Source organism: Bifidobacterium leontopitheci (assembly GCF_009193355.1).
GTDB lineage: Bacteria > Actinomycetota > Actinomycetes > Actinomycetales > Bifidobacteriaceae > Bifidobacterium > Bifidobacterium leontopitheci.
In genome coordinates this window covers 1-57,671 of record NZ_WBVT01000014.1, presented here as the reverse complement: position 1 = coordinate 57,671, position 57,671 = coordinate 1, and the positions used below count along the sequence as shown (strand labels likewise).

20 protein-coding genes and 1 pseudogene (1 of these 21 running past the window's edge) are annotated in these 57,671 nt (G+C 64.6%); 7 read left to right on the top strand and 14 right to left on the bottom strand.

All coding sequences use genetic code 11. The features are described from left to right. The 3 genes from F7D09_RS11405 to F7D09_RS11615 all read right to left on the bottom strand — a co-directional run. Positions 1-4,551: the 5' portion of a bacterial Ig-like domain-containing protein gene (locus tag F7D09_RS11405; protein ID WP_226835994.1), read on the bottom strand. 885 nt of this gene lie to the left of the window's left edge; only the first 4,551 of its 5,436 coding nucleotides appear in the window; the start codon lies at positions 4,549-4,551; the stop codon falls past the left edge of the window. A 1,200-nt stretch (positions 4,552-5,751) separates the two neighbouring features. Next, positions 5,752-14,544, bottom strand: a complete 8,793-nt coding sequence (locus F7D09_RS05875) for a glycosyl hydrolase family 95 catalytic domain-containing protein (RefSeq protein ID WP_152234478.1) — start codon at positions 14,542-14,544, stop codon at positions 5,752-5,754. A gap of 682 nt (positions 14,545-15,226) precedes the next feature. Next, positions 15,227-18,823: an immunoglobulin-like domain-containing protein gene (locus F7D09_RS11615; RefSeq protein WP_152234477.1), complete on the bottom strand. Its 3,597-nt coding sequence runs from the start codon at positions 18,821-18,823 to the stop codon at positions 15,227-15,229. Between the two features lie 327 nt (positions 18,824-19,150). Between F7D09_RS11615 and F7D09_RS05865 the strand changes: the two genes are divergently transcribed. After that, positions 19,151-20,422 carry a LacI family DNA-binding transcriptional regulator gene (locus F7D09_RS05865; protein WP_193312351.1) on the top strand — a complete coding sequence of 424 codons (1,272 nt, stop codon included), beginning with the start codon at positions 19,151-19,153 and terminating at the stop codon, positions 20,420-20,422. Positions 20,423-21,125: 703 nt separating this feature from the next. On the opposite strand, the gene rhuM is transcribed toward F7D09_RS05865, so the two are convergent. The 11 genes and pseudogenes from rhuM to dnaA form a co-directional block, all read right to left on the bottom strand. Next, entirely contained in the window at positions 21,126-22,082 is a 957-nt protein-coding gene (rhuM, locus tag F7D09_RS05860; protein ID WP_226835992.1) for a virulence protein RhuM/Fic/DOC family protein, read from the bottom strand. A 1,191-nt stretch (positions 22,083-23,273) separates the two neighbouring features. Beyond that, positions 23,274-27,692, bottom strand: coding sequence for a right-handed parallel beta-helix repeat-containing protein (locus F7D09_RS05855; protein ID WP_152234475.1), 4,419 nt, complete (start codon positions 27,690-27,692; stop codon positions 23,274-23,276). 1,100 nt (positions 27,693-28,792) lie between these two features. Continuing rightward, on the bottom strand, positions 28,793-30,214 hold the full coding sequence (locus tag F7D09_RS05850) for an ATP-binding protein (RefSeq protein ID WP_152234474.1): 1,422 nt from the start codon (positions 30,212-30,214) through the stop codon (positions 28,793-28,795). Positions 30,215-31,337: 1,123 nt separating this feature from the next. Then, on the bottom strand, positions 31,338-38,912 hold the full coding sequence (locus F7D09_RS11395; RefSeq protein WP_226835990.1) for a bacterial Ig-like domain-containing protein: 7,575 nt from the start codon (positions 38,910-38,912) through the stop codon (positions 31,338-31,340). 1,619 nt (positions 38,913-40,531) lie between these two features. Then, complete coding sequence (locus F7D09_RS05820; protein WP_152234472.1) at positions 40,532-41,107, bottom strand: DUF3566 domain-containing protein; 576 nt, start codon at positions 41,105-41,107, stop codon at positions 40,532-40,534. Positions 41,108-41,197: 90 nt separating this feature from the next. Beyond that, positions 41,198-43,879 (bottom strand): DNA gyrase subunit A, encoded by a 2,682-nt coding sequence (gene gyrA, locus F7D09_RS05815; RefSeq protein WP_152234471.1) that lies wholly within the window; start codon positions 43,877-43,879, stop codon positions 41,198-41,200. Between the two features lie 314 nt (positions 43,880-44,193). Continuing rightward, positions 44,194-46,242 carry a DNA topoisomerase (ATP-hydrolyzing) subunit B gene (gyrB, locus tag F7D09_RS05810; RefSeq protein ID WP_319792554.1) on the bottom strand — a complete coding sequence of 683 codons (2,049 nt, stop codon included), beginning with the start codon at positions 46,240-46,242 and terminating at the stop codon, positions 44,194-44,196. A gap of 994 nt (positions 46,243-47,236) precedes the next feature. Then, complete coding sequence (locus tag F7D09_RS05805; protein WP_152234469.1) at positions 47,237-47,722, bottom strand: DUF721 domain-containing protein; 486 nt, start codon at positions 47,720-47,722, stop codon at positions 47,237-47,239. Positions 47,723-47,948: 226 nt separating this feature from the next. Continuing rightward, positions 47,949-49,253: pseudogene (locus F7D09_RS11390) on the bottom strand (DNA replication/repair protein RecF); the annotation flags it as partial. Between the two features lie 347 nt (positions 49,254-49,600). Beyond that, positions 49,601-50,725: a DNA polymerase III subunit beta gene (dnaN, locus tag F7D09_RS05790; protein WP_152234468.1), complete on the bottom strand. Its 1,125-nt coding sequence runs from the start codon at positions 50,723-50,725 to the stop codon at positions 49,601-49,603. A gap of 669 nt (positions 50,726-51,394) precedes the next feature. Then, on the bottom strand, positions 51,395-53,095 hold the full coding sequence (gene dnaA, locus F7D09_RS05785) for a chromosomal replication initiator protein DnaA (protein ID WP_152234467.1): 1,701 nt from the start codon (positions 53,093-53,095) through the stop codon (positions 51,395-51,397). 352 nt (positions 53,096-53,447) lie between these two features. On the opposite strand from dnaA, the gene rpmH reads away from it, so the two are divergent. The 6 genes from rpmH (at position 53,448) to rsmG (ending at position 56,717) form a co-directional block, all read left to right on the top strand. After that, positions 53,448-53,582, top strand: coding sequence for a 50S ribosomal protein L34 (rpmH, locus tag F7D09_RS05780; RefSeq protein ID WP_152234466.1), 135 nt, complete (start codon positions 53,448-53,450; stop codon positions 53,580-53,582). A gap of 25 nt (positions 53,583-53,607) precedes the next feature. Continuing rightward, entirely contained in the window at positions 53,608-53,973 is a 366-nt protein-coding gene (gene rnpA / locus F7D09_RS05775) for a ribonuclease P protein component (protein ID WP_152234465.1), read from the top strand. Further along, positions 53,970-54,281: a membrane protein insertion efficiency factor YidD gene (gene yidD / locus F7D09_RS05770; RefSeq protein ID WP_152234464.1), complete on the top strand. Its 312-nt coding sequence runs from the start codon at positions 53,970-53,972 to the stop codon at positions 54,279-54,281. The genes rnpA and yidD overlap by 4 nt, the downstream gene beginning before the upstream one ends. Continuing rightward, positions 54,278-55,294, top strand: a complete 1,017-nt coding sequence (yidC, locus tag F7D09_RS05765; protein ID WP_152234463.1) for a membrane protein insertase YidC — start codon at positions 54,278-54,280, stop codon at positions 55,292-55,294. The genes yidD and yidC overlap by 4 nt, the downstream gene beginning before the upstream one ends. A gap of 92 nt (positions 55,295-55,386) precedes the next feature. Continuing rightward, positions 55,387-55,941 carry a Jag family protein gene (locus F7D09_RS05760; RefSeq protein WP_152234462.1) on the top strand — a complete coding sequence of 185 codons (555 nt, stop codon included), beginning with the start codon at positions 55,387-55,389 and terminating at the stop codon, positions 55,939-55,941. Between the two features lie 50 nt (positions 55,942-55,991). Next, positions 55,992-56,717, top strand: coding sequence for a 16S rRNA (guanine(527)-N(7))-methyltransferase RsmG (gene rsmG / locus F7D09_RS05755; protein WP_226835996.1), 726 nt, complete (start codon positions 55,992-55,994; stop codon positions 56,715-56,717). Positions 56,718-57,671 lie beyond the last annotated feature (954 nt).

The following is a 57,671-nucleotide window of genomic DNA, read 5'->3' as shown; positions in this document are numbered from 1 at the left end:
CAGCGCAGCCTTGTCGGCCTCGTTGACGGTCACGTCGAAGGACTTGGCGAACTCGGTGCCCGTGAGCGTAACCGTCACGGTCACCTTGCCGACGGCCGCGAACGGCTTGGTCAGGTCGACCGCCTTACCGGCGGCGTCAGCGGCGGTCAGCTGGTACTCGCTGGCATCGGCGACCACCGGACCGCCCACGTTCTGGGTCTTGGAGACGACGAGTCCCTTGGCGGAGAACGTGTCGCCGACCGTGTACGTGGTCTTGGCGGGTTCGGCTTCGATCTTGATGCCCGTCACCTTCTGCTCGACCACGAGCGCGTTCTGCGCGGCGATCAGGGCCTTGGTGGCGGCGGCGACTTCGGCCGCGGTCGCGTTCGGGTTCGCGGCGACCGTCTTGACGGTGGCGAGCACGAACTGGAACGACGTCCACGAATCCTCCGTGTAGCCGGTGTTCTGCACCTTCTCGGCGGCGGCGATGGCCTTGTTGAGGGCCGTCTTGTCGACCTCGTTGACCTTGAGCGTGAACGTCGCGGTGGCGGCGGTGTCGCCGGTGGTGGGGGCGACGGTCAGCGCGGTGAGCGTGACCGTGACGTCGCCGACCTTGGCGAACGGCTGCGACAGGTCGACGAGCTTGCCCTCGGCGTCGGTCGCGGTGAGCGTGTAGTCGCCCTCGGCGAGCGTCTTCTCGGTCTTGTCGGCGTCGTTGAGCGTGGCCTTGGCGACCAGTCCGGCGGCGTCGAACTTCTCGCCGATCGTGTAGGCGGTCTTGGTCGGGCCGGTCACGGTCAGCTTGTCGGCGGTCGGCGCGGCTGACTGGACGGCGTCGGCGGCCTCGTAGATCTTGACTTCGGCGACTCGCGCGTAATCAAGGCCATCCTTGTAGGTCAGCTTGAGCTTGATGCCCTTGACCGCGCCGAGCGAGCTCAGGTCGACGGTGTTCGGGTTGGTGGCGGTCACGTCGGCGGAGATCTTGGTCGCGTTCCACGTGGAACCGTCCTCGCCGAGGGTGAGCACGTCGAACTTGGCCGGGGCCTCGCCGGGCTTCGACGGATCGACGTACAGCTCAAGGTCGCCCAGCTTGTGGGCGGCGTCGAACGTGTAGCTCAGCCACGGATCGGTGTCTTTCTCGTTCCAGTTGGCCCATGCGGTGGTCAGCGAACCGTCGCAGGTGAGCGTCGCCGGGAACGGGCCGTAGTTCTGCGCGGACTGGTACTTGGAGGCCTGGGCGGCGGAGCAGTACTTCGCGGCGAGATCGGTCTTCACGAACGTCACGTCCACGGGGAACGAGGTCGTCTTGGTCTTGTCGGACTTGAGCGTCACGCGCACCGGGATGCGGCCGACCTTCGAGGAGTCGAATCCGCTCACCTCATAGGTGGACGGGTCGAGCACGATGCTCGTGCCGTCGGTCAGGCGCGCACCGACCTTGAGACCGGACGCGTCGAACGCGGATCCCTGCGGATAGCTGGTCGTGGTGGGCAGTGCGGAGACGAAGATCGCGGCGACGGTCGCCTCGGCCGGCTTCTCGGTGACGGTGACGGTCACCGGGTCGCTGGTCACGCTCTCACCAAGGGAATTCGTCACGACCGCGCGGTACTGGCCGGCGTCCGCGGCGGTGGCGTTCGGCAGGGACAGCCAGCGCGTGTTCTCGGCGACGCCGTTGCCCGCGGCGGTGCCGGTCTTGGTGGTGACGTTCGTCCACTTGCCGTCCACCTGCTTCTGCCAGACGACGGAGACGTTCGGCTGTGCGTCGAGCTCGACGTACGCGGATGCGGTCTCGCCTTGAGAGACGGTCGTGGTGAAGTCGGTCAGCTTGAGCGTCGGCTTGACGTCGGAGCGCACGAGCACGACGTCATCGATGTAGCCGTTGGCGTCGGCGGCGAGTCCCTTGTCGGAGAAGCTCAGCCACAGCGCGCCTTCGGTGGCGGCGTCGGCCGGGACGGTGAACGTGGTGGTCACGTACTGCGGCTCGCCGGCCTTGGCGTCGGCGGAAGTCGACGCGGTGGCGAGTTCGGTCGCGTACTGGGCCCACACGGAGCCGGTGCCGGAGCTAGCCTTGCGCGACTTGACGGTGGCGGTCACGGCCGGGGTGGCCTTGGCGTCCGCGGTGGCACCCGGGATGGCCCAGAAGCCGAGCGTGTAGGTGGCGCCGGGCACGACCTGGATGTTGCGCTGGTTGATGGTATCGATGTTGGCGGTCTTGCCGTTCACCTCGGCGGTGCCGAAGCGGCCGGAGAACTCACCGGAGCCGACGACGCCCTTCTGGTTCTTCTCGGAGCGGGTCTCGAGGGCGCGCAGCGCGTTGCCGGTGGCGTCGTTGGCGAAGGTGTCCCAGTCCACGGTCTGGCCGTCGACGGTGCCGCCGACGGTCCACGGCGTGCCGCCGATCGACTCGAACGAACCGTCGTACAGATAGTCGGTCACCGTGTTCACGGTCACGTCCGCAGTGCCTGCGGCCGCGGCGGCGGCATCGTCCTTCGCCTCGTAGGTGACGGTCAGCTTGCTCGCGTTGGTCGACGTGCGCACGTAGGCGGTGGCGACGCCGGCCTTGTCGGCGTAACCGGTCTTGCGCACGAACGCGTTGCCGGCGGACTCGATCTTGAGCTGGGTGCCGGCGGCGACCTTCGCGGAGACCTTGATGGTCTTGTTCTGCGGGGCGACGAACTCGGCGCTCTTGCCGGCCGCGATGGTGGCGGTCTGCTGCTTGGTGGCGGACGCGGCGACGGCGGACTTCTGGGAGGCGCCGACGTCAGGGCTGCCGTAGGTGGGCACGTCGCGGCCGAAGAAGTCCTTGGTGCCTTCCTCGGCGACGGCGACGCCCTTGCCGGCCGTGTACTTGGTCGTGAAGTCAAGCACGGACAGGTCGCTGCCGGCGTTGCGCAGTTTCTCGATGCTCGTGCCGGAATCCTTGAAGAAGTCGTCGAGCGTGACGTACTGGTTGTTCTTGGAGCTCGGCTCGCCCAGCAGCTTGGACTGCCACTTGTCGGGGTTGGCGCCGCCGACGAACACGTTGTTGTTCCAGGTCAGGTGCGTTTTCGGCTCGCCGGCCAGCCAGTTGTCGCCGTCGGCGATGAACAGGTTGTTCGCGAACGACAGGCCGCTGTTGTAGTACGCGGAACCCTCGGTGGTGGGCAGCCACCACGCGTTGCCGGTCTCGGCCTGGGCCTTCTTGCCGTTCGGCATGACGATCAGGTTGTTGTAGAACTGGCCGTCGGTCACGCCCTGCAGGGTGACGAAACGCTGGGTCTGCACGTTGCCGGTGTGGGATTCCTTGGCGAGGCCGTCGTTGACGGAGATGTTGTAGCGGAACACGGAGCCGGTCGCATGGCCGGAGCCGGCCACTCGCCAGTCGCCGCAGCCGCAGTACAGGACGGTGCCGCCGGCGTTGTCATGGCTGTAGTTGTACTGGAAGATCGTGCCGCGCGTGCCGTAGTCCACGTCCCAGGCGTTGCCGTCGGTGTTCTCGGAGTACTTCTGCGTGTTGGTGACCTCGTTGTACTGGAACAGCGTGTTGTCGGTGTTCCAGTTCCAGATGCCGGCATTGAACTGCATGTGCTTGTTCGCGGCGTCGTTGAGGTAGTTGCCTTCGACGATGGCGCCGTCGTTCATCTGCACGACGATGCCGTCGCCGCCCACGTGCTCGACGTGGTTGTCGCGGATGATCAGGTTGAGGGACGGGGTCCACGGGTTGTATTCGCGGCGGCCGGGGTCGCACACGCCGCCGCCGTCCCAGCCGGACTCCTCACGGCACTTGAAGTCGGTGGACATGTTGATGCCGGAGCGGGCCACGTTGTTGATGTTGTTGTTGGCGATGAGCGTGCCGTTGAAGTAGGAGGGGACGTTGTCCTTGTCAAGCTCCGGGTGGGCGACGAGGTTCCAGTCGCCGTTCGAGTACTCCATGCGGCTGGAGCCGTAGACCTCCATCTGGATGGCGCCGGAGCCGCCGAGGTCCTTGACGCCCTTGCCGGTGACGTCGTCGATCTCGTTGTTCTCGATGACGGTGTGCTTGAGCTCGCCGGCGTTCATGTTCGCGACGATGATGCCGCGGCGGGTCTTGGTCCACTGCTCGGATTCGTTGGCGTCCTTGTTGGTCACCTTGAGGTCGCGGATCTCGATGTACTGCGAGTTCTCGACGTACACGGTGTCGCGCACGCCGTCGCCTTCGAGGACCGGCTTGGCGCCGACCTGCGGGCCGTACGCGCCGATGGTGATGACCTTGTCGGGTGTACCGACCGCGTTGAAGACCTGCAGGCCGACCTTGTTGGCGCCTTCGCCGACGGACTTGCACACGCTGCCGCGCTTGAACAGCAGGGATTCGCCCGCCTTGAGCTCCTTGGCCTTCCGGTTGGCGGAGGCCAGCGAGTTGTACGGGGATTCGATGGTGCCGTTGCCGTCCGTGGTGGCGGAGCAGTCGACGTAGTAGGAGGTGCCGGTCGAGGCGTATGGCGTCGGCTCAGGCTGTGTGGTCTGGGCGGCGAGTGCGGACGGCGCTGCGACGATGCCGAATGACAGCAGCGTCGCACCCGCGATTCCCCCACCGATGATTCGTTTGACAAAACCCATATCGGCTCTTTCTTCCTTGAGGTTGCGACGGGCTTCTCTTGCCCGCCGCAACCGGCCCCGTGAAAGCGCCTTCCCCCCGGTATCGGCTGCCACCGCCGACATGAGTATCAGGATACACATTCGCGTAACCGGTCACAAATAACTGTACGGGGGATGTGACCGTTTACACAACGCGGGGTTTTCGTTGGGTGTAAGCGCTTTTGTGGCGCGGTTCTGCGTTTTGGTAACGCAACCATTTTTTCGTAAACGGACGCGGTTTTTACAATTTCTTCACATACGGCGGGAGCGGCTTGATACCAATGTTCACGAGGTGGACGCGGCTGTGTTGCGTCTCGATATGTGGACATGGATATTGTGAGGGGTGGTGGGGAGTGTTGCGTTTTTGCGGTGGTGTGGGCGGGTGACGTATGGCCGACGGCGACGGTAATCGCTTTTACGGGGGTGGCGGCGGACGGGCATGGCGGGGTGGCTGGCGGTGGGATGCAGAGCGCGATGGCAGTGGGTGAGCGTTGTAGTGGGATGCGGGCAGGGTGCGGTCGGGTTCGGAGTGCGGGCTGGCGGTGGGGCGCCGGTGTGCAGGCGGGACGGGACGAGGCAGGCGAGCGTCCATTTCCGACCAACACCACCGCACTCCCAGTCGAGAACAACCGCTGCCAGCCCGATTCGCGTCCGATCCCAACCACCATCACTGCCGTCCTAGTCGAAAACGGACGGCGATAGACCATCCAGCGGCCGTTCCCGACCAATCCAGCAGCACTTCTAGTCGAAAACGGACGCATCCGAACCCATCAGCGGCCGTTTCCGACCAAGCCGACTGCGGTTCTAATCGAAAACGGACGCCGCCAGGCCCGCTCGCGGGTGCTTTCACCTAACCCGACCGAGGTCCCAGTCGAAAACGGACGCCGACGGGCCGGGCCGGCCGTGGACTCCCGGAATCCTCCCATCCCGCATCACCAATATGGGAGAAAACCGGGAGTCACCGACCGAAACTCCCGGGTTTCTCCCATCCCAAGCCCTCGAAATGGGAGAAAACCGGGAATAGACACCCCGCACACGCAAAGCGGGGCGGGACTCCCGAAGGAACCCCGCCCCACTTCAGACGATCAGGCTATAGGCCGCCCCACGGACCGACCGGCCCGCAACCGGAGCGGCAGGGCAGGCCGTCCCACGACCAGCCCGGCCCGGCCTGCCAGCCGTCCCTCAGGCCCGGCGGCGGCGCAGCGTCACAGCCACGCCGGCGGCCAGCAGCAGCACGGCGGCCATGGCCACGCCGGCGACCGAGGCGCCGGTCTTGGACAGGCCCAGCTGGCCCGGCGTCTGCGGCTTACCGGAACCGGCATCGGCACCCGGCCGCACAGCCGAACCACCGTCACCAGAACCAGACCCGCTACCGTCCGCCGCGACGACCGCAACCGGGTAGGTCACGTCGACGATCGTGCCGTCTTTCAGCGTGTAGCGCACGATGAAGGAGTCGGCGCCGGTCTTGGTCCCGGCACGGTACTCGAGCGCATCGAGACGGAACTCGACCGTGCCGAGCGAACCCCGCTTGGTCACTTCGCGCCCCGTGGCTCCGGCGACCCGCTCCGGCTCGGCGACCGTCGCCGTCTTGCCGGCCTTGACGGTCGTCTTGCCGGCGGTGACCTGCTCCGGCTTGCCCGGCTCAGGTCCCGGACCCGGCTGTTCGGCGGGCTTCAGACCCTTGATCGCAGCATCCAGCACCGCAGCGGCCGCGTCGACTTCGGCCTGCGTGGCCGAAGCATCGTCGCGAACCTTGACCGCCGCAGACAGCGCGGACTTCAACGCAGCCCACGAATCAGCCGTGTAATCCGCCTCGGCGAGACCCTGCGCCTGCGTGATCAGCGCATTCAGCGCCGCCTTGTCCACCGGCGTCGGCTCAGGCTTCTCGGCAGGCTTCAGCCCCTTGATGGCCTTATCCAGCGCCGCCGCAGCCGCATCAACCGCATCCTGCGTGGCCGAAGCATCATCCCGAACCTCAACCGCCGCAGACAGCGCGGCCTTCAGCGCAGCCCACGAATCAGCCGTGTAATCGGCCTCGGCCAGCTTGCCGGCGGCGTCGATCAACGCCGTCAGCTTCGTCTTGTCCACCGGCGTCGGCTCGGGCGTCTCCGCCTCGGTCTTCGCCTTCGCCGTGGCCGGTTCGGAGACCTGCCCCAGCGTATCGACGGCGACCACGGCGAAGTCGTACTCAGTGTCGGCCTTGAGCCCGTCCACCGTGTACGCAACGTCCGCACCGGAACCAGCACCAGAACCAGAACCCGCACCGACCGCCACTTCGGCGACCTGCTTACCGTCGACGCTCACCCGGTACGCGGCCAGTCCGGCCTCGCTGGCGGGCGCCTTCCACGTGAGTCGGACCGACGTCGTTCCGGCCGCCTCGGCTTTCAGCGAAGCCGGCGCGGCAGGCGCGGCCACGGTGCCGGCGGCCAGCGTGTACACGCCGCCTGCGGTCGTGTCGAACACGATCAGCTTGGCGCCGGCCGCATTGGCCACCACGTGCGACTTGACGAGCTTGCCGGCCGCGTCACGCACGACCACCGCGTCGGCGTCGCCGCGCGTGAGCTTGACGGCCGCCTGGCCGCCCTTATTGGAGGTCAGCTTGACCGACGTCGTGGCGCCGTCCTTCCACGAGACCGCGACCTCGAAGTTGCCGCGGGCGATCAGGCCGTCGACCGAACCGGCCGAAGCCCAGGCGTCGGGCAGCGCGGGCAGGATGTTCGTGTAGTTCGCGTACGTCGTGCCGTCCTTCGCGGCGAACGTGGAGTTGGACTGCATGAGCATCTCCGCCACGCCGGCCGTGTAGCCGAAGTTGCCGTCGATCTGGAACGGCGGGTGCGCGTCGAAGAGGTTCGCGTACATGCCTTCGGCGATCAGCTCGCCGAGGATCTTGTACGCGCGGTTGCCGTCGCCGGTGCGCGCCCACGCGTTGATGCGCTGCGCACGGCCCCAGCCGGTGGCCACGTCGCCGCGGTCGTTCATCGAGACCTTGGCGGCCTCCATGTACTCCGGGTTGTCGATGGTGATGAGGTCACCGGGGTAGAGGCCCAGCAGGTGGGACATGTGGCGGTGGTTCTGCTGGTAGCTGGGGATGGCAGTGCCGTCCTCATAATGGCCCAGCTTGCCCTCGTTGTACCATTCCTTGATCTGGCCGTCGTCGCCGATCTCGATCGGCTTGAGCAGGCTCTTCGCGCACGTCCACGAGCGGTTGGCGTCGGCGTCGGTGAACGCGCCGGAATCGTCCTTCGCCCAGTTGGCGGTGGAGCAGTCGGTCAGGTCGCCGACGAGATCCTTGTCCTTGCCGAGCGTATCGGCGGCTTCGATCACGTCGTTGAGCATCTGCCAGACGAGCGAGCTCTCGTACGTGTTGCCGTCGGTGCCCTGCGGGCCCTGCTCCGGCGAGTAGGCGACGCCGGTGGTCAGACGGGTCTTGCCGTCCGCGGCCTTGAGGTACGCCTCGTGCAGCATGGAGTTGACGTAGAAGTTGGACTCCTCCTTGAGCAGCGGGTAGATGTCCTTCTCCAGCGCCTCCTTGTCGCCCGTGTACTCGTACTTCTCGTACACGTTCTGCAGCAGCCACGGCATGACGGCCGGCGACCAGCCCCACGAGAACGCGGCGCCCGGCGTGGTCCAGCCGAACGGCGTGTTTTCGGTGTGGACCATGAAGCCGTTGCCTTCGCCGATCGGGGTGCCGGCCTTGGTTTCGGCGCCCGCGTAGACCTTGGCGGTCACACGGCCCGGCTCGACGAGCCCCTTGGCGAACCCGATGAGCGGCTCGGCCGATTCGCCGAGATTGCCGGTGTAGGTCGGCCAGTAGTTCATCTGCAGGTTCACGTTGAGGTGGAAGTCGGAGTTCCACGGGTTGTTGCCGCTCTGGTAGGCGTTGTCGGCGCCGCGTGCGGCCCAGATGCCCTGCAGGTTGCTGGGCAGCTGGCTGTTCTCACGCGAGGAGCCGATGGTCAGGTAGCGGCCGTACTGGTACAGCAGCGTCTCGATCTCGCGCTTCTGCGCGTCCGTGGCGGAGCCGTCCGTGTACTTGGCGAGCAGCTGGTCGGTCGGCTCGTCCTGGACGGTCTGGCCGAGGTTGAGCTTCACGCGGTCGTACAGGGCCTCGTGATCCTTGACGTGCGCGTCCTTGACCTTGCCGTAGCCCTTGTTCGCAGCGTCCTTCACGGTCTTGGCGACGCGTGCGGCAAGCTCGTCGGCCGTCTCTCCGGTGCGGTACTTCGGGTAGTCCTGCTTGTAGTCGGTGGCCGCGGCGATGTACAGGGTGACGACGCTCGCGCCGCTGATCTGCAGCGACGCCTTGTCGTCGCCGGCCGCGACCGAGCCGTCCTCGAGCACGGCCTTGATCTGCGAGTCGTAGCGCAGGCCGTTGTTCTTCAACGCGCCGGACGTGGTGAGCGTATCGCCCTTGACGACGGTCTTCTCGCCGTCCTTGGTGACGTTCTTGTACGTCGGCATGGCCACGTTGAGGTTGAGCTTGCCGTCTTCGCTGGCCTTGAGCCGCACGACCATGACGTTGTCGGGGTTGGACGCGAAGTATTCCCTCGTGTAGGTGACGCCGTCCTTCTTGAACGTCACGTCGGCCTTGCCCTTGGACAGGTTCAGGTCGCGCTTGTAGTCGGCCACTGCGGCATCGTCACCGAAGCCGTCGTCCCCGAAGTTGTAGTCGATGTACAGGTCGCCCCAGGAGACGTAGTTGCCGTGAGCCGTGGCGTCGGTGCCGCCGACGAGGCCGTTGACCTCGCCTTGGCTGAGCGTGCCGCCCTGCTGCAGCTTCTTGTTGAGGTTGCGCAGGGTCTGGCCGTTCTTGCCGCGGGATTCCTCGTTGCCGCCGTTGTAGTTGGCCGACGAGCCGGGGCCGCCGGTCCACAGCGTCTCCTCGTTGAAGACGACGTGCTCCTTGCCGACCTCGCCGTAGACGGTGCCGCCGATTTTGCCGTTGCCGATCGGCAGCGTGGTCTGCTGCCACACCTGGTCGGTGTCGCAGTTCGCCAGGAAGCACCAGCTGAAGCCGTGGCCGCCGGTGAGCTGCCGCAGTCCGGTCTTGGATGCCGGCTGGTTGTACCACAGCAGGTCATCCTTGGACGTGTCGCCGTCATCGCCGCCAGTGGTGTCGTTGACCACGTACACGGTGAACGTGGCGGTGAAGTCGCCGTGGCGGACGGTGATGGTGTGCGCGCCCACGCTGTTGGTGTCGAAGTCGGTGCCTTCCAGCGTGTAGTCGGAGGCGGCGAGCGTCTGCTTGCTGCCGTCGGACTTGGTGGCGACCACGACGAGGCCGTCGGCGGAGAACTTCTCGTCCTTGCCGAACTGGTACTTCGTCTTGGTCGGCAGCTTGTCGATGGCGATGCCGGTGACGTACACGTAGTCCTCGCCCTCGTCGGGCACCACGAAGCTGAGCGTGGCGGTCTTCGGGCTGGCAGCGCTGAGCTTCTCGCGGACGGTCAGCACATAGGTGCCGGCCTTGGCGAAGTGGCCGCCGTCGACCAGCGCGGGGGAGAAGTCGGTCGCGTACTGGTCGGCCGTGAGCGTCTTCTCGGTGCCGTCGGAGTAGATGGCCTTGACGGTCATGCCGGCCGCGTCGAACACGTCGCCCTTCTTGTAGTCGGTCTTGGTGGGTGCGGTGACGGCAATGCCTGCGAGCGCGACGGCCGGAGTGGTCTCGCGTTCCACGGTGACGGCCAGCTTGGGTGTCATGTCCTTGCTGGCGTGGGTCATGCCGCCGTTCGCGCCTTCGGAGCTGACGAAGCGCACGTCGGCGTGCTTCGTCTCGTTGATGGCGAACGTGACGGCGGTCTTGCCGTCGGCGATGGCTGCGGCGACGATGTCGGTGACGTCGAGGCTGACCTTGGTGCCGGTGACCTGCATGCTGGCGTCGGTGCCGGCGAGCTTGTAACTGCCGAGCGCGAACGCTTCGGACTGTGCGACGAGCGTGCCGTCGGCAGTCGCGTCAAAATCAGGCCGGTTCGCCCACGTGGCGTTTTCGACCGTGCAGGAGCCGGAGCCGGTGCACTTGGATTCGTCGATGGCGACGGCCTTGATCGTGTCGGTGTCCGTGGCGGCGAAGTCGCCCTTGTAGCCGATGTAGGTCAGTTCGAGCTTGGCGGACTTGGGCGCGTTGCCCTGGTACTTCGTGAGGTCGAAGCGCAGCAGGCCCATTTTCGCGTCGGTGCCGTCGCCGGTGTTCGTGGACTTGAAGCCTTCGCCGAGCGAATCGTAGCCGGCGGGCAGCATCGCACCCACGTAGGTCTTGCCGGAGAAGTTCTGCGTCTTCTCGGTCTTCCACGCCTGCAGGGTCGTGTCGGCGGCGACGTTCACCGTCTCTTCGGATTGCGAGGAGGCGTCGGCGACACCGATATAGGCGGTCCGGCTCAGCGCGGTGGCGCCGTCGGCCGCATCGACGACGCTGACGGTGCCGTACAGGCCGTTGGCGCTGTTGACGGGCACGGTCACGTCGGCGGTCTGCACGGCGCCGGGTGCGATGGTCGCGGTCGTGTATCCGCTGGAGACCACGCTGTCGTCCGAGGTCTTCCTGACGGTGAGCTGCACCTTCGCGTTGACGGCCTTGCTGCCGGAGTTGGCCAGGCGCACGGCCGCCCGGTACGGGGTGCCGCTGTGCAGCTGGGCGTCCAGGCCGGCGAACTGCACGCCGAGCGTGGATCCGGAGGCGGTGATGGAACGCAGCGCGCCGAGGAGGCGCACGTCACCCCAGTTACCGGTGACGTTCGCCGCGGCGCCGGACACGGCGAACGTGATCTTCTTGGCCGTGCTGACGGACACGTCGAACGCGGCCTTGTCGCCGGCGGCGAGCTTGCGCTCCCAAACGATAACACCGTCGGCCTTGACGGTGAACGTGGCCGAACCGGACGTGACGGACGAGTCGAGGCCGGCGACGCCGAGCACACGGCTGTACGCGGCGTTCGCGGCGACGTCCGCACTCGCGCCGGACGCGACGGCGAGGCCCTTGCCGTAGTCGACGCCGCCGATGGTCACCTGTCTGCCGCCGGAGACGAAATCGGCCGCATACGCGCCGTCCTCGCCGTACTGCGGGGCCTGCGCCTGATCGTTGCCGTACACCTCAAGTTCGTTGAGGAACGCGTGCGCGTCGTCCGGCACGTCGGTGAACTCCACCTTGACGGCGCCGGCGTACAGGCCGCCGACGTTCTCCTCGGCCGGGCGGGAGGCGACGGTGTCCTTGGTGTATTCGGCGACCTTCTCCCACTCGTTCCTGTCGTTGGCCACGTACAGCGTGTACGGGTACGGGGTCGCCTTGCCGAAGCCGAGGCGGATCTTGTACACGTACTGCGCGAACTCGGTGGACAGCACGAACGATTCGCCGCTGCCCGCCTTGCCGGCGATCCACTGGGTGTCCTCGTCGCCGTCGGCGCCGAGCGCGCCCTCATGGCCGGCCTCGGAGCTGCTCGGGCTGGCGGGGCGGTTGAGCGCCTTGTTGGTGTCGCCGTAGGCCATCGGCTCAGGGATCTTGAGGCCCGCGGTGGACCATTGGCCGGCCTCGTAGAAGTTGGCCGGCTCGGTGCCTTCATGGCCGCCGGTCACGTCCTTGGTGGTGATGGTCAGCGTGGCGTCCGGCAGGCCTTCGGCAGATGCTGTGAGCGTGGTGGTGCCGGAGTAGTAAGAGCGGAATTCGATGGCGGCCTTGCCGTCCTTCATCGAAACGTCCTTGGTGAACGTGTACGTCTTGCCGCCGGCGAGCACGCCGGGGCCGTCGGTGACCTTGAGGGTCACCACGCGGTTGTCGTTCACCCAGTTGCCGTCCGCGTCCTTCATGGTGACGATGACCTGCGCATCGGTCTTGCCGTCGTTGGTCAGCGTCTTGGGCGAGTCGGCGGACGTGGTGACGTCCATGTGCGTGGCGGTGCCGGACTTGGAGACCTCCGGCTTGCTGCCGTCGCCTTGGGTTTCGCGGTACCAGTACCACAGGTTCTTCGGCAGGCGGAAGTAGTCGATCATGCCCATCTTGGCGAGGTCCTTGCCGCCGACCGTGCCGTGGTCGAAGCCGGCCCACAGGGCGAGTCCCGCGCTGTTCTTGGTGAGCGTGTACTGGCCGTCGTTGTCCTTGTCGAGCTCGCCGTAGACGGACGTTCCCGGCTTGTACTGGGCCTTGTCGTTGACGACCGCGCCCGGGCGGTCGATGACGGGCGAGCCGTATTCGGCGACCATGTTCGGCATCCACGTGTTCGGGCATTCGCCGCCGCCGCAGATGCGGCCGCCGTCACCGTTGTAGCCGGCGATGTCGGCCACGGACAGCTGGTCGTAGCCTTGCCGCTGGGCGCCGCCCATGCCGGTCTTGCGGGTCGGGTCGAGCTGGTGGGCGAGGTTGCGTTCCTTGTTGACGAGCGCCTTGGCGCGGTTCTGCGTGGCGTTGGAGGTGAAGAACACCTCGTTGCCGGCCGACCAACTGATCACGGACGGCGAGTTGCGGTTCTCGAGGATCATCTCGCGCATCGCGTCGAGCACGCTCTGGTCGAAGGCGTCCTGGTCGCCGGCGTTCTGCGGGTAGGCGTCGCGCAGCCAGTCGCTGGCCTGGCCGCTCGGGTCGTCGTTCTTGCCGGCCTGGCCGCCCATGCCCCAGAACACGTTCTCGGACCAGAACAGGATGCCGAGCCGGTCGCACGCCTCGGCGAAGGCGACGTCGTGCGGATAGTGGGAGCCGCGGATGAAGTTCATGCCGGCTTCCTTGACCATCTTCACGTCGCGTTCGAAGCCGGCGTCGGTGACCGCGTTGGCCCAGCCGCCGTGGTCCTGATGCACGTTCGCGCCGTTGAGCAGCGTCTTCTTGCCGTTGAGGTAGAAGCCGTCGTTCTTCCACTGCGCGGTGCGGAAGCCGAAGCTGGTCTCGTAGGAGTCGACCGGCGTGGCGGTGTCGAGCTTCTCGTTGTCGCCCGCGTACACGGTGGTCTTCACGGTGTACAGGTTCGGGTTCTCGGTGTCCCACAGCTTGAGGCCGTCGTACATGGCGGCCGTGTCGTTCAGGCCCCCGCTGAGCGCCGCGATGGTGGCGGACTTGCCTGCCGCGACCTTGGTGACCTCGGAGTAGAAGGCGTCCTTGCCTGCCTTGGTGGCGACCGTCTTGCCGTCGGCGCCGACCAGCTCCTGCTTGACCTGCACGTACTGGTCCTTGGCGGTGGCGTTGGTCACGTCCGTGGCGACGCTCAGGTTGGAGCGCTTGGCCTCGAGGTTGGCGGCGAGCGCGTCGTCACTCGGGTACTGTCTGAAGTCGATGTTCTCGGCGGACTTGTCGAACGCGGGGTTGGTGAGTGCAGGGGCGGTCACGAACGTGCCGTACCGGGCCACGTGCACGGGGGAGGTGAGCCGCAGGTACACGTCACGGTAGATGCCGCCGCTGAACTGGTGGTCGCCGGCGCGCGGGGTGAGGTCCTGCTGCCAGATGTTGTTGACGCGCACGGCGATCTCGTTCTCGCCGGCCTTGAGCGCCTTGGTCAGGTCGTAGGCGAAGCCGGAGTAGCCGCCCTCGTGCGTACCGATCTTCTGGCCGTTCACGTACACGTCGGCCACCTGGAACACGCCTTCGAACTCGATCTCGACCTGACGGCCGTTCGCGAGCCATTCGGCGGGCACGTCGAAGGACTTGCGGTACCAGCCGTAGCCGACGTACCAGTTCTGGCCGCCGTTGTTGCCGCCGACCTCGTAGGGCATGTCGAAGTCGTGTGGCAGGGCGATGTCGGTCCAGCCGGAGTCGTCAAAGCCGGCCGCCTGGGCGCCCTTGACGTCCTGGCGGATGAACTTCCACTGACGGTTGAAATTGACTTGATCACGCAGGTCGTCCTGTGCGGCGTACGTTTCGACGGGCGACGCGGCGGCCGGCTGGGTGGCGGCCGTCGCCGCCGGTTCGGCTGCGGATGCCGTTGGGATCAGCGACACCGCCATGCCGGCCGAGATGAGGGCCGCGAGCGCCCTCGCCGCGATCCTTCCGATCGGTATCTTCTTCATTGAGGTGCTTTCTCTGTGGGTTGTGGGTGTGGGTTGTGGGTGTGTGGTGGTTTTCACTTGTCACGAGGACGAACGGATGAATGACGAGCGACTCCCGTTGTCCCATTCATCGTTCATCGTTCCTGAGAATCCTCAGCTGCATCTGCGGTGTCAGGAAGTCTCGTGTGTTATCGGCTGCGGCTGCGCCTCCGAGTGATTGTAACCGGTTACACATATTGTAGCGTATTGTATAAGCGCTTGCAACTGCCGTCGTAAGCTATCTGTCATGGATATGAACAAGACACTGTGTGACACCATGTCCACGCTGGTTCTATGTCATCTTCTGTTTCATGACAGCGCTTTCTGTGTATGGCGGTGAGACCGGGACACAGCACATGTTCCGACTTCATCGCATTTTCAGGATTCAACAACAAGTAAGAGGCGCAGGGCGGGTAAGGAGGCGTGCCGCCCTGCCCCGTGTATTGGCATCGACCGGGAGACAAGGAAGGAGAGTCCGGCCGGTTGCCTTGGATGCCGCCGGTAACGTCGCATGGTGCCGTGCGATGGCGTTTCCACGCGGCGGCTGTACCGGCGGCAAGTCTTGGAAAGTCCTTCGGATGTGGTTGGCGCTTGTCAGCGAAGCTGACTGGGGGAGCGTCACCCGCTCCGAAGGACATTTTCAGTTATCAATACAAGCCGTGTCTCAGCGGGCGTTGCGACGGCGTACGGCGAGCGCGACGCCTGCCGCTGCGGCCAACGCGGCGGCCACGGCGACGAAGGCCGCGACCGAGGCGCCGGTCTTGGACAGGCCGGGCTGCTTGCCTGCGTTGTCGCTGACCGTCACGTCGACCTTCGGATTGGTCGGGGTCGTCGGGACGGTCGGGGTGGTCGGCTTGCCGTTGTCTCCGGGCTTGCCCGGCTGCTCGGGCTCAGCCTTGACGAGCTTGCCTTCGGCGTCCTTCAGCGCCTGGAGCACGGTCTTCACCTGCTCGGCGGACGCGGACTCGTCGGCGGAGACCTTCTTCGCGGTCTTCAGCGCCTCGGCGAACGCGGACCACGACTCGGCCGTGTAATCGGACTCCTTATAGCCCTCGGCGGCGGCGATCGCCTGATTCAGCTGGGTCTTGTCGACCGGCTGCGGCTCGGGCTGCTGTTCCTTGACCGTCACCTTACGGGTCGCCTTCGCGGTGTTGCCCGCCTTATCGGCGACCGTGTAGGTCAGCGTGTACTCGCCCGCGGTCTTCGTATCGACCGTGCCCTCGACCTTGATGTCCTTGGTCACGTCACCATCGACATCATCGGTCGCCGTAACACCAGCCAGCGGATCGAAGTCAGCGCCATAGTCAACCGTCACATCATCCACCCCGGCGAACACCGGAGCGGTCGTGTCGGCGGGCGGCGTCACCGGCGTCTCGTCGCTGGACAGGTCGACGCCGGTGTAGGTCATCACGGCACCGGACTTGCTGTTGTTGGCCTCGGTCACCACGCCGGTGTCAAGCGCGTCCTCGGCACCCTTGACGTCCACCGTGCCGACGCTGACGAACTTGCCGTCCGCATCCTGATAGAAGCCTTCCAGAGTGTCGGCGTCTACGCGGATGACACGGATGGTCACCGGAGTGCCGCCGGTCACCGTCGCGGAGGTGAAGGCCGTGTTCTTGTTGCCTTCCTCCCAGTCGATGTAGCCGTTGCCGTCGGTGTCGTTCTGCCAGAACAGGCCGTTCTTGCTCAGCAGCAGGAAGGCGTAGCCCTTGGCGGAGTTCTGGCCGTTCGCGGACAGGTCGTTGCGCACGACGATGCCGGCGCGGGCGTCGGAGTTGCCGCCGGCCTCGAAGCCGGAGACGGTCGCGGTCAGCGAGTCGCCGGCCTTGAGCGCGTCCGCACGGTAGACGGTGGTGTACTCGTTCTTATTGGTCCATGCGCCGCCGTTCGCACCGTCGGTGATGGTGAAACCGTAGTCCTTGGCCGTGGTCGAGGTCTGGCAGACCTTGCCGGCGTCGTTGCCGAGGGTGACGGAGGCCCACGGCGTCTTGACCGCCGGGCAGTTCGAATCCTCCGGCACGTCGTTCACACGCCACGCCTGGCTGCCGGCGCTGGTGGAGCGCTTGGCCACGGCCTTGGCGCCGTCGAGGTCGAGCGTCTTCACGGTCTTCTTGTTGAGCAGGCCGAAGGTCTGTCCGTCCTCGGAGTTGAGGATCCAGATGGCCGCCGGATCGCTCTTCGCCTTGTCGAGCGTTTCGTCGGCGAGCGTCACGGCCGCGGCGTCGCCGCTGGTCGGATCGTCGCCGGTCGCGGTGAGGACCTTGCCGTCCTTGGTGCTGATCACGTACGCGCGGTCGGACGGACGTGTGGCGGCTGCCGGCACTTGAGTGAACGTGAAGGTCTGCTGGTCCGCGGCGTCTTCGGAACGCTGCTGCAGGGTCAGGGAGCCGTCGTCGGCCACGGTGAGCGCTCGGGTGCCGCTCTTGTCCAGGAGCGGATGCGAGGAACCGTCAGCGATCTGCGTGGTGGTTTCGGAGACGCCGCTCACGCCGGTCACGACGATGGTGGTGACGGACTTGGCGGGCACGGTCACGGTGACGGACTTGGCGGCCGCGGTGGTCGCGTACGTCTTGGCGACGGCATCGTCGGCGATGGTGCCGAAGCCGGCGAGGTTGACGGTCGTCGCGCGGTCGGAGGCGGACGTATTCGAAACCACGAGGCGCAGGCTCTTGTCGGAGGGGCGCACGGCGGCGGTCGCATCGTTACTGTCGGTGGCGATGACGTGGTCGCCGGCCTGGATGAAGTGCGTGTAGTTCTTGAACACGTTGAACTTGGAGTTGGTCTGCGTGGTGCAGGCGGGCACGTCGTTGCTTACCTTGCCGTCGGTGACGCCACCGTACAGATTCTCGACGCGGCGCTTGGAGGCAAAGACGGACTCGCCGTTCTGCTTGGTGTAGACCTGGCAGTCGAAGTCGATGTAGATGGAGCCCCAGTTGAGGTTCTCGCCGCCGTGGGCCTTGTCCTGCTCCATGTTGTAGTAGTCCTCGACGGGCTGCCACAGCACCCAGGAGTTCGGCTCGTAGTTGCGCATCTGCGTGTTGACCTGCGCCGCAAAATTCAGTGCGCGGTCGAAGCTGTACGGGTCGAAGCCGCCGGAGCCGAGGTCGCCCTCGAACTCGCTCATCATGAGCGGCTTGCCGTACGCTTTCGCGAAGTCGCGGATCCACTGGGCGTAGGTCTGGTCGCCATACCCGTGCGTGTTGAACTGGCCGAGCTCGGTGTCCCAGTCGGAGGCGTTCTTCAGGTAGCCGTTGCCGTTGTCGATGGAGCCGGAGATCTCACGCTGGAAGTTCAGGGAGTTGGAGGCGTCCATGGCGGAGACGAGCTGCTTGCCGTCCTCGGTGGCGGTGAGGCCTTCGGCGTCCAGCGCCTCGCGCAGCGCCTTGATGAGGTGGGCCTGCTGGCTGGACTTGACGCTCATGCCTTCCTGACGGGCGCTCGGATTGGAGGCACTGCCCTGCGTGATCCAGCAGTTGGTGCAGTCGTTGGGCTCGTTGAGCGGCTCGATGGTGTCGGGCGTGATGCCGTACGTGTCCTTGAGGTACTTGGTCACGTGGGCGAGGTACTTGGCGAACTTGACGGTCGCGTTGGTGTCCGAGTCGGCGGCTTCGGTGCCGTCGCCGGCGAGCTGGTCGTCGGTGCTGCCCTTCCAATGGCCGGAGACGTAGCCGGAGTTGGTCATGAAGTAGGGCGCGGAGTTGGAGAAGAACTCCCAGTTCTTCACCTGCTTGTTGTCCTGGAGCTTCTGCAGCCACCAGCGCTGGGAGAGGTCGGCGTTGACGTAGTCGTAGCTGTCCTCGTCGTCAGGATTCCAGGCTTTGAGCATGGCGTCCTTGTTGGCGTAGGTGGTGGAGGTGCCGCCGTAGAGCGTGTCGCTGTGGCCGTCGCCTTCGGGGTTGGCCTTCCACCAGCCTTCGACCGCCGCGCCGGGGCGCAGGTAGTCGGTGGTGTCGGAGGCGTTGCCGCCGCCGATGTTGTAGCGGACAGTCTGCAGGTCGAGGCCGTCCTTGCTGAACAGCAGGTCGTAGAAGTCGTCGGCGAGCTGCTTGGCCTGCGCGTTGTCGCTCAGCGCGTAGTGGCCGGTGGCGTTGGCGTACCAGGCCAGCGAGGTTCCCCAGCCTTTGAAAGTGTCGGACTGATACCACGGGTTGAGCGTGATGGTCTGCGTCTCGGCGGCGCCGGCGGTGGCAGCCGGCAGCGCGAACGTCAACATGGTCGCGGCGCCCACCACGCCGGCCGCGATCTTATGGGCTATCCTCATCCTGTTTCTCCTTAGCCTATCTGCATCATCGTTGATAACGCAAACATCTGTTGTTGCGGCAACCCAACTGCTTGATTTCGTACGAGAGATCCAGCTTCATCGTGACATCGTTGAGGAGCCGGCTGTGAAAACAACAATTATGTTACCGGTTACTTATCATAACACACCACACATGGAACCGGTAACATGCACTATACTGAAGCGTGTCGCGCGGCACCCGCTGCACGTCGATGAAACATGCCGTCAGCTATCCTGAGAGCACGTAACAACATGACATGCCGGTCGGCCATCGACCACAGACAAGACATACGGGAACGCAACCATTTCATGAGCAGTACAGAGAGCGGACCAAGCGGAACCGCCGCCCGCGCAACCATCGCGGACGTCGCCGCCGCGGCAGGCGTCACCAAGACGACCGTGTCGCGCTACATCAACGGCAAAGGCTACGTCTCCGACAAAACCGCGCGCAAGATCGCGGCGGCCATGCACAACCTCGACTTCACGCCCAACCGCATGGCCCGGTCGCTCGCCACCCAACGCACGAACGTCATCCTCTACGTCCTGCGCGGCGAACTGTCACTGATCACGCAGGACCCCGGACTCAGCAAACACTACGCCGCCGCCACGGCCGCCGCCGCCGAACACGACTACCAGGTGCTGTGCATGACCGTCAACGACGACAACGCCGCGAAACGACTGCAACGACTGCTGCTCGAACGATTCGCCGACGGCTACCTGTACTTTCCGTTCAGCGACGACGATCCGCTCCTGCGCATGTTCGCCGCAGGGCCGTCGCCGGTCGTTACCGCAGGACGCTGGGCCGTCGAATCGCCCAACATCACCGCCGTGGTCAACGACAACCGCGCCGCCATGCGCGACATCACACGGTATTTGCTGGACCGCGGACGGCGGCGGCTCGTCTACGTGTCCGGGCCGGAATCCGTGCGGTTCGCGCGGCAACGGCTCGCCGGATTCCGCGATGCCGTGGGTGCGGCAGGAGAGGCCGGTTGCGGGGGAGCGGCCGGGACCGGTCATGACGGAACGGAAATCAGGGATGCCGGGGCTCCGGAAATCGCGGCGGTGCTGCATGCCGCAAGCTGGAGCGAGACCGCGGCCGACGACATCTGGCCGCAACTGCAGCCTCTGCTCGGCGGAGGAGACGGCGACTCGCGTCCCGCAGCCGACGCCACAGTGGATGCCAGTGCACGTGACACCGCCGGCGACAATGTCACCGCACAGGCAAGTGCACGCACCACAACCGGCCTTTGCACCAGAGGGAATACTGCTGGAGAAACGGCAAACCGTTCCGGTAGTCTCGGCATTGACGGCATCGTCGCGGCGAACGACCAGCTGGCCGCGGGCATCATCCGGCGTCTGCAGGAGGCCGGCTACCGTGTGCCCGACGACGTTGCCGTGACCGGCTTCGACAATGCGGACATCGCCGGTGAAATCACGCCGGGCATCACCACCGTCGACCAAGACCTCGGACGGTTCGGTGCCGCCATGGCCGAGACGCTCGTCGACGTGCTCAACGGTGTGAAACCGCCGAGCAACCTCGCCTTCGTGCCCACGCATCTCGTGGCGCGGCAGTCCGCGTGAGGCGGGCGTCCCCTCCGGGGGCGGGCGCAGCACCCGCCTACACCCGGAGGCCGCCTATTCCGGGTTTTCTCCCATCCCGCAGCGCCAACATGGGAGAAAACCCGGAGTTCCCGATTAAGACTCCCGGGTTTCTCCCATTACACGGTCTCGCCATGGGAGAAACCCGGGAGTCAGCGCGCCCACGGAAACCCATACCCTTCCGCCCCCTCGGCAGCCGGCGGAAAGCCCCGCCAAGCGGGCGAATCCCACCAGCCCAACCACGCTCTTGGTCGAAAACGGACGCCGCCGGGCCGATTTGCGGGCGTTTCCGACCAACACCACCAAGCTACTGGCAGCAAACGGACGGAAAAGCCCCCATCAAGCGGTCGAATCCAACCAAACCAGCCCCGCTCCTAGTCGAAACCGGACGCTGGAAGGGCGATCAGACCATAGATCCCCGGATTCCTCCCATCCTGTGACCGCCGAATGGGAGAAAAACGGGAGTCAGCCCGCCCCGGGAATCCCATCCTCTTCCGTACCTCAGCAGCCGGGCGAAAAGCCCCGCCAAACTGGCGAATCCCACCAGTCCGGACGCCCTTCACGTCACTCTGCTCGCCCGCGCACAGTGACGCAGGTGCGAAAACCCAGTATTTGCAAGGGGTTCCGGCGGTGCGTCACTGTGCACGGGCGAGCAGAGTGACGTGGGAAGACACCACGATAGCCATCAGGCCGTCAGCATCCGCTCGACCAGGTCGATCATCAGGTCCTTTTCCGCCGGCGAGCTCACCGCAATCAGCAGCGTGATGGCCGCAAGGTCGTTATTGGTGATCTGCGGCGCCTTGCCGTCGGCGAACGCACCGGCATTCCCCTCAAGGAACCGCACGAACAGCGTGGCCGCCATCCGCTTGTTGCCGTCGGAGAACGGATGGTCCTTCACCACGAAATACAGCAGATGCGCCGCCTTCTCCTCCACCGTCGGATACAGGTCCTGTCCGCCGAAACTCTGGTAGATCGCGCCGATGACCCGCTCGATGGCGTCGCCACGCTCCTGGCCAAGCAGAGTATCGTCGGGATACGCTTGGCGCAACCGCGCGACGAGCGCGCGCACATCCGACAGCGAAAGCTCCCACACCGGCTTCGCCTGCGGGTTGGGCGACAGCTCATGCGCATCGTAATCGCGCAGCATGTTCAGGCCCGGCAGATAGCTCGCCACGACATCGGCGATACCAGAGGCCAGCTGGTCGCCGCTGCGAGACAGCACGTTGACGACCTTCTCCAGCTGCTGCAGACGCCGCTCGTTGACCGCATAACCGTCAACCAGATACCGGCGCAGCACGGTGGTGGCCCAGCGGCGGAACTGAACGCCCCGCTGTGATTTCACCCGATAGCCCACCGAGATGATGACATCAAGATCATAGTATGTGACAGGCTTATCGGAATGTGCAATTTGCACTTTTTGCAAATTGCTTTCCTCGCTGATCTCGCCTTCCGCCATCGCGTTCGCGATATGGCGCGATATGGCAGCAACCGAACGACCGAACAACTCGGCCATCTGCGCCTGAGTCAGCCACACGGTATCGCCGTTCACGTTGACTTCCAACTGCACGGAGCCGTCGTCGGAACGGTACAGTTCGATATCCTTGTTCACCATTGCCCCTCCTTTATTGCTCGGCTCCCCCACGAAGCCGGCGAATCAGTGAACGTCAACTCTAGCATGCCTGTGACATGTCCGCCAACAGACGGGCGTCAGGCAGGAGACCGCCCCGGCCGGCTATACGGACAATAGGGACGGAAGACGGACGACCCTGGTTCGTCGACTCCCGGATTCCTCCCGTTTCGGTGGCGCAGGATGGGAGAAAACCGGGAGTCACCGGGGGAGCGACGCGGACGAATCCGCTGACTCCTCGTTTTCTCCCACTACAGCGGCGCAGAATGGGAGGAACCCGGGAGTTCCCAGCCAAGACTCCCGTCTTTCTCCCATTTCAAGCCCCCAGAATGGGAGAATTCCGGGAGTCACCGATTGAGACTCCCAATCTCCTCCCATCCCAAGCCCATCGGACGGGAGAAACCCGGGAGTAGGATCCGGTTACTCCCGGAATCCTCCCACCCCGCAGCGTCGATACGGAAGAAAACCCGGAGTGGCCCCGGCCCGCACACGCAAAGCGGGGCGGAACTCCCGAAGGAACCCCGCCCCACGGGCCGGTCCGGCCGTGGACTCCCGAATTTCTCCCATCCCGCATCGCCAATATGGGAGAAAGACGGGAGTCGGAGAGCCGCCGGACACAGACGGGCCGGCTAGCGGGCATCACCCGTTAGGACGCCGGCACTCCTAGAAGGAAACGGACGCAAACAAGCCGGTTCGCGGGCGTTCCCCACCAGGACGACACCACTCCCAGACGCAAACGGACGCTGGCGGGCGAATCAGCGGGCATCACCCGCCAGGACAGGCACTGTCACAGCGGCGAACGGACGCCCGCCACCGGCAGACTCCGATGACAGACCCGTTTCGACAGCCACAAACAGGCCAAGAAGCGGAGCGACAGCCTCAACCACCGCCCACGCGGCATGCAAAAGCGGGGCGAGGCTCCACGAAGGAACCACGCCCCGCTTCAGGCGATCAGGTGATCAGTCTGCCGTCCGGCTCAACGGGCCGGCCGGATGACGCTCCCCCAGTCGGCTTCGCCGACAGCGTCCTGCAATCAAGGACGGCCTACGGCCGGCCCAATGCTGGCTCGCTGCCGCTCGCTCCTCGCCTACAAACGCCTCTGACGTTTGCTTGACGGCTCGGCCCTCCACCGAGGGGGCAGAGGGACGGGTCAATCACGACCGGCCTGCCCGCGAACCGGCCCGCGAACCAGCCCGCAGCCGGACCTCAGGCCCGGCGACGACGCAGCGTCACCGCCACGCCAGCGGCCAGCAGCAGCACGGCCGCCACAGCCACGCCAGCGACCGAGGCACCGGTCTTGGACAGACCGGATCCGCCCTGCGCACGGCCCGGAGTCTGCGACTCACCAGAACCAGCACCCGGCTTCACCGCCGAGCCACCGTCGTTCCGGTCACCCGCGCCCGGCTGGCCATCACCGTCACCCGGCCGACCCTGGCCATCACCGTCACCGGGCTTGTTCGGGTCGGGCTGCGGCTTCGGGTTGCTCGGCACGGCCGCGACCAGCGCCAGACGCGCATCGTACAGCTTCTGCCAAGCGGCATCCACCTCGGCCTGCGTCGCCTTGGACGAGTCCTTCAGCAACGCCTGGGCCTCGGCCAACGCCTTGGCAAACGGCTTCCACGAGTCAGCGGTGTACTGCTTCTCCGACAGCTTCTCGGAAGCCTCGACCTCGGCGGCCAGCGCCTTGGTGTCAGCGGCGATCGGCTTGGCGACCAGCGCTGCGTAAGCGTCCAGCAGCGTCTTGGTCGCGGCGTCGACCTGAGCCTGCGTGGCGGAACCGTCACCGAGCACCACCTTCGCGGCAGCCAACGCAGCCTTCACCGCAGCAGCGGAATCATCCGTATACAGCGTCAGATCAACCTTCGACACGGTGTCGTACGCGGCTTGCAACGCGGTCTTCACAGCCGGGACCGGCTTGGCGACCAGACCCTTGACGGCCTCATTGAGCTCGGTCAGCGCGGCGTCGACCTGAGCCTGCGTCGCGGACTCGTCACCGAGCACCACCTTCGCCGCAGCCAACGCAGCCTTCACCGCAGCCGCGGAATCATCCGTGTACAACGTCAGATCGAGCGCGGCAGCGGCATCGTACGCGGCCTGCAGAGCCGTTTTCACGGCCGGAACCGGCTTGGCGACCAGACCGTCGCGGGCGGCGGTCAACGTCGCAACCGCCGCGTCGATCTCGTCCTGCGTCGCGTACTGGTCGTCCAGCACCGCCTTCGCCGCGGCGAGGGCGTCGGCCAGCGCCTTCGCGGAATCATCCGTGTACTGCGACTGGTCGATGGCGGCGACCGCGTCGACCAGCGCCTGCAACGCCGCCTTGTTGCCCGGCACCTTGGCGACTAGGCCGTCGATGGCGCTCAGCACGGCGGCAGCGGCGTCGTCGACGTCCTTCTGGCCTGCGTTCGCGTCGTTATAGACCTTCTGACCGGCGGTGACGGCATCAGACAGCGTCTTCCACGAGTCGGCGGTGTACGCCTTTTCGTCGAGCTTCGCCGCAGCGTCAAGCGCCACCTTCAGCGCGGCCTTGTCGGCGGGCGTGCGCACGCCGTCGGCGACGGTCACGTTCACCGTGGCGGAGGCGGTCTGGCCGTCGGCGGCGGTCACGACCACGCGGTAGGTTCCGGCGTCGCTCTTGGCGGCGTTCGGGACGGACAGCCAGCGGGAACGCTCGGCCAGTCCGGTGCCGACCGCGGTGCCGGTCACGGTCTGCACGTCCTTCCAGGAGCCGTCGGCCTGCTGCTTCTGCCACAGGTAGGTCACGCCGGGCTGGGCGCCGTTGACCGTGGCGTAGGCGGCGATGGTCTGGCCTTCCTTGGCGGCGGTGTTCAGCGAGCCGACGGTGACCTTCGGTGCGGCGTCGGCCTTGACGAGCGTGATGTCGTCAACGGCGGCGGTGCCGTCGGCTGCGAGGTTCGGCTGTGCGACGCTCAGCCACAGGTTGCCTTCGGGGGCAGCGTCGGCGGGCACGGTGAACGTTCCGGTGACGAACACCTTCGCGCCGGACTTGACTGCCTTGCCGTTGGCGTCAGTTTCGGCGGTCCTGAACACGACGGGGGAGTCGCCGAGATCCTGATACTGGTCGAAGTCGGCACCCGTGCCGCTGCCGGCCTTGCGGTACTTGACGGTCGCGGTGACCTGCGGCGCGGTGTCGTCCTTCGACTTGCCGAGCACGGTCCAGAAGCCGAGCGTGTAGGTGGCGCCCGGCTCGGCCGGAATGTTGCGCTGGTTGAGCGTGTCGACGAAGAACGTGGCGTCGCTGCTGCCGGCGGCGGGCGTCGTGGAGCCGAGGAAGCCGGCGTATTCGCCCGCGGCGACGGAGCCGGACTCATGGGTGCGCGACTCGAAGCTGGGGATCTTGCCGCGCAGTTTGCCGTCCGCGACGAGGTATTTCTTGTCGTCGCCCTTCGCGTTGAAGTTGTCGAAGTCGATGCGGGTGTCCGAACCGTCGACGAAGCCGCTGATGGACCATGGCGAGCCGCCGGTGGCTTCGAACGAGCCGTCGATCATGTCGTCGACCGCGGTCGTGACGGTCACGTCCGTGCACTGTCCGGCCGCGTTCTTGGAGTCTTTGGGCTGGCAGATCACGTCGAGCGTGCCGCCGTCGTTCGACATGCGCACGTAGCCGGTCTGCTTGGTGCCGTCGGCAGTTGCATAGCCGAGTTCCTGCTTGAACGAGTACCAGTCGTTGCCGCGGCGCAGCACGAGTTCGTTGCCGTTGCTGACGGTGCCGCTCACTTTGATGGTGGCGTTCGCCGGGACCGAGAACGTGGCGGAGTCGGTCACGGCGATGGCCGCGGCCTTCTGCGCGGTGGTTTCGGCGGCGTCCACGCCGGTGCGCTGGATCGCGCCGACGTCGGGGTTGCCGTACGCGGGGACCGCGCGGTCAAAGAAGTCCCTGACACCTTCGTGCGCGATCGGTGCGCCCGCGCCGGCCAGGTACGTCGAGTCGATGTCGAGCTTCGACAGGTCGCCGCTGCGCAGGTTCTTCATCGTCGTGTTCGCGTCCGCGAGGAACGCGGCCAGGTCGACGAGCCGGTTGCCGTTCTCGGTCGGCGCCGGCCATCCGCTGGCCGGTCCGACGAACACGTTGTTCTTCCAGTTGAGGTGGGGGTTGCCGGAGACGGTGCTGTCCAGCTTGCCGTTCTCGTCCTTGACTGCGCCGTCGGAGATGAACAGGTTGTTGGCGAACAGCACGCTGGTGCTGTCGCCGCCGCCGTCGGTCAGCTTCAGGCCCTTGCCCTGGTCGGCCGGCATGACGAACGTGTTGTTGTAGAAGCTCGCGTCGGTCGCGCCGGCGAGGAACATCAGACGGCCGGTGTCGCCGGAACCGTCCGCCAGCTCGTCGGCGTAGCCGTCGTTGACGGAGATGTTGTAGCGGAACGTGGCGCCGGTCGCCCAGCCGAGGCCGGCGCTCTTCCAGGAGCCGCAGCCGCAGAACAGCATCGATCCGCCGGCGTTGTCGTGACTGTAGTTGTACTGGAAGACCGTGTTGCGCGTGCCGTAGTCGAAGTCCCACGCGGTGCCGTCGTTGTTGCCGATCTTCTGCGTGTTGGTGACCTCGTTGTACTGGAACAGCGTGTTGTCGGCGTTCCAGTTCCAGATGCCGGCGTTGTTGCTCAGCGCCTTCTCGGCAGCCCACGCAAGGTAGTTGCCTTCGACCACGGCGCCGTCGGTCATCTGCGCGACGATGCCGTCGCCGCCCACGTGCTCAAGATGGTTGTTGCGGATGATGAGGTTCCTGGACGGGGTCCACGGGTGCAGTTCGCGGCGGTTGGCGTTGCACACGCCGCCGCCGTCCCACGCGGTCTCCTCACGGCACTTGAAGTCGGTCGACATGTTGATGCCGGAGCGCGAGACGTTCCTCACGGTGTTGTTCGCCACCAGCGTTTCGTTGAACCAGGAGCGCGTGTGCTTGGCCGCGTCGTTGTCGTCCTGGACCTTCCACTCGCCGTTCTTGTCGTCCCAGCCGAGGTAGCTGGAGCTGTACACTTCCAGCTGGATGGCGCCGGAGCCGCCGAGGTCCTTCTTGCCCTCGCCGAGCACGTCGTGGATGTCGTTGCCTTCGAGCACGAAATGCCTGAGCTCGCCCTGGTCCTGGTTGATGACGGCAATGCCGCGGCGCATGTGCTGGTACTGGTCGGCTGCTGCGGCGTCCTTGTTGGAGATGTCGAGGTTGCGGACCTCCACGTATGAGGAGTTTTCGACGAGCACGGTCTCGCGTACGCCGTCACCTTCGAGCTTCGGCTTGGCTTGGGTGGCGTCGCCGTAGGCATCGATGACGATCGGACCGGCGGTGTCGTTGCCGTGACGGCCGATGATCTGCAATCCGACCTTGTTCTCGCCTTCGCCGACCGACGTGCAGGTGGTGCCGCGCTTGAACAGCAGCTGTTCGCCGGCGTTCAGCTTTGCCGCCTGGGCGTTGGCAGCGGTGAGCGAGTTGAACGGGCTGGCTTCGGTGCCGTCGCCGTTGGTCTGCGCGGAGCAGTCCACGTAGTACGCGGCGCCCGTGGACTGCGCGGCGCTGGGCTCTACGGCGAATGCGGTGGACGGAGCCACCAGCACTCCCATGGACAGCAGTGTCGCCGCGGCGACGCTGCCTCCCACTATGGCTCGCAATGGTTTCATTGCGCTCTCCTTTCATGCCTGGTCGTTCTTGACCGGGTACCATGTGGCTTTCGCTGATATCCGAGTGGTGGTACGTATCACTAAATCGTTTCAATGCGACGGTGCGGATATCTCGTTGCCATATGGTGTTGTGTTGTTTGCCTACTGGTCGTCCCATATGCGATTGCGAACCGCCTTGCCCACAACCACATCGGTTGGTGTTAACAATATCACATTACGTAACCGGTCACACGGCGATTATGGAATTGTAAGCGCTTTTATTCTTGAATTGTTTTAAGGCCGGTATTTCACCGGTTTTACGGGTGCCGAATCAGTGTTCAGACAGGACACGGACAGGGGCTCGGCAAGATCGACCCGTCAGGCCGACGTTTGCGGGACAACCTTCCGAGCGCCCGCCATCGCGCGCGGTCCACTTCCCCGAATCGTCGCCCTGCGGACGTTTGGCGCCTTTTACAGCCGGCGGGCAAGCACTTTGGGCGAAAACGGACATCTGAAGGCAACTCCACGGAGCATATACACAACACACAGCCGTAATTCCAAAAAACAACCACCAGCCATGCCGATAGCGGTAGTTTTGGGGGGCACGGACGCCGACCGGCCCACGGCAGCAGGCATATTCCGCCGTCCCGACCGCCGTCATGGTCGAAAACGGACGCCAATCACCTGATTCCCGGTCGTTCCCGACCCGTTCGCCAACCCTCCTAGCCGAAAACGGACGCTACTAGGCCGATTAGCGGGCGTCCCCCACTAGCCTCGCAATCCTCCTAGTCAAAAACGGACGCCGACGGGTCGGTCCGGCCGCGAACTCCCGAAATCCTCCCATCCCGCAGCGCCAATATGGGAGAAAACCGGGAGTCACCAGCCGAATTCGGGAGTCACCAGCCGAAACTCCTGAAATCTTCCCATCTCGACCCCTCGGAATGGGAGAAAGACGGGAGTCAAGTCCAGCCACTCCCGGTTTTCTCCCATCCCACGGTCGCCAGACGGGAGAAAACCAGGAGAAAGCGGACCGGCCGGATGACGCTCCCCCCAGTCGACTTCGCCGACAGCCCCTAGGGGACGACCCAAGTCCGCCGGACCGCTCACATGCCGGAAGGCAGTCACATGCCGTACAGGTCTTCCGCCGAGACGAACCGCATCCGCGCATCGTCCGCGTAATGGGCCCGAGCGGCCTCGCTGACGACATTCTTGGTGAACAACGCGAACCACGCATCATCCGCCGAAAACCCACGAACCAAACCGGCACGTCGCCGCAACCTTCCGATGGCCTCTGTCTCATTGCACGAATTGCGCCACTTGCACTCGCCGAGCAGCATCGTCTTGGCAATGGGATCGGCTGCGACCACATCGATATCCGTCTGCTCGCGGGCGACGGGATCGGTACCCCACCACTTGCCGAACTGCGTGGCGATAAACGGCAACTCGCCGGCGGCATTGGCGCGGAACAGCCACTGCCGGCAGATCGTCTCGAACTGCTGGCCGACGTATGTGTCGAACGCCGGGCCGAACGCAAGACGACGCGCGACCGACTCGCTGATGCCACCGTCCAATATGCTCATGTTGCGGCCCACGAAACGGAACCAGTACGCGAAGAACGGATCGTCGACCACATACATGCCCTTCCGCGACTTGGCGGGGTCGTCGCCGAACGGAACCTTCCGCTCGATCAGGCGCAGATCGACCAATGTCTTCAGATACGCCCCAACCGAATCAGCTTCGACGCCGGCATGTTCGGCGATGAGCTTCGGCGTCGCATTGCCGCTGGCGATGGACCGCAATATCGAGTAATACAGCGCGGGCTCCCTCAGTTCCTGGCGCAGCAGCATTATAGGCTCCTCACGCAATACGCCGAGACCGTCGAACATCAGGCGAAGCACGTTGGACTCGAAACCGTCGGACTCGCGTATACGAGCCAGGTAGTACGGCGTGCCGCCAAAGGTCGCATAATACCGAACCAGATCCTGCGCAGACGTATCAGGCAGGAATTTCGCCGCGTCCGCGTAATCGAACGGCAGCAGCCTGATCTGTGCGGTACGCCGCCCGTACAGGGGACTCTTCCGGCCGAGCACGTCGTTCTCCATGAACCCCTCGTTACTGCCGGAGAGGATCATCGTCACCTTGGTGTCGAGAAACCCATGGTCAATCGCTATCTGCAGCATGGACGGCAACGCATGCTCCGCGGCGGCGGCATAGGGAAACTCGTCGAATACGAACACCACGCGTTCGCCGGTCTGCCTTGCCCGATCGACGACGAAGGACAACGCGTCCGGCCATCCGCCGAACGACGGCGTGGAATCCGGCATGCCGAAGAATGAGAACACCGCTCTGGAGAAATCCGCCAGATTCAGCTTGGCGCTTTGCTGCACCGCCGTGAAGTACAGCACGCGCTTGCCCTTGACGAACTCATCGATCAGCGTCGTCTTCCCCACGCGACGTCTGCCATACAACACCACCATCTCAAACGAGTCGCTGTCGAACAACCGGTTCAGCACTTGCAACTCGTGCTCACGCGCAACAAACATCGCACCCCCTCCGGCATCCGGTTCACCCCAGTATCATTAAGGGTATCACGATTAAGGTAATCGCGATACCCTTAATCGCGATACCCTTAGTGCCAATTCTGACCGCCATGCAGGAATACCGGCGTCGGGGAACGGCGCCTCTCGGACTTCAGCGGAAAACTCATGTCAGCGCGAACCATCCGTTCCCGATTAAGCCGGCGACGCCGTTGATTGAAAACGGGCACCGGACCACAGCAACGGAATAACAGCCAGCCGAAACTCCCGGGTTTCTCCCATTTCAAGCCCCCAAAATGGGAGAAAGACGGGAGTAGGATCCGGTTACTCCCGGAATCCTCCCACCCCGCGGTCGCCGGACGGGAAAAACCCGGAGTGGCTCCGGCACGCACACGCAAAGCGGGGCGGGACTCCCGAAGGAACCCCGCCCCACGGGCCGGTCCGGCCGTGAACTCCCGGAATCCTCCCATCCCGCAGCGTCGATACGGGAGAATTCCGGGAGCCACCGGCCGAAACTCCCGTCTTTCTCCCATCCCAACCCCTCGAAATGGGAGAAAACCGGGAGTTCCCGATCGAGACTCCTTATCTTCTCCCATTTCGAACCCCCAGAATGGGAGAATTCCAGGAGAAGAGGCCCGCCACTCCCAATCTTCTCCCATCCCAAACCCATCGGACGGGAGAAACCCGGGAGTAGAATCCGACTACTCCCGACTTCCTCCCACCCCACGGTCGCCGGACGGGAGAATTCCGGGAGTCAAGTCCAGCAACTCCCGGTCTTCTCCCATTTCAAGCCACCAGAATGGGAGAAAACCGGGAGTCATCGATTGAGACTCCCAATCTTCTCCCATCCCAAACTCATCGGACGGGAGAATTCTGGGAGTAGGATCCGGTTACTCCCGACTTCCTCCCATCCCGCAGCGTCGATATGGGAGATAACCGGGAGTAGACACCCCGCACACGCAAAACGGGGCGAGGCTCCCGAAGGAACCCCGCCCCGCCTATCAGGCAATCAGGCCATTGGCCGGCCAAGCCGGCAGGACGCTCCCCCAGTCAGCCTACGGCTGACAGCCCCCTCCACCGAGGGGGCCGAGGGCGGGCTAGTCCAACCCGCGAACCGGCCCAGCCAATCTCAGGCCCGGCGACGGCGCAGCGTCACCGCCACACCCGCGGCCAGCAGCAGCACAGCCGCCACAGCCACGCCCGCGACCGAAGCGCCGGTCTTGGACAGACCCAGCTGACCCGGCGTCTGCGGCTTACCAGCGCCAGCACCGGCACCCGGCTTCACAGCCGAACCACCGTTACCGGAACCGTTGCCAGCACCGTTGCCGCCCTGGCCCTTGCGTACCAGTCCGTCCTGCGCACCCTTGAGCGCGTTGAGCGCGGCGGCCAGATCGGCCTTGGTGGACGCCGGATCGGCGAGCACGTCCTTGGCGGCGGCAAGCGCAGCCTGGAACGCATCCCAGCCGGACTCGTAGTCCGCGGCCTTGAGCTTCTCGGCCTCAGTCACCTCAGCAGCCAGTGCCGCGCGGTCCTCGTCGGAGGCGACCGGCGTGACCGTCACCGTGAAGGTCGCGGTCTTGGTCGGATCGGCCTTGAGCGCGACGGTCACGGTCACCTTGCCGGTCACCGCGAACGGCGCACCCAGGTCGACCGCAGAACCGTCAGCGTCCACGGCCGTAACCGTGTACTCGGCCGGCTCGAGCGCGGTCTCCGTGCCGTCGGACAGCACGGCCGCGACCGCGAGCCCGTCGGCGGAGAACGTCTCGCCGTACTTGTACGTGACCTTCTTCGGCTCGGCCGTCACCTTGACCGACTCGACGGTCGGTGCCGGCTTGACCACAAGCGCGTCCTGCGCGGCCTTGAGCGCGGCGAGTGCGTCGGCGACCTGCTTGGCGGTCGCGGTCTTGGAGCCGGCGACCTCCTTCGCGGCGGCCAGCGCCTTCTCGAACGCAGCCCACGTCTCGGCCGTGTACTTGTCGGCGGTCAGCTTTTCGGCGTCGGCGATCGCGGCGTTCAGCTCGCTCTTGTCGGCTTCGTTGACGGTCACGTCGAACGTGGCCTTCTTGCCGTCGAGCAGCACGGTCACGGTCACCTTGCCGGTCACCGCGAACGGCTTGGTCAGGTCGACCACCGAGCCGTCGGCGTCCACGGCGGCGAGCGTGTACTCGCCGTCCTCGGCCACGACCTCGGACTTGTCGGACATGACCTTGACGACCTTGAGGCCGTCGGCCGTGAACGTGTCACCGACGGTGTACGTCACGGTGCTCGGCTTGGAGGCGACCTTGATGGATTCGAGCGTCGGCGCCGGCTTGGCCTTGACCGTCACGTCGAACGTCGCGGTCTTGGCGGTGTCGGACTTGAGCGAGACCGTCACCGTCACCTTGCCGATGGCGGCGTCGGCGAACGGCTTGGTCAGGTCGACGGCGGCACCCGCGGCAGTCGCGGCGGAGACCGTGTACTCGGCGTCCGTCAGCGCGACCTGCGTGCCGTCGGACATGGTCTTGATGACGGTCAGGCCGTCCGCCGAGAACGTCTGGCCGACCGTGTACTCGGTGGTCGTCGGCTTGGCGGTGACCTTGATGCCGGTCACGGTGACGGGCTTGGCCTTCACGGTGATCTCGAACGTCGCGGTCTTGGTCGGGTCGGCGGTCAGCGTCACCGTGACCGTCACCTTGCCGACCGCGGCATCCGCGAACGGCTTGGTCAGATCGACCGCGGCACCGGAAGCATCCGCGGCGGAGACCGTGTAGTCGGCGGCGTCGACGTCGGCTTCGGTACCGTCGGAGAGCGACTTCGTGACCTTCAGGCCGTCGGCCGAGAAGGTGTCGCCGACCGTGTATTCGGTCTTGGTCGGGTCGGCGGCGACCTTGATCGACTCGACGGTCGGCTCGGCCTTCGTGGCGATGGCGGTGCCGTCGAAGATGACGTTGTAGTCGCTGCGGCCGTTGTTCGATGTGGCGAAGACGCCGACGTCGAGCTTGTCCGCCGCGTCGTCACCCAGCGTGGCCGTGCCGAGCGACTTCCACTCGGAGTCGGCCGCGGAGCCGGGCACCTGGTAGAAGCCTTCGATCTCGGTCTTGCTGTTGCGCACGAGCTTGATCGTCAGCGGGGTGTCTGCGGAGGTGGCCGCCTCGGCGGTCTTCGCGGACTCCTTGTCGATGTACCCGTTGTTGTCGGAGTCGGTCTGGAAGAACGATCCGGACACGCCTGCGACGAGCAGCGCGTAGCCGTGGGCGGTGCCGCGGCCGGCCTCGCTCAGGTCATTGCGCACGATGATGCCCGCTCGCGGATCCTCGTTGCTGCCGGCCTGCGACGACGTGATGGTCGTCACGATGGAGCCGCCGACTTCGAGCTTCGCGGGCTGGTAGATCGCGGACAGGTTGTCCTTGTTCGTCCACGCGCCGGTGTTCGCCTTGTCGACGATGCGGAACGAGCCGTCGGCGTCGCCCTGCGCGAACGCGCCGGCGTTGCCCCAGCTCGTGGTCTTCCACGGGTCGGCGACGGCCTTCGCGCCGTCCACGGTCGAGGTGAAGTTCACCTTGTACACGCGGGTCTTGTCAGCCGTAGCGTTGGCGGTCTTGGTCTTGTCGTCCTTCGCCGTCACCGTGATGATCGCGCGCGCGGTGTTCACGTCGGTGGTGACCGTCACATCGTCCGGGTTCACGGCGGTGGCCTCGACCGTCGGCACCTTGCCCCAGACACCGGTGTTCACGGTGTAGTTGAGCGTGCCGCCGTCGAAGTTGGCGACCTCTTCGCCGTTGACCTTGATCGACTCCAGGTTGAGCGGGTTGCTGGCCGTCTGGTCCCAGTAGCTCGCGTCCCAGCCGTCACCGTAGGCGGACGGATCCTGCGTCGCCGGGTTCTGCATGGTGAGCGCGCCGGTGGTCTTGTTGACCGTCAGCGGCAGCCACACGTAGGTGGAGTCGGCCGCGCCGGAGTTCCAGCGGTCGCCAATGTAGATGAACTTGCCGGGCTGGTATTCGAACACGGATGCCGTCTGCGAGCCGAACGTCGAGCCGCGCGTGTCGCCCACGCTCAGCAGGCCGTCCGCGCCTTCGGGCAGGGAGGCGAAGTTCGTGTTCTCGTACTCGTCGTCGGCCTGCACGCCGCGGATCCACTTGCCGAGGATCGAGTCCGCGGTGTAGTAGGTCTGCTTGTTCGGCGCCCAGCCGGTCGCACCGGAGGCGATGAGGTAGTACTTGCCGTTCGTCTTGAACAGCGCCGGAGCCTCAAGCATGCCGCGGTCCTTGACGATCACGAAGTCCTTGCCGGAGACCGGAGCGCCCTCGCCGCCGTCGGCCAGCGTGTACGGGTACTGTCCGTCGGCCGAGTACTGCAGGTCGATGTCCTGGATCTTGGACGTGTCGGTCGTGGTCTTCACCACGTTCGTGTAGTCGTCGTTCAGCTTGGCGATGTACAGCGTGCGGTTCTCCTCGGAGGAGTAGACCACGTACGCGGTGCCGTCGTCGTCCTGGAACACGGTCATGTCGCGCGAGCCACCGGGCACGGCCGCGCTGTGGCCGGTCTTGTAGTCCTCGCGGTTGGGCAGACGGTAGGCGCCGACCAGCTTGAACGGTCCGGTCGGGGAGTCGGAGACGGCCACGCCGGCCAGGGAGCGCGCGTAGTTGGAGGTCGACGCGACGGTCGGCGAACCGTCGGCGTGCCACCACATCACGTACTTCTTGGTCTTCGCGTTGTACAGCACCTTCGGGCGTTCGAAGATCGCGTTCGCCACGTCCTTGACGCCATCGCCGTCTTCATCGGTGTTGGTGTTGAGGTAGTAGGCGATCTTCTTGGCCTTCGCGGTGTCGATCGTGCCGTCGGCCTTCTTGAGCCCGTACAGGTTCACGAAGTAGTCGTCGTCGGTCAGCTCGGCATCGTAGTAGATCGAGCGCAGGGCGATGCCCTTGTCGACCCAGTTCATGCCGTCCTCGGAACGGTACACGTGCACGCCGTGCGAGTTGTAGTAGCCGGAGCTGCGGTCCTCGCCGTACCAGTAGTACACGGTCTTGCCGTTTTCCTGGACGGGCACGACCTGGCCGCCGTGGGCCTGGATGTGCTTGCCGGTCGTCGCGGTGTCGGAGTCCTTCGCGTACCACAGCGGCTTGAAGTAGTCCTTGCTGCCGGTGCCCGGATCGGCGATGGCCTCGAACTTGGTGTAGGTCGGGACCTTGTCGGTGGTGGGCACGTTGGTGGCCGGCTTGACGGGCGTGTATCCGTTGTCGTCGGCGGCCTGGATGATCTTCACCTCGGCGACCTTGACGTACGGGTATTCACCGTCGTTCGACGGCGTTGTCGGGGTCAGGATCAGGCTGATGGCCTTGGTGGCCGGTAGCTTGCTCAGGTCGGCTACGGTCGGCTTGGTCTTGTCGGAGGTGTTCGGCGTAAAGGTGATGTCCGTGTCGACCCAGTCCTTGTCGTTTTCGGCCAGGTACTGCACCTTGACGGACTTCGGCGCGGCTTCGGCGGAGGTCTGGTCGACGTAGAAGTACAGGTTGTCGAGCTTGTACTTCTTGTCGAACGTCCAGTTCGCCCATGCAGGATTGGCCGGAGCGTTTTCGGAGGCGTCCTTCCAGTTCGACCAGTTGGTCGACAGGTCGCCGTCGCAGGTGTACTTCGCGGACGAGGTGCCCCACTTGGTCTGCACGTCGGATACTGCCGCGTTAGCGCAGAACTTGTTCGCGAGGTCAACTTCGTTCTTGACGGTCACGTCGAACGTGGCGGTCTTGTCGCCGTCGGCGTTGAGCTTGACGGTGACGGTCACGGTGCCGGCCTTCGTCGAGTCGAAGCCGAGCAGCGTGTATTCGCTCGCGTCGAGCTTACGGGTCTTGCCATCGTTGAGCGTGGCGGTGACTTCAAGACCGGTCGTGTCGAGCTCCTCGCCCGGCTTGTATGCGGTCTTGGTCGGCTGCTTGGTGACGGCGATCGACGCGATGTCGGTGGCCGGGGTGGGAACCTCGGTGAGGGTCACGTTGTCGATGTACGCGAAGGAGCCGTCCTTGAGATCACCCTGCTGGATGTTGACCCACAGCGCGCTGTCGGCGGCCGCGTCCCACGGCACGGTGAACGAGCCGGTGACGTAGATCTTCTCGCCGGCCGCGGCGGTCTTGCCGTCCGCGGACTTGGCGAGCAGCTGCGTGGCGTACTGGCCGAAGCTGCCGCCTGCGCCGGAGCCTTCCTTGCGGTACTTGACGGTCGCGGTGACGGTCGACTTGTCGTCGGTGCTGTCGCCGGTGGTCGCCCAGAAGCCGAGCTGGTAGGTCTTGCCGCGCTTGGCGGGGATGTTGCGCTGGTCGATCTGCGTGAAGCTGACGCCATCGAGCTTGCCGAGCTTGGCGGCACGCTCGCCGGAGACGACCGCGTCCTTCTGGTTGAGGTCGGAACGGTAGCGCTTGACGCGAGCGGTGTTGTCGTTGTCATGGCTCTTCGAATGATCGCGGTTGGCCGGAGACCACGGCGAAACGCCATTGCCACCCGAACCACTCTGATACACGCTCTCGAACGAACCATCCCACAGCTGGTCGTAGACGGTCTTGAGCGTGATGCCGGTGACGTCGCCGGACTTGCCGGTGTTGGTCAGCGTCAGCTTGGAGACGTCGGACGAGGTGCGCACGAACAGGGTCTTCTTGCCTGCCTCGCCGCTCGTGGTCTGCGTGTAGCCGCGGTCGTTGGCGAGTGCCACGCCGAGCTGCGCGTCGCCGCTCGTGGTGGCGGTGACCTCGATGGTCGAGTTGCCGGGCGCGTCGATGGTCGCGGACTTTCCTGCGGCCAGGTCGGCGGCCTTGCCGGTCTCGGTGGTGGCCGCGCCCTGGAAGGCGCCGACCGCCGGGGCGGACCAGCCGGAGACGGCGACCTGATCGCCGTACGTCTGCTTCGCGTGGTTGAAGCCGTGCGGGAAGTCAAGCGTCTTCAGCGCGTTCTTGGCGGTCAGGTGCGTGTTGCTGATCGCGAACGGGAAGTCGTCGGACGCCATCGCGCGACCCTTGGCCTTGGCGTAGGCGGTCGCCTTCTCGCCGTACAGGCTGCTCAGGTCACCCTTGGCGACGGCCGCGAGGTCGACGCCGGTGGCCGCGAGATAGTCGGCCAGCGTAACAGTCGTGTTGCCGTTCTTGCCGGCCTTGGCCCACTTGGCGGCGTCGCCGCCCACGTACAGGTTGTTGCCGTAGTTGAGCTGGAACTGGTCATCGGCGACCTTGCCGTTCTGATCGGCCAGGTTGGTGCCGTCCTGCGCGATGATCACGTTGTTGGCATAGCTGACGCTGGCGCCGTCGCTGTTGTTCACACCGGCGAACGTGACGTTGTCGCCTTCCGGCAACACGACGGTGTTGTTGTAGAAGTTCAGGTCGGTGATGCCGTACAGCTGCGCGGTACGGTAGCTGTCGATGACGTTGTCGGCGATCTTCTTCGCCGCTACGCCGTCGTTGACGGACAGGTTGTAGCGGAAGACGCCACCGATGGCCAGACCAATGTTCTCCTTGGTACCCATCCAGTTGGTGCAGGCGCACACGAGGGCGGAACCGCCCGCATTGTCATGGCTGTAGTTGTACTGGAAGACCGTGTTGCGGGTGCCGTAGTCGAAGTCCCACGCGGTGCCGTCGTTGTTGCCCGGCAGTCGCTGCGTGTTCGTGACCTCGTTGTACTGGAACAGCGTGTTGTCGGAGTTCCAGTTCCAAATGCCCGCGTTGGAGCCCTGCCCTGAGATGCTCGCCGCGTTCTCGAGGTAGTTCTTCTCGACGACCGCGCCATCGGACATCTGCACGACGATGCCGTCGCCGCCGATGTCCTTCAACGTGTTCTCGGCGATGTACAGGTTCGTGTTCGGGGTCCACGGGTACTGGTCGCGGGTCGATCCGGAAAGGCCGCAATCCCACGCCACGTCCTCGCGGCAGCGGAAGTCGGTGGACATGTTGATGCCGGAGCGGTTCACGTTCGTGATCGTGTTGCCGACGATCTGCACGTCGTCGAACCACGAGCGGGTCTTGCGCGAGTTGTCGGTCTTGACGGAGCCCTTGGTCTGCGTGGCGCCGTCGACGGGGATGGAGCGGCCGTAGTTCTCCAGCTGGATGGCCGCCGAGCCGCCGAGGTCCTTCTGCTTCTCGCCGTAGATGTCGTGAATCGTGTTGTTGCGGATGACGATGCCGCTGAGCTTGCCGGCGTTGTCGTTCTCCGCGGTGATGCCGCGGCGCATGTACTTGTAGTGGTTGGCCTCGGCGTCCGTGTTGGTGATGTCGAGGTTCTGCACGGTGACGTATTCGCTGTTGCGCAGCAGCACCACGTCGGCCACGCCGTCGCCGGCGAGGACGGGTGCGGGGGCGCTGGCGTCGCCGTAGTCGCTTACGACGATGGGCGCGTCGGCGGTGCCCTTCACGCCGACGAGGCGCAGCGCGGCCTTGACGTTGGCGGCGCCGTTGACGGTCTGGTTCTCGCCGGTGCAGGTGGTGCCGCGCTTGAAGAGCAGCTGGTCGCCTGCGGTGAGCTTCGCCGCCTGGACGTTCGCCGTGGTGAATGAGTTGAACGGTTTGGCTTGCGTGCCGTCACCGCCCGCGGCCGCCTGGCAGTCCACGTAGTACGTCGTACCCGTGGCCGTCGGCGTCGCCGCCGGAGCTGCGGTCGTGGCGGCCTGCGCCGTGGGCGCGACCACCAGACCCAGTGACAGCAGCGTCGCAGCCGCGACAATGCCGCCGGTTATCTTCTTTCCGATCATGGATGAAACCTCTTCGACCTTCCTTGATCCGGGGGTGGGCGCGGGATGCGTCCGCCGCCGTGTTTCGACCTTCCGGGTGTCTTCGCCCTTCCGGTGGTTTCCATTCCTCGTTGAGTTGTTGTTGAGTTATCGCAAACATCAGGATGCGGGCCGTCACAACCGCATGGCGGGGCGCACGGTGATGCCGCTGTAAGGATTTATTGTATGCGCTAGCGTAACCGGTCACAACCCGGTAATCGTTTTCATTCCGTTCCGCAATGACTTGGGCGTGTCGTAAGCGCTTGTGGACATGCGGCAATGATCACGCAATCACGCATTCGGGGCGGATTTCCCCCGAATCAAGCCCCGCCCCCGCAACCTAGTGAGGCGCCCTGCCCCGCAACCCGGTGAGTCGCACTGTCTCACAACTCACCACGCCCCGCAACCCGCCGCAACTAGTCAACCGCGACTGCGCAATACCGCGTCCGTCACCCGAAATGGTCACAACTTGCACAAAACGCCCATTCGTGCAAGTTGTGATACAGCCGCTCGCCCTCGACTCCGCGACCACGGCCGTGCAAGTTGTGATACCCCGCCAGACAACCGCCGAACAAGGAAGGAAACCCTACGGGACCGTATGGGTACGATCGGTCGATTCTCCCCGACGGACCGTACTCGCAAGAGCTGTCCCGAGTACGGTCCGTCGTTTTTCCTCGACCGACCGTACCCGAATCAACTGTTTCAAGTACTGTCCATCATCATCTCCCGACGAAACGTACTCGAATGGGGGTGTTCGAGTACGGTCTGTCGCAAAACCACAACGAAACGTGCTCGAGCGGATGCAACGGCGATGGGTCGCCGGCCGCGACCTCACGATGATCCACAGCGGGAACCCGTGCCGGGCATCACGCGCAGCGGAGCAATCCCGCCCCGCATCCCCTTGCGTATGCACACGTCCCTCAGCAGCCGCTGAGCGGCTCGCATAGGGCGCCCACGTGAGCGCGGACGTCCGTGCGCCTGCCCGCTCACCGACGTGATGGGCTGGTCAAGCGCATCCCCGCTCGCACGGGCGTCCCGAACGCGCAATAATCACATTCCTGCACAATCGGGACGTCCCGAATGCGCAAAACCGTCCCTGTTGCGCATTCGGGACACACCTCGCCCGATACGCTCCACGCCGTGACACCTGCAACCGTTGGAAAACAGCCCTTTTCAGCACGCTCCAACACGCGCGCATCCGCCGGACCGCCGAGCGTCGTGTCTCGAACGCGCAACAACCCTCATCTTGCACATTCGGGACGTCTCAATCGCGCAACATCGCACGTTTTGCACGTTCGGGACGCCGAACAGCACCGCGACACGGCATCAACGCGAGATGTGGGTGTTTCGTTCGCGGAAAACGGCAGGCCCCGCATATGCACAACAAGCCAGAAACGGCTCTATCAAGCCGTTTTCGCGCAATCACCGTTCCACAGCACATCGATAATCCGCCAACCGAAACACCCACATCTCGCGGCGACGCCCTCAAGAGAGCCCGACGCCCGAAAAACCGGCCCGCACCCCCTACGCGCAACCGCACGAAACACCCCCACAAACCAGAAAAGGCTCCCTTCCGGGAGCCTTTTCCAGACAATCAAACCTCAGTCGTCACCGAGCGTGATGTGCACGCCGCCGACCAGCGAGCTGACCACGTTATACAGCAGCGCGACGATCGTCGCGAGCAGCGTGACGAGCACGACGCCCACAATCGCCAGAATCGTCACCACCGACAGCACGGTCGACAGGCTGAAGACGCTCTGCAGGTCGAGCGTACCGGTGTTCAGACCGGTCGACTTGACGATCTGGTTGAGCTGGTCGAACACGCCGACCGCATCCATGAGCAGCCAGACGAGCAGCGTGGCGATCACCTGAATGATCGCGCCGGCGATGGAGAGCATGAACGACATCTTCGCCACGGACCATGCGTTGATGTGCGTGAGCGACAGGTTCATGCGGCGGGCGCGCGGCGTGCCGCGACGCACCGGCCGTGAGCCGCCGGAACGCGGTTCGGCGGTCGCTGCGGCCACGCGCGGCTCGCTTTCCGGCAGCGGGTGGTTCGAAATCGAACGCGCGACCCGTCGTCCGCCCGGGCGTGCGCCTTCCTGCGCTTCGGCACCGTCATGCGGTCCCGGCAGCGGCGGTTCGCCAATGCCGCCGTGCTCGAAGTTCTCACTCATCGTTGCTCCTTGCTCACTTCCGATGATCCCGATGGTCTGGGCCTCTCGCCGAGATGACTCTTAGCTGAGGCTATCAGTTTTTTGCGACGATTACTCGCCTTCGTTGTCGTTGTTCACATTCTCGTCAGATGCGGCGTCAGGCGCGGCGGCAGCGGCGGTCTCGGCACCGGACGCGGCGGCGCCTTCCACAGCCGTCTCGTCGTCCTCGCCCGTCTCCTCGTTGCGCGCGACCGACAGGATCTCGTCGCCCTTGTCGGGCTTGGCGAGCGTGACGCCCTGCGTGGTGCGGCCGGTGCGCTTGACTTCGGCGACGTTCGAGCGGATCACCTTGCCGGACTTCATGATGGCCATGACCTGATCGTCTTCCGAAACGATGAGCGCGCCGACCAGCGATCCGCGGCCTTCCGCGAGCTGCAGCGCCTTGACGCCGAAGCCGTTGCGGCCCTGCAGTCGGTATTCGCTCACGGCGGTGCGCTTGGCGAAGCCTTCGTTCGTCACCACGAGCAGGTCCTGGTCGGTGTCGTCGGGCACCACGTCCATGGCGAGCAGGCTGTCGTCGCCGCGGAACTTCATGCCCTGCACGCCGGCGGTCTGGCGGCCCATGGGTCGCAGCTGCTCGTCGTTGGCGGCGAACTTGAGGCTCATGCCCTGCCGCGAGACGAGGATGATGTCGTCTTCGGCGTTGCACAGCGCGGCGCCGATCAGCTCGTCCGCGGTCTCGCCGTTCTCGTCGGCCATGAGCCGCACGGCGATGAGTCCGCCCTGTCGCGGCGAATCGTACTCGGCGAGCGCGGTCTTCTTGATCTTGCCGGAGCGCGTGGCGAGCACCAGGTACTTGGCGACCTCGTAGTTCGGGATCGACAGCACGGTCTGGATGGTTTCGCCGGGGCCGAACTGCAGCAGGTTCGCCACATGCTGGCCCTTGGAGTCGCGCGAGCCTTCGGGCAGCTCGTACGCCTTGATGCGGTACACGCGGCCCTTGTTGGTGAAGAACAGCAGCCAGTTGTGCGTCGACGTGAGGAAGAAGTGGTCGACCACGTCATCCTCGCGCAGCTTGGCACCCTTGATGCCTTTGCCGCCGCGGTGCTGGGCGCGGTATTCGTCGGCCTTGGTGCGCTTGATGAAGCCGGAGTGCGTGACCGTGACGACCACGTTCTCTTCGGCGATCAGGTCTTCGACGTTCATTTCGCCGCTGAACGGCAGGATCTTGGTGCGGCGGTCGTCACCGTACTTCGCGACGATCTCGTCGAGCTCGTCGCCGACGATCTTGCGCTGGCGTTCCGGCTTGGCGAGGATGTCCTCGTAGTCGGCGATCTTGCGCATGAGCTCGTTGTGCTCGTCGAGGATCTTCTGCCGTTCCAAGGCCGCGAGGCGGCGCAGCTGCATGGCGAGGATCGCGTCGGCCTGCACCTGGTCCACGTCGAGCAGCTCCATTAGTCCGGTGCGTGCGGCGTCGGCGTCGGGGGAGCGGCGGATCAACGCCACGACCTCGTCGATCATGTCGAGCGCCTTCAGGTAGCCCTGCAGGATGTGGTCGCGTTCCTCGGCTTCGCGCTTGAGGTACCTGGTGCGGCGTTCGATGACTTCGAGCTGGTGGGTCACCCAGTGGCGGATGAACGCGTCGAGGCTGAGCGTGCGCGGCACGCCGTCGACGAGCGCGAGCATGTTCGCGCCGAACGTCTGCTGCAGCTGGGAGTGCTTGTACAGGTTGTTGAGCACGACCTTCGGCACGGCGTCGCGCTTGAGCACGAGCACGAGGCGCTGGCCGGTGCGGCCGGACGTTTCGTCGCGCATGTCGGCGATGCCTTGGATCTTGCCGTCGCGCACGCCTTCGCGGATGGATGCGGCGAGACGGTCGGGGTTCACCTGGTACGGCAGTTCGGTGACCACGAGGCACATGCGTCCCTTGATCTCCTCCGTGTTGACCACGGCGCGCATGGTGATGAGGCCGCGGCCGGTGCGGTACGCCTGCTCGATGCCCTTGTGGCCGAGGATGGTCGCGCCGGTGGGGAAGTCGGGGCCTTTGATGATGCCGATGAGCGCGTCGAGCAGCTCTTCGCGGGTCGCTTCCGGGTGGTCGAGCGTCCAGTGGACGCCTTCGGCCAGCTCGCGCATGTTGTGCGGCGGGATGTTGGTCGCCATGCCGACGGCGATGCCGGACGAGCCGTTCGCCAGCAGGTTCGGGAACCGTGCGGGCAGTACGGTCGGCTCCTGCGTGCGGCCGTCGTAGTTGGGGACGAAGTCGACCGTGTCCTTGTCGATGTCGCGGACCATCTCCATGGCGAGCGGCATCATGCGGCATTCGGTGTAACGCATGGCGGCGGGCGGATCGTCGCCGGCCGAGCCGAAGTTGCCTTGGCCGTCGACGAGCGTGTAGCGCATCGACCACGGCTGGGCCATGCGCACGAGCGTGTCGTAGATGGCCGCGTCGCCGTGCGGATGGTAGTTGCCCATCACGTCGGCGACCGGTCGGGCGCACTTGGAGTAGCCGCGGTCGGGCCGGTAGCCGCCGTCGTACATCGCGTAGATGATGCGGCGGTGGACCGGCTTCATGCCGTCGCGCACGTCCGGCAGGGCGCGTTCGACGATGACGGAGATCGCGTAGTCGAGGTACGACTGGCGCATCTCCTTCTGGATGTCGGTGTGGGCCACGCGATGCTCGTCGAGGACCAGCTGTTCGCTGGCCTGCGGGCTCGTGGGTTCGAGCGAGTGTTCGGCCCGCTCGTCGTTCTGCTCCGGCAGGTCGTTGCCGGTGCCGTTTTCGTCTGCCACTTGGTTGTTCCTTTGTTATCTCAACATCTTCAGTTGTCGGCGGCGTCAGGATTCTTCGCCCTCTCGGCCCCTCGGTGGAGGACCGAGCCGAATGGTGCGAACCGGGAATCCCGCCCTCTCGGCCCCCTCGGTGGAGGGGGCTGGCACGGCCGCAGGCCGTGACTGGGGGAGCGTCACCCGCTTGTTGACTTATCGCCGCAGCCGCCTGTAGCGCCTGTCTACCCCTCAGTCTCGCTACGCGAGCCAGCTCCCCTCACAAGGGGAGCCGAGAGTGGGTATCACGCGTCGATCCTGTGCCCTCTGTTCATCGCCGCCTAGGCGTCGATGAACCGCACGTCCTTCGCGTTCCGCTGGATGAACAGACGACGCGGCTCCACGTCGTCGCCCATGAGCATGGAGAACGTCTCGTCCGCCGCGGCCGCGTCCTCGATGTGGATCTGCTTCAAGATGCGCCGTTCCGGATCCATGGTCGTCTCCCACAGCTCCTGATAGGTCATCTCGCCCAGACCCTTGTACCGCTGGATGCCTTCGCCCTTGGGCAGCTGGCGTCCGGCCGCGCGCCCCTCGGCGAGCTTCTCGTCACGTTCGCGGTCCGTGTACACGAAGTCGTGGTCGCCGCGCGTCCACTTGAGCCGGTACAGCGGCGGCATGGCCACGTACACGTAGCCGGCGGTGATCATCGGCCGCATGTAGCGGAAGAACAGGGTGAGGTTCAGCGTGGCGATGTGCGCGCCGTCCACATCGGCATCGGCCATGATGATGACCTTGTGGTAGCGCACCTTGCTCACGTCGAAGTCCTCGCCGTAGCCGCCTCCGACCGCGGTGATGAGCGACTCGATGGTGTCGGACTTCATCATGCGGTCGATGCTCGCGCGCTCGGTGTTGAGGATCTTGCCTCGCAGCGGCAGGATGGCCTGCGTCTCCGGGTTGCGGCCCTGGATTGCGGAGCCGCCTGCCGAGTCGCCCTCGACGATGAACAGCTCGCACTCTTCGGGGTTGCTGGACTGGCAGTCCTTGAGCTTGTCGGGCATGCCGGCCGATTCGAAGATCGACTTGCGCCGCGTGTTCTCGCGCGCCTTCTTGGCGGCGATGCGCGCGCGGGACGCTTCGATGGCCTTCTGGATGATGTTCTTCGATTCGCTCGGATGCGAGTCGAACCAGTCGCCCAGCTTGTCGGTCATGACGCGCTGCACGAAGGCCTTCGCCTCGGAGTTGCCGAGCTTGGTCTTGGTCTGGCCTTCGAACTGCGGGTTGGTGAGCTTGACGGAGATCACCGCGGTCAGGCCTTCGCGCACGTCGTCGCCGGAGAGGTTGTCGTCCTTCTCCTTGAGGATGTTCTTTTCGCGCGCGTAACGGTTGACGAGGCTGGTGAGCGCCGCGCGGAAGCCTTCCTCGTGGGTGCCGCCTTCGGTGGTGGAGATGGTGTTCGCGAACGTGTGCACCGACTCCGAGTATGCGGTGGTCCACTGCATGGCGACTTCGGCGGAGATGCCGATCTTGAGGTCCTCGGCCTCGAAGTCGATCACGTCCGCTTCGACCGGCGTGGCCTTGCGCGACTTGACCAGGTAGTCGACGTAGTCCTTGATGCCGTTCGCGTACTGGTAGGTGACGGTCTGGTGTTTCGGCTCGCCGGAGTCGTCCTGTCCGGCGACCTCGTCACCTGCCATGTCCGGCTCGCGAAGGTCGGTGAGGCTGATCTTGAGTCCCTTGTTGAGGAACGCCATCTGCTGGAAGCGGCTGCGCAGCGTTTCGAAATCGTAGATGGTCGTCTCGAAGATCTTGCCGTCCGGCCAGAAGGTGACGGACGTTCCGGTCGACTCGCCGTCGGCCATCGGCTCGCCCTGCTTGAGTCGGGCGGTCGGATGCTGGTTGATGTACGTCTGCGTCCAGTGGAAGCCCTGCCGCCGCACTTCGATGTCGACGCGCGTGGACAGCGCGTTGACGACGGAGATGCCGACGCCGTGCAGGCCGCCGGAGACCGCGTATCCGCCGCCGCCGAACTTGCCGCCGGCGTGCAGCTTGGTCATGACGGTCTCGACGCCGGACACGCCTTCGCCGGGGACCTCGTCGACCGGGATGCCTCGGCCGTCGTCCACGACGCGGATGCCGTTGTCCGGCAGGATCGTCACTTCGATGTGCGTCGCGTAGCCGGCCAGCGCCTCGTCGACCGAGTTGTCGACGATCTCGTAGACCAGATGATGCAGACCGCGCGGACCGGTCGAGCCGATGTACATGCCCGGGCGGATGCGCACGGCCTCAAGGCCTTCGAGGACTTTCAGGTCGCTGGCGTCATAATGGTCGGGGGAGAGGCTGTCGTCGAGCTGCGCGTCGGCGAGGTTGTCCTGCGCGATCTGGTCGTTCAGCTTCTGCGCATTGTCGCCGGCGCTGAGCGCGGCTTCGTCATGCTCGCCGGAAGATTCTCGTCCGGAATCCGATTCACTTACTGCCACTAACGGTTCCCTCCTGCATGTTCTTCCGTTTTCGCTTCGCTATGAAAGCCATTTTTATGGGCGATACGCTCTACGACACGAATAACGGGGGTCTGTGAGCGTTTAACCTAATATCCGCCATTGTACCCGCGTACAACGACGTTGCCGTTATAGGCGCTTCTAGCGATTTTTCAGGTTGCACTGGTTCGCTGTGCCGGTCGTTGCCGGCAAACTGACCGACTCGCCGCCCTCGGCCCCCTCGGTGGAGGAGGCTGTCAGCGAAGCTGACTGGGGGAGCGTCACCCGCAACATCACAACGAACCGTACCCGTACACCCCATTCCGAGTACGTTCCGTCATTTTTTCCTGACAAACCGTACTCGCACATCCCATTCCGAGTACGGTCGGCCACATTCCCCCAACAAACCGTACTCGCACAGCCGGTTAGAGTACGCTCCGTCATGTTTTTCTGACAAACCGTACTCTAACCAGGCCTACGAGTACGGTCCGTTCCATCAATCCCGACGGACCGTACTCGTAGACCCTTCCCTGAGTACGGTCGGTCGAATAATCCCGACGAGCCGCACTCCCCGTCCCTTTTCCGCTCCTTCGGCTGCCATCATGGTCGAAAACGGACGCAAAACAGCCGCTCAGCGGTCGTTTCTCATCAGCGCAGCTGCGCTCCTCGTCGAAAACGGACGCAAATCGGCCATATAGCGTCCGGATCCGACCAATCCGTCCGCACTCCCAGTCGAAAACGGACGGTAATCAGCCGCTCAGCGTCCGGTTCCAACCAATCCCCACACGCTCTTGGTCGAAAACGGACGCCAAACCGCCAATCAGCGTCCGGTTCCAACCAATACAGCCGCCGTCCGAGCCGACAACGGACACAACCAGGCCCCCGCAGCCCTCGCAATCCGGCCGCAGCCCTACCTCCGGCCGCGCCGGCCGCGCCGGTACAGACCGCGCTTCGACTCCGGCCGCGGCCCGACCACACGGATCTCCTGAATGTCGAGCCCGTCGAGCCGCTCCTTGATGGTCCGCTCGAACTGCGGCACGAGGTACGTCAGCTGGGTCGCCCATGCGGCCGAATCCGCGCGAATGGTCATGACGCCGTCGATCACGCCCATCACCTGCGAATGCTGGGCGACGGCGGCCCCGACCACCTGGTCCCAGTGGGTGCGCAGCTGCGCGATCTTGAGGTACGGCGTCCAGTGGTCCTCACGCGCGAGCAGCCCGGCGACGCTGCCCAGTTTGGCGGGGTCACGCCCCGGCTTGCCGAAACTCTCCCACGCGGCTTCGGCCTGCAGCCGCCGCTCGCGCCGGATTCCGGCACGCTTCGCAATCGACTCGAACACTTCGGCGGGCAGCTTGCGTTCGTCGAGGTGCAGGGTCACGGTCACCGGTTCGCGCATGTCACTCGGCCTCGGCGTTCTGCTGTGCGGCCAGTTGCGCGACGTCGATCAGGTGCATCGGCACAGCTAGTTCGTTGACGACGTCTTTGCCGACGACGTCTTTGCCGACGACGTCTTTGCCGACGACGTCTTCGTTGACGACGTCACCACCGACAACGTCACCACCGACAACGTCACCACCGACGACGTCACTGACATCGTCACGGTTTCCGGCGACCGCGACCGCGGGGATGTCGCTGGCGGCGGCGACGGTGATGAGCACCTGGTCCTGCCGCGCGGCGAACCGCATGATCTCCTGCCGCCGCGTCTCGTCGAGCTGGGCGAACACATCGTCGAGAATCACGATCGGACGCTCGTCGAACTCCTCGCACAACGCCTGATATTGCGCCATCCGCAACGCCAGTGCCAGCGTCCACGTCTCGCCGTTCGACGCGAACTCGCGTGCGGGCATACCGTCGAGCGTCACGGTGATGTCGTCGCGCTGCGGCCCGATCAGGTTGATGCCGCGTGCCACCTCGCCGGCGTAGATCCGCTGGAAATGCTCGCTGATGAGCGGTTCGGGAGCGTCGCTGTACAGGATCTCCTCGAACGACGGCGCGTAGGTCAGCCCGGCGGCGAAACCGTTGCCGGAAGCGGAATCCGTGACATGGTCATCGATGACACTGCCACTGTCACCGATGACACTGCCGCTGTCAGCAGCACCGTCGTCAGCCGTGACACCGTCAGCCGTGACATCGTCTTCGGTGACGTCGTCACCTGCACCGCTCGCCGTGACGCCGTCAGTACCATAGTCCCCGCCAAGCCGCGCGATTCCGCCGCTCGCCGACACGTCACCCGCCGTGCCGTCCAGTCCGGCGAGCCGCGCGTAGAGCGGGCCGAACGACCGGTTCAGCCGTTCGATCAGCCGCTGCCGCTGCCGGCTGAGCGCCACGCCGGCGGTGATGAACTGCCCGGTCCAGATCTCGAGTCCGCTGAGCGCCGCGTCGAGCGGTTCGCCGGCCTTCTGCCGGTTGCCGAGCTGTTTGAGCAGGGCTGCACGCTGCTTGGCGATGCGGGTGAACGTCTGCAGCTGCGCCGCGTAGCCGGGGATGAGCAGCGACGCCGCCTGGTCGAGGAACTGCCGGCGTACGGCGGGGTCACCGGCGACGAACTGCTGGTCTTCTGGGGTGAACGAGACGGTCGGGATGTCGCCGACGATCTCGCGCAGGTAGCGTGACTGGCCGCCGTTGACGCGCGCCCGGTTCGCGCCGCGCAGGTTGACGGTCGCCTCGAGCGTGACCGTATCGCCGCTGCCGCGTCGCGCGCCTTCGACGTTGGCGCGGATCGTCGCGGTCTTCTCGCCGCGTTCGATGAGCGGCATCGATCCGGTGGTGCGGTGGCTGCCGCCGGTCGACAGCACTTCGACCGCTTCGACGAGGTTCGTCTTGCCCAGTCCGTTCGCGCCCTGCAGCACGTTCACGCCCGGCTTCAGGTCGAGCACGCAGTGCCGCCATGAGCGGAAGTGGTCGAGCGCAAGGCGCGAAATATACAAACCAGACTCCTCTGATGGATTGTGTGGTTGTGCGGGGCGGATGAGCGGTCCGTGGGGAACCGATATCCGTTCCGCCGGTGGGGCTGTCAGGCGACGCCGGCAGGATGCCGTAGCGTCGTCGGTATCCGCCCCCGCTGGCGAGGGCTGTCAGCGCGGCTGACTGGGGGTGGTTTCTGACAGTACTGCGCAAGTTCCGCCGCGGGTGACCACCCCCACCCGCTTCGCGGGAGCCCCCGCCAGCGGGGGCGGGAGGCCAAGCAGCTGCATGTGCGTGATCACAGTGGCGGGGCCCCGCTGGCGAGGGCGGGACTAGGCGCCTCCGCCCGCGGCCCCGCCCTGTGACGCCGTCAGTCGTTGAAGCGCATCGGCACGAGCAGGTAGCGGTAGTCCATCGACTCGTCGGAGTCGGACTCCTGCTGACCGTTGAACTCGACCGGCTTGACCGCGGTGGTCATCTTCATGCGCACGAACGGTTCGGTGATAGCGCTCAGGCCCTCGATCAGGTAGCTGGGGTTGAACGCGACGGTGATGTCGTCGCCGTCCATGTCGATGTCGAGCGTCTCGTGCGCCTGCGATTCGTCGGCGGCGCCGGCGGAGAGCGTGACCTCCTGCCCGGAGAACGCCATGCGGATCGGGGCGTTGCGTTCGGTGACGATGGCCATGCGCTTGATCGCGGCGATGAGCGCCTGACGGTCGAGCACCGCCTGGATCGGGTATTCGTCGGCGAACAGGCGGTCGACGGACGGGAATTCGCCGTCGATGAGCTGCGAGGTGGAGACGCGGCCGGCGTTCTCGAAGCCGAGCAGTGTCGGGTTGTCGGCGTCGAAGTCGAGCACGACGTTCTGGTGGTCGTCGAGCGAGCGGGCGACGTCGCGCAGCAGCGAGCCGCGCACGAGCGTGGTCGTCTGGACGTTCGGGTCCTGCGGGGTCCACGTGAACGTGGCGCGCGACAGGCGGAAACGGTCGGTGGAGGTCATGATGACCTTGTCGCCGTCGAACTGCATGCGGATGCCGGTGAGCACCGGGCGGTTCTCTTCGCGCGAGACGGCGACGCCGGCCTGGGTGACGGCTTGGATGAACGTGGGCGCGTCGACCTGGCCGAGCTTGGCGGGGACGACCGGCAGGTCCGGGTATTCGTCGTCGGGCATGAGCTGCAGGGTGAACGTGGACTTGCCGGACTGGATGGTCATCGTCGAACCGTCGGTCGTCAGGTACGCCTTTTCGGCGGGCAGCGACTTGGTGATGTCGGCGAGCAGCTTGCCGAGCACCAGCGCGGTGCCGGGCTCGTCGATGCCGGCTTCGATGTGGTGACGTGCCGAGATCTCGTAGTTGAACGCCGAAAGCTGCAGGGTGCCGTCGATGGCTTCGAGCTGGATGCCGGCAAGAATCGGGTTGGCGGGGCGGGCGTCGATGACGCGAGTCGTCCAGGCGACGGCGTCGGCGAGAGCCGCGGAATCGATTTCTACTTTCATGGGTTCCCTCATTTCACGTGTGTCTTGGAATCATTCTACGGCAGGAGCGACGGTCTGGCCGTTGGCCGCGGATCTGCCGTGGGCTTGATGACGGTTATCGTAAGTAAGAGAAAGATAATCGTAGTAATAAGCCCTGTGGATAGTGTGGATAAGTGGTCGGGAACGGTGACGTTTCAAGGCGTGAGTGGTACACATTTTTTGTGGATAAGTATCGGGATGGAATGTGGATAACTGCCGATTTATCCACATTCGAGGCTTTGTAGAAAAGTTATTCACATTTTCTGTGGAATAGTCCACTGTCTGTCAACAGAAAAACCGGGGTTATCCACCGGTTATCCGCAGGTTTTACCCACATTTGTGTACAAGCATGTGGATAACTTTACCGCAAGAAGTTCCTGCCGCCGGCGTGTTGCGGCTGAATTACCAGTCACAGCATCGTCAAGTATATAGTTTTTCTGTTGTTTCCGACGTTTTCCGTGGCTTTTCCGGCGTGCGTACCGACGTCTCCCGACCACCGCGAGGCGACCTCGTCCGTCACGATCGAGCACAGCGACGAAAAAACGCGGTTTTCCGTGTCCCGGCGTGATTCTCCTGGATATGCCCGTCCGCGCCGGCTCGTCGTCGCTGACGATGTCACTGGACGAACGATTTCGGTCGTTACCGCTGGCGTTACTGCTGGTTCTCGTTGCCGCGCTGCTTGAGACGCGCGGTCAGCTCGGTCACGTACTTGTAGATCTCCGGCTTCTCCTGCATGTCGTCGGTCACGCGGGTGTAGGCGTGCATGACGGTCGTATGGTCGCGGCCGCCGAACACCTCGCCGATGTCCACGAGGCTCATGCTGGTCATCTCTCGCGCCAGATACATGGCCACCTGCCGGGCCAGCGCGATGTTCTTCGTGCGCGCGCGCCCGACGATGTCGTCGAACGTCAGGTGGAAGTACTTCGCCGTCTGCCCGATGATGTCGGTCGGCTTGATCTCCACTTCGGTGGTGAAGAAGTCCTGCAGCGTCTGCTCGGCCAGCGCACGCGTCACCGGCTGGTTGCTCAGCGAGGCGACCGCGCTCACACGGATCAGCGCGCCTTCCAGCTCGCGGATGTTCTCGGTGAAGCGTTCGGCGATGAGGTCGAGCACGTCGTTCGGCGCCGAAGTGCCGTTCGTCGCCGCCATCATGCGCAGGATCGCGATGCGCGTCTCCAGGTTCGGCGGCTTCACGTCCACGGTCAGGCCCGAATCGAATCGCGAGATCAATCGCGCCTCGAAGCCCTTGAGGTTCTTCGGCGGCACGTCGGACGCGATGACGATGCGCTTGTTCGCCTGATGCAGCGCGTTGAACGTGTGGAAGAACTGCTCGAGCGTCGCCTCCTTGCCGCCCAGGAACTGGATGTCGTCGATGAGCAGCACGTCGACCTCACGGTAGCGGCGGTTGAACTCGGCGATGCGGTTCTGGCTTTGGGTCGGCGTCTGCAGCGCCTCGATGAACTCGTTCGTGAACTCCTCGGAATTCACGTAGCGCACCTTGAGCGTCGGGTCCTTGACGAGCGCGTAGTTGCCGATCGCGTTGAGCAGATGGGTCTTGCCCAGTCCGGAACCGCCGTAGATACACAGCGGATTGAACTCCTGGCCGGTTCCCTCGGCCACGGCGAGGGCGACGGTTCGCGCGAAACGGTTGGAATCGCCGGGCACGAACGTGTCGAACGTCGAATTCTTGTTGAGGTGCGTGATCGGGTCGCGCGCCACCTTCTGCGCACGCCCCGGGAATCCGGACGACATGGGCATCGGCTGGGCGGGTTCGTTCACGGTCGCGACCGGCGCGGCCTGCGCGGCCGGCGTCCGTGACGTCGTCACCGCGGCCGCCGGCGACGGTTCCGCGTACGGATCGCGCGACAGGTCGGCGATCGTCGGCGCGGGGCCGGGTTGGTATTCGGCATACGTCGGACGTTCGGCCTGCACTGCATGGGACTGCGTCACATGGGACTGCGTCGTGCGGGGCCGCGGTTCGGCTACGGTTTCGGCGGCCGACCGTTCTGTCGGCTCGGCGGCGGCGCGTCGCTGGACGGACGCGGGCATCGGCGGTTCAGGTTCCGGTTTCGGCGCGGACGGCACGATCTTGAACGCGGGGAACATGTCGATGCCGGAGATGATCTTCAACGCGTTGAGCAGCGGCCCGTTCAGTTCGTTCTGCAGGGCGTGCTGCGTGGCGCTGTTGTTCACGCACAGCACGATGGTCGGTCCGTAGACCGCTTCGGGCGTGACTCCCTCCAGCCACCCTTTGTCCCTGGGGGAGAGGGAGGAGCTCTGCTTGAGCAGGCGCAGGGTGTCCGCCCAGATCTGGGCGGCCTGTTCGGCTGGACCAAGAAGGTCATCCGACATTGTGACCTCCTTAAGGGTGTGCCGGCGCGTCGGTATTCAGTACAACAGCATAGTTCTACTAGTACAACTGGATATATCTACTTTACTCCGGTCGAGTTATCCACAGGCTAGCGTGTTGCGGCGCCTCAATTGTGCCTCCAATTGTGAATAACATCCGTGTAATTTGTGGATAACTTGCGGGCCGCTTTCGGCTTCGTTCCAGTGGTTTACAGGATTGCCCGACGGCGCGACACGCTGGGGAAACGTGAAGAAACTGTTTTCTTTTTTGATTTTGTGCATGGCTCAGAGTACCGTGGTAGAGCTTGACTCATGAGAGCCGTGCATCAGCATGGCAAAAACCGGGAGCATAACTATGAAGAGGACATTCCAGCCTAACAACCGTCGTCGTCACATGAAGCACGGTTTCCGCGTGCGCATGCGCACTCGTTCCGGCCGCGCGATGATCAACCGTCGCCGCAACAAGGGTCGCAAGTCCCTGTCCGCCTGATTTTGCGGTAGGTGACGACGGCGAAGTGGAGCGACTGAAAAGTCATCGTGACTTTGTGACCGTGCTCAAGAAGCGGCGCAAGGTCACGGATTCGGACATCGTCGTGCATGTACTTGTGCACGACGATGCCGAGGACTGCTCACACGCCGAACCGCATCGGCGACTTGGTCTCGCCGTATCGAAGGCGGTCGGTCATGCGGTCGTACGCAATACGGTGAAGCGCAGGTTCCGTGTGCTCGCCCGGCGATACGAGCATGAGCTGCCTGACTGCTGCGATATCGTCGTCAGGGCGAAGCCCAGCGCGGCTCACGCCGATTTCGATTCCCTTGACCGACAGGTCGCCCGTTCGTTCGCGCGGGTGGGTTCCCGTGGCGCACGTCGAGGCGAATGATGACACGGTCGTTGCTTGTTGGCATGATCCGCTGGTATCAGCGGCATATCTCCGCGAAGCGACCTCCCTGCTGTAAGTATTATCCCAGCTGCTCACAGTACGCCATCACCGCCATCCAACGGTTTGGCGCGGTGAGAGGAATGCTGCTGTTCATTTGGCGTTTCCTGCGTTGCAATCCCTGGAGTCGCGGGGGAATCGACGATGTCCCCAAGCGGTTTTCGTTCAGTTACCGATTCCGATGGTCGAAGGCCTATGAAGAGCCTCGACTCACACCTCTGGCCGATGATAAGGAGATGGCCTCGCGATGAACACTTCGGATCAATTCCTTCTTGACAACGGATTCTGGGGGTGGCTGTACAAGCTGCTCACGCCGCTCGAGTGGCTTATGACCCAGATCATGGTCGGATTCCATAAGTTCCTGACCATGCTGGGCATGTCTCCCATCGGATTCTCGTGGGTGCTGTCCATCATCGTGCTGGTGCTGGTGGTCCACGCGTGCATCCTGCCGATCTTCATCAAGCAGATGAAGGGCATGCGCAAGATGCAGGCCCTGCAGCCCAAGATGCAGCACATCCAGAACAAGTACAAGGGCAAGAAGGATCAGGCCAGCAAAGAGGCCATGAGCCGCGAGATGATGAAGCTCTACCAAGAGAACGACGCGAACCCGATGGACTCGTGCTGGACCATGGTGATTCAGGGCCCTGTGTTCATGTGCATGTTCTACATGCTGTCGGCCATTCCGTACATCGCGCGTGGCAAGCGCGCCGCGCTCGGCGCCTTCGACCAGGCCACGGCCGAGCAGTTCGCGCAGACCCGCGTGTTCGGCGTGAGCGTCACCGATACGCTGAGCACCGCGAACCCGACCGGTAAGATCATCATCGGCGTCTTCATCTTCCTCATGTGCGCCTGCATGTGGTTCATGCAGTTCAACAACATGCGCAAGAACCTGCCCAAGGCGTCCATGCAGGGTTCCGCCTACAAGATGCAGCAGGCGATGACGTGGGGCTTCCCGATCATGTACATCTTCTCCGGCGTTATGTTCCCGTTCGCCGTGCTGGTGTACTGGCTGACCAACAACGCATGCAACCTGCTGCGTTCGCTGTTCACCGTCTACGCGTTCCCGACGCCCGGCTCGCCTGCCGCGGAGGAGAAGGAGATCCGCGACCACAAGCGTGAGAACGCCCGCCGCGCGAAGGCCGGCCAGATGTCCCTCGAAGAGGAGCAGCTGGAGAACGCACGCAAGGCCGCCGAGGAGCGCGAGGCCCGCGGATACCAGCGGCAGCAGCCACAGCGCAAGAACCGCAAAGCCAAGAAGAAGTAACGTACGGCAAAAAGGAAACCCCATTTGACCGTGGGGTTTCCTTTTTTTAGACTTAAGACTAGTGAAGACTCTCGGTCAAAGGAGTGTTTGATATGGCTCAGGAAGAGACCAAGACGATAGATCAGCTCAATGAGGAGGCTGACATCGCCGCCGACTATCTGGAGGGCTTGCTGGACATCGCCGACTATGAAGGCGATATCGAGTTGGGTATCCGCAACGGCCGTCCGATGGTGCAGATCGTCGCCGATGACGATACCGACATCCAGCATCTTATCGGGCGCAACGGCGAGGTCGTGGACGCCCTGCAGCAGCTGACCCGACTGGCCGTGCAGCAGAAGACCGGTGACCGGTCGCACCTGATTCTGGATGTTGACGGGTTCCTCAAGCGCAAGCGTCAGCGTCTGCGCGACATCGCGCTGGACGCCATTGACGAGGTCAAGGAGACCGGCGAGCCGGTGAACCTCAAGCCGATGAACTCGTTCGAGCGCAAGGTTGTGCATGACGTTGTGCGCGAGGAGGGGCTCAAGTCCCGCTCGCACGGCGAGGAGCCGCGCCGTTACGTCACCGTGTACATGAAGGCCACGGCTGACGACGTCGATGATGTTGATGACGTTGACGACGTCGACATCGAGGGTGGTGCCGAGTGAGCAACGATGTTTCACGTGAAACAATCGATGGCGAGGTGAGCGCAGGGGCTGTGGCTGCCGATGATGCTGACGTCAAGGTTGCTGCCGCTACTGAAGCCGAGCCGGTTGCGGACGAGCTTGACGGCAATCCGGTCGTTCGCGACGTGCTGGGCGACGCCTATGACAAACTCGCGATGTTTCACGTGAAACTTTCCCGCGAAGGGGAGCCGCGAGGACTTATCGGTCCGCGTGATGTCTCGATTTTGTGGGAGCGGCATATTCTGAACTCTGCGGCGTGTGTGCCGTATATCCGTGAGGCACTTGGCGGCAAGTCTCGTGGGCGCGTCGCCGATGTCGGCAGTGGCGGTGGATTCCCGGGAATCGTTGCGGCAACCTGCCTGCCGGATGTATCGTTCACGCTTATCGAACCGATGGAACGTCGTGTGGCGTGGCTTGAGGAATGCGTCGACGAGATGGGCTTGGATAACGTCGAGATCATCCGCGCCCGTTCCGATGAAGTCATCGATGCGATTCGCAAGCACGTGCGTGGCGTGCGTCCGTTCGACGTCGTCACGTGCCGCGCGGTCGCGCCGATGACCAAGCTGTCCGGTTGGACGCTGCCGTTGCTCAAGCCGCACGGACGTCTGGTCGCCATCAAGGGTCGATCCGCGCAAGCCGAGATCGAGAAGGCCAAGCAGCAGATCACCCGTGCTAAGGGACAGCATCCGCGCGTGGTCGAAGCCGAAGTCGCCCCCGGTCTGGAACCCACCCACGTAGTCTTGGTCGACAAGCGCTAATCTCCATCTTGGCCCCGCTGAACGGCTGAGTTGGCTAGCACCCATCTCTGCCTCCGCTGGTGGTCGAGTTGGCTAGCACCCATCTCCGCCTCCGCTGGCGGGGGCTGTCAGCGTAGCTGACTGGGGGTGGTTTTCTGGGGGGGTCTGATGAGAATGGTGGTTTGACTGACCACCCTCAGTCCCGCTTCGCGGTTCAGCTCCCGCCAGCGGGAGCGACTGTCTCCTGCTTTGCCCCCCTCGTGGAGGGCCGAGCCGTGAAGCAAACGTCGGAGGCGTTTGTAGGCGAGGTGCGAGCGACAGCGAGCCAGTATTGAGCCTGCCGAAGGCAGTCCGTAATTGCAGGACGCTGTCAGCCGTAGCGAAGACTGAGGGAGCGCCACCTGCTTCATCAATTCGATGTTCGGGGAATCCAGTTCTCGCCCCCCTCGGTGGGAGGGCCGAGTATATATAGCAACGACGGAACCGTCGCTTACTCGATTACATCCCTCGGCCCCCTCGGTGGAGGGGGCTGTCAGCCGTAGGCTGACTGGGGGAGCGTACCCGCTTCATCAATTCATCGCCACTATCGTTTTCCGCCCCTATCTCCCCTCAGCCATCTGTCGCTGCCGGTTCCCACTCACAAGGGGAGCCGGGATCATCTTTTCCCCTACTTATCCACATTTTCCACTATGCCGTAAAGTTATCCACATTCTATGCACACCATAGCGTTATCCTCGCAAAACGGCGTCATCAAGCCGTTTGTGAACCCCAAAATTCACGCTCGCCGACCAAGTCACCTCGACTTATCCACAGTTATCCACAATGCTGTGCACAACTTAGGGCATGTCCACCGTGTTTATTTATCTGATGGGTTGAGTGGCGACGCTGACGCTCGCACCATGCGTGGTGTTGTTTGAAAACCTACGCGTGGGAGGGGACTTCAGCGTGTGGCGCGTCGTGCGGCGCGTTTGCGGT

Excerpts from the sequence above, each read along its gene's own strand:
- F7D09_RS05855 (WP_152234475.1), bottom strand. The coding sequence starts at position 27,692 with ATGAAACCATTGCGAGCCATAGTGGGAGGCAGCGTCGCCGCGGCGACA.
- rpmH (WP_152234466.1), top strand. The coding sequence starts at position 53,448 with ATGAAGAGGACATTCCAGCCTAACAACCGTCGTCGTCACATGAAGCAC.
- dnaN (WP_152234468.1), bottom strand. The coding sequence starts at position 50,725 with ATGAAAGTAGAAATCGATTCCGCGGCTCTCGCCGACGCCGTCGCCTGG.
- F7D09_RS05820 (WP_152234472.1), bottom strand. The coding sequence starts at position 41,107 with ATGAGTGAGAACTTCGAGCACGGCGGCATTGGCGAACCGCCGCTGCCG.
- F7D09_RS05865 (WP_193312351.1), top strand. The coding sequence starts at position 19,151 with ATGAGCAGTACAGAGAGCGGACCAAGCGGAACCGCCGCCCGCGCAACC.
- F7D09_RS11615 (WP_152234477.1), bottom strand. The coding sequence starts at position 18,823 with ATGAGGATAGCCCATAAGATCGCGGCCGGCGTGGTGGGCGCCGCGACC.
- F7D09_RS05875 (WP_152234478.1), bottom strand. The coding sequence starts at position 14,544 with ATGAAGAAGATACCGATCGGAAGGATCGCGGCGAGGGCGCTCGCGGCC.
- dnaA (WP_152234467.1), bottom strand. The coding sequence starts at position 53,095 with ATGTCGGATGACCTTCTTGGTCCAGCCGAACAGGCCGCCCAGATCTGG.
- yidC (WP_152234463.1), top strand. The coding sequence starts at position 54,278 with ATGAACACTTCGGATCAATTCCTTCTTGACAACGGATTCTGGGGGTGG.
- yidD (WP_152234464.1), top strand. The coding sequence starts at position 53,970 with ATGATGACACGGTCGTTGCTTGTTGGCATGATCCGCTGGTATCAGCGG.
- F7D09_RS05850 (WP_152234474.1), bottom strand. The coding sequence starts at position 30,214 with ATGTTTGTTGCGCGTGAGCACGAGTTGCAAGTGCTGAACCGGTTGTTC.
- F7D09_RS11395 (WP_226835990.1), bottom strand. The coding sequence starts at position 38,912 with ATGATCGGAAAGAAGATAACCGGCGGCATTGTCGCGGCTGCGACGCTG.
- F7D09_RS05805 (WP_152234469.1), bottom strand. The coding sequence starts at position 47,722 with ATGCGCGAACCGGTGACCGTGACCCTGCACCTCGACGAACGCAAGCTG.
- F7D09_RS05760 (WP_152234462.1), top strand. The coding sequence starts at position 55,387 with ATGGCTCAGGAAGAGACCAAGACGATAGATCAGCTCAATGAGGAGGCT.